Below are 44,359 nucleotides of genomic sequence, written 5' to 3'. Positions count from 1 at the left end.
TTTTATATATCAACCGAATTTGACAAAGAGCCAAGATAAATAGTATTTTAAGCCGTATATTCTTCTCTTGAGTATACGGTTTCTATTTGCCTCTTTTTAAACCTTGAACAATCTAAATAGTAATACCTCTATTAACTTAAATGTTATATAATAAAGATATAAGATGAATGAGAGGTGTAGCACATGCTTTCTACAATAATAAGAACAGTAGCTTGTATCGCAGCAACGATTTATGTGGGGTATAGTCTTTTTGTACATTACGATATGGTTATTAACACAATTTTATTTATTGGTTCCTTTATCGTTTTTGCATTCTTTGTGGGTGTTTCATTGATTAAAAACGGTAACCTTCCGTTCTTTCATAATGCTCAACAACGTGCTGAATCTATCGGTACGAATTACTTTTGGATTTACGCGAGTTTGACTTTTTATATCGGTACAGTTTTTATTGCGGTTTTCCATGCGCTATAAGTAAAAAAAACAGCACCAGTACATTAATTTTCTTGTACTGGTGCTATCTTTATTAGTTTACTTCTAATTATTGATAAATCTTACTGCCTTGTTCTACGAAATCTTTCGCTTTTTCTTTCATCGCATCTTGTCTTTCTTGCTCATCAAAATGATGTTGACGTAAATCATGAGAAATACGCATTGAACAGAATTTAGGTCCGCACATACTACAGAAGTGTGCAACTTTTGCTGACTCTTTTGGTAAGGTTTCATCACGATATTCACGCGCACGCTCTGGATCTAAAGATAAATTGAATTGGTCAATCCAACGGAATTCAAAACGTGCTTTACTAATTGCATCATCACGTTCTGATGCACCTTTCAAGCCTTTCGCTAAATCTGCCGCATGTGCTGCAATTTTATAAGTAATTACACCTTCACGTACATCGTCTTTATTTGGTAAACATAAGTGTTCTTTAGGTGTAACATAACAAAGCATTGCGGTACCATGACTTGCGATTTGTGCTGCTCCGATGGCAGATGTGATATGGTCATAAGCTGGTGCGATATCTGTTGTAAGAGGCCCTAATGTATAGAACGGTGCTTCTTTACAGTAAAAATCTGCTAAATCTTGGTTTTCTTTAATTTTATGCATTGGAATATGTCCTGGACCTTCAATCATAACTTGAACATCATGTTTCCAAGCGATATCCGTTAATTCACCTAATGTTTTTAATTCTGAAATTTGGCTTTCATCGTTCGCATCATAAATTGAACCTGGTCTTAATCCATCTCCTAAAGATACCGCAATATCATAACGATTTAAGATTTCACAAATATCATCAAAGTGTTCATATAAGAAGCTTTCTTCGTGATGCGCTAAACACCATTGCGCCATGATAGAACCTCCGCGAGAAACAATACCTGTTAAACGATCAACAGTTAATGGAACATAACGTAGTAATACACCTGCATGGATAGTAAAGTAGTCTACACCTTGTTCTGCTTGTTCAATTAATGTGTCACGATAGATTTCCCATGTTAAATCTTCCGCAATACCATTTACTTTTTCCAATGCTTGATAAATTGGAACTGTACCTACAGGAACAGGTGAATTTCTTAATAAATATTCACGTGTCGCATGAATGTTTTTACCTGTAGATAAATCCATAATTGTATCTGCACCCCAGTGTGTGGCCCATACTAATTTTTCAATTTCCGCTTCAATCGATGAAGACACTGCAGAATTACCGATATTCGCATTAATTTTTACTTGGAAGTTTTTACCAATAATCATCGGTTCAGATTCAGGATGGTTCACGTTATTAGGAATAATTGCGCGACCTCTCGCAATTTCATCTCTGACAAATTCTGGTTCGACACCTTCACGCGCAGCCACAAATTTCATTTCTTTTGTGATGATACCTTGTTTTGCATAATACATTTGTGTCACACGTTTACCTTCTTGTGCACGTTTAGGCTGATATTTAAATGGCGTTTCAACGAATTTATGATGACCTTCTTTTTTAAAGCCATTATCAATCGATTGCACCTTACGTCCTTCATATGCTTCTACATCTTCACGCGCTTCAATCCAGTTAGAACGTAATTTCGGAATACCTTTTTGGACGTCTACTTCATAACCTTCTTCGTGATATACACCCGCTGTATCATACACTGTAAAAGGTTCGTTCTTTTGTGTGCTGTAATCTGTCACCGTATCACTGAGTTCAATTTCACGAAACGGCACACGAATATCTTCATCTGCCCCTTGTTTAAAGACACGTCTGCTTGCTGGAAAACCTTTTTTCAATTCAATTTCTTCTTGTTTCATAAAATAATTCCTCCCTGCATCATTGCTAGGAGGCCTATAAAACATCAAGACAAGACAAATAAGAAAACGCATTCATAATTTTATGAATGCGTAAGGATTTTATACATATACAACTAAAAATAAACATATCTCTATGTCCATCTATCGTCATATTGAATTTCTGTTTCTTAATCATCTATGTACGCTTCCCTACGCTAGTACTAACTAGATCAGGTTCAAAGGGTTGATGGTATATCTTTCAGCCATTTCGGCACCCCTAGCAATGAGATATTTAATTTACATTTTTATACTAACATTCAACAATCTATTATACAAGTCAATGTGCCGTATCACATTTTAAAAGTCATAGTTATGTTATTAAGTTAAGTGTTTTCTCATTCTATTTAATGTAATCATTGAGGCCTTTGCTTCACCCACTTTTTCATAACCTAACTTTTGATATAAGGCATTTGCTTTGTAATTGATTTGATTTACAGTTAGCGAAATCTTATTAAATCCTGCTGCTTTAGCTTTATGTTCCGCTTCTTCCAACAATGCTTGTCCGACACCTCTACGTTGAAACTCGGATGAAACAGATAACATACTGACATGATACTCATCATCTTCACCTTCTTGCATACGAATTAATGACAAGATAGATTGATAATAATTCAAAATATGCGGAAACACAAAAATGTGTTTTAACAAAGCAATTTGAATGACTGTCGAAACTAAACTTCGTTCTAAGTCACGATATGGCATACATGTCATCAACCCTGCTACTTTATCATTAATCGTTGCTTGAAGTGTATGTTCATAGCTGAAGCGATTCTTTTTCTTGTGATACATTTTCTGCATATAGTGTTCAATTAATCGGTCATTCTGACTCCCTAACATCGCATGACACATATCACCAATCGCGACATAGCTTAAATGTCCAGCTTGATCAAAATCACGTGATGCTGAAGTTATTTTTATAGTATCATTCACGCGTAGCGCTCCTTTTTTCTAATTTGTTGGTGCAAGTTGTCTTACTGTATTCATTCGCAATTTATGATTTGGAATCGGCATGTGCAACATCCACTCATCAACCATATGCTTCCTATTAATTTCATCTAACTTGCTTTGGACTTCTTCCTTATTTCCACTAATAATATGCATACGTTTTTCTGTCACTTCAAATGTTTCATCAGTTTGTGATAAATAATCATCAACTTGTGCTTTAGTATTTAAAACCGTGCGTCTGCCATCTTTAGAAATCAATTCAAAATGACGTTGTGAAAATCGAAATGGTAATTGATTATCACCAACTGCTGTAACCATAGCGGGTATACTTACAATAAAGCGTCCTTCTGGGAAGCGTGATTTATAAGCCTCTAAAGCCTCCTCTAACGCTTCTTGTTCAGCGTTAATAAAGAATGCATAGATGACACCAACTTTAGCCTCTGCAGCTTGTATTACTGAGTTTAAGCTCGTGCCCAGTAAATATACAGGTACACTTGAGGTTTCGCTTTGACGTTTGGCCGTTTTTAATTCTGCGTATTTAGATGAATTATCAAAATTTTGAGTGTTCAAGCGATTCAATATCTCAAATTTCTCATCAAATGAAAAGTAGTGCTCTTTCAACTCTTCTTTTAAGATTTCAGTTACCTTAGGATATCCTCCTGGTGCTTTTCCTACCGCCAAATCTACACGATGGTTAGATAATTCATCCATTAAATGAAATTGTTCGATTATTTTAAGCGGATGATAATGCTGCAACATAACACCACCAGAACCTATGCGCAAATCTTTAGTTTGATTCAATAAATGCATCGTTAAGATTTCTGGAGATGTTCCAATCACATCTTTCAAATTATGATGTTCTGCGACTAAATAACGTGTATATCCTAATTGATCTGCAAGTTGCGCAAGTTCTATCGTTTGTTTTAAAGCTTCTTGTGACGTTTGATTTTTAGTAATGGGCGTTTGGTCTAATATACTGACCGGCAACATATAACCCTCTCCTGTTCTTGTCTCTCTTACTTGTCATGCTAGGGTTAAGCGTACATAAAGTCAAAGACTACGATTTTCTTAAATTAAGCATAAAGAAAAACACGGCCAAAACTGACCGTGTTTCAATATTTAAATCCCCTTATTGTGTGAAAAATTATCCCTTTGTTTATTACTCTTTATCTTTCTTTTTCTTACCTGTTTTTCTATCGATATCTTTATCGATGTAGGCTGTTTTCAATGAATCTCTACCACCAACTTGGTGATAAACTACACCTTTAATTTGTGGATTTTTCAAGTAAGCTCTACCTTGTTGATAAAGTGGTGCAACTGGTGCTTCTTTCAACATTAATTCTTCTGCTTCTTTCAATTTATTAATTCTCTCTTTTGGATTCTTTAATAAAGGTCCATTAGCTTCTTTTAACATATCATCATACTGTTTACTGCCCCAATCTGTATTGTTTTGAGCATTTCCAGTAGTCATAATGTCTAAGAAAGTCATCGGGTCTGGATAGTCTGGTCCCCATCCAGATAGAGACATAGAATAATTCATTGATAATTCAGCTGTGACACGCTGTTTGAATGGTAATTGTTTAATATTGACAGTTACACCTGGTAAGTTTTTCTCCATTTCAGACTTGATAAATTGTGCTGAAATTTTTGCTGATGCTGTATCTTGAGTATTTAAAGTGAATGTGAATTCATCTTTACCAAGAGCCTTCTTCGCTTTTTCAAGATGTGCTTTAGCTTCTTTCGGATTATATTTCAATGGAGATTTTACCAATGAAGCATAATCTTTACCATCTTCAAGAATAGCTGTTTTCTTAGCTGTAAAGCCATCAAATGGTGCAGATCCATTATTTAAGACTGTATCAACGTAATCTTTTTTGTTGATAGATTGTGCTACTGCATAACGCATATCTTTGTTTTTAAATTCTTTTTGTTCTTTTTCATTCAATTTCAAGAAGAACGTAGAAGCAAATAGTCTTTTGAACAGTGCAGGATTCTTTTCGTATTTATCTACCTGTTCAGAAGTTATTTCCGTAACATCTGCTGAACCTGTATCATATAAAGATGCACCTGCTTGTTGGTCTTTCAATATTTTATAGCTAACTTTATCCAATTTAACTGCTTTTTTGTCCCAGTAATCTTCATTTTTTTCTAAAAGAATTTTATCTTCTACTTTCCACTCTTTCACTTTGAATGGACCGTTATAGACAACTTTGTCAGCAGTTGTCCCATATCTCTTGCCATACTTTTTCGCAACTTTTTCATTTTGTGGCATGTATGTACCAAACGCTAGCATTTGATCAAAATATGGTAACGGTTTAGTTAGTTCAATTTGAAGTTTATATTTATTTAAAGCTTTAACGCCTAATTTATCGGGAGACATTTTACCTTCATTTATCTTCTGAGCATTCTTTAAATCATACATAATATAAGCATATTCAGATGCTGTTTCAGGTTTCAATGCTTTTCTCCAAGCAAAGACGAAGTCATGTGCAGTAACTGGATCGCCATTTGACCACTTCGCATCTTTTCTAAGTTCAATCGTTAAAGTTTTACCGCCATTACTTTTTTTCGGCTTTTCTTTAGCAACACCTGGCTGGATTTTATCTTCTCCATCCAATGTATATAAACCTTCAAATACTTGGTTATATGTGTTGAATGAAACTTCATCAGAAGCTAATACACTATCTAATGTACTCATATCTTGAGAAATTACTTCTCGATACACTTGCCCTTTATCATCATAAATACCGCCGCCTTGACTGCACCCACTGAGTATGAGGGCTGCTGCAGCAAGCATCATGGCTAATGAAATTAATTTTTTCTTCATCGCTTTATCCCCCTTACACTGTTTGTTGTAATCTTTGTTTTAATTCTTGCGCTTCCTCATCTGTCACAAAGACATAATGTCCTGGATTGATTTCTTGTAATGAACGTTCATCATTCTTTTCAGCATCTTCTTTATAGACAATACGTGTTCTTGTACGTTCACTTTCAGGATCTGGTTGAGGTACTGCTGATAGCAAAGATTGTGTGTAAGGATGTAAAGGATGATTATAGATTTCATCCGCAGTCCCTAATTCTACAATTTTACCGAAATGCATAACCGCAATTCTATCTGAAATATATTTCACCATAGATAGGTCATGGGCAATGAATAAGAAAGTAATACCTTTCTCACGTTGAAGTTTCAACAATAAGTTGACCACTTGTGCTTGAATTGAAACGTCTAGCGCTGAAATCGGTTCATCTGCGATGATGAATTCTGGTTCAACTGCCAAAGCACGTGCAATACCGATACGTTGTCTTTGTCCACCAGAGAACTCATGCGGATAACGGTTCGCGTGTTCTTTATTTAAACCTACTGTTTCTAATAAGTCATATACGCGTTTTTTACGATCTTTCGTATTCTTTGCTAATTTATGAATATCAATACCTTCTGCAACGATATCCATCACTTTTAATCTCGGGTTCAATGAAGCGTATGGATCTTGGAAAATCATTTGGATTTTCTTATTGAATTTCAACATATCTTTACGCTTTTTAATATCTTGTATGTTAACCCCTTCGTAATAAACTTCTCCAGCTGTCGCGTCATTCAACTTAATTAAGGCTTTACCAGTGGTTGACTTCCCGCAACCAGATTCTCCTACTAAGCCGAATGTTTCCCCTTTGAATATCTTGAATGAAATACCTTCAACAGCACGAACTTCATTACGCTTTCCGACATTAAAGTATTGTTTTAAGTTATTAACTTCAAGCAACACTTCTTGTGACGGTTCTTGTTGACGTTGTTCAGCTGTTTCCCTTTGTTCTTGTTCAATATTTTTTTGTTGCTCTAGCGCTGTATTTGATTCGTTAAATTTTTGTTCACGATTATCCTTCATTGAACGCCACCCCCTCTTGTCGTTGTGGTTTATCAAACTTATTCGCCATTTTTCTTTGACGTTGTTTCACAAGCTCTGGCGGTTCAACTTTCGGCGCTCTTTCATCTAACAACCATGATTTCACAAAGTGTGTCGGTGATACTTTGAACCATGGCGGCTCTTCTTCAAAATCGATATCTAATGCATATTGACTTCGTGGTGCGAATGCATCTCCTTTTGGTGGGTGCAATAAGTCTGGCGGTGTTCCTGGGATTGCTGTTAATTCAATATCATTACCTGTTTCTAAGTCAGGCATTGAAGATAACAGCCCCCAAGTATATGGATGTTGAGGGTCATAGAATATTTCATCAATTTCTCCTCTTTCAATCATTTGTCCACCGTACATAACTGCAACACGGTCTGCGATATTTGCGACGACACCTAAGTCATGCGTAATGAAAATAATTGATGTATCAATTTTTTGTTGCAGACGTTTCATCAAGTCTAAAATTTGTGCTTGCATTGTCACGTCTAATGCTGTTGTCGGTTCATCTGCGATTAATACTTTTGGTTCACATGCGAGTGCTGTCGCAATGACAATACGTTGTCTTTGCCCACCTGAGAATTGGTGAGGATAAGCTTTAAAGCGTTGTTTCGCGTTTGGTAAACCTACCATTTCTAAAATCTCTAGCGCACGTTTTTTCGCTTGTGATTTACTATAGTTACGATGTTTAATCAGAGGTTCCATCACTTGTTTACCTATTTGCATCGTTGGATTTAACGACGTCATCGGATCTTGGAAAATCATAGAGATGTCTTTACCTCTTAATTTGATTAATTCTTTTTCAGGTTTTTGTGCTAAGTCTTCACCTAAGAATAAAATTTCGCCTTTTTTAATTCGGCCAGCATCTCCTTGGAAGAGTTTTGTCAGTGCTTTCGTTGTCACTGATTTACCAGAACCTGATTCACCTACAATCGCAAGGGTTTCTCCCTTTCTCAAATAAAAGTCTACACCACGTACAGCTTGCACTTCTCCAGCATCAATATCAAAGGAGACATGCAAGTCGTTTACTTCTAATATTTTATCTGACATCCTTTTTGCCTCCCTTATTTACGCATTTTCGGATCGAATGCATCACGTAATCCATCACTGAATAAGTAGAAGAATAAAATCAATAAACTTAAAATCAATGCTGGAATAAATAATTCATGCGGATGAATCAATAACATCGCACGTCCGTCATTTACTAATGAACCAAGTGATGTTTTAGGTGCTGGTACACCGATACCGATGAAGCTTAAGAATGCTTCGAAGAAAATTGCACTTGGTACTGTGAACATTGAAGTTACAACAATTGCTCCTAATGTATTTGGTAAAATATGACGGAAAATCAATTTCCCTTTAGAAGCCCCTAATGTACGTGATGCTAATACGAATTCTTGTCCTTTTAATTTTAAGAACTCACCACGAACAACACGGCTCATGCCAATCCATCCTGTAATGGCCATTGCTAAAATAATTGTCCAAATTGAAGGTTCGAAAATCAATACGAATAAAATTACGACAATCAAGTTCGGAATAGAAGCGATGATTTCTATAATCCGCTGCATGACGTCATCTGTTCGTCCTCCAAAGAATCCGGATATTGCCCCGTAAACTACACCGATAAAGATATCTAATGCGGCGGCAACAACACCGATGAATAATGATACTTGTGCACCTTGCCAAGTACGTGACCATAAGTCACGACCTAATTGGTCTGTCCCAAACCAGAAGTTCTCTTTCACACCAGCTTCTTTATATGCGTCTTTACCATCTGCACCTACACCGTCAAACGGTAAGAAAGGTATTTTGTCTAAGACAGGTATTTTTGCTGGTAAGTTTCTGCGGTCTACATCTTGTTCAGCATAATCATGGCTGCTGATTAAAGGACCGACAAGTGCCATGATGATGATTAAAATTAATCCGATCATCCCGACTACTGCAAGTTTATTTCGTCTTAATTGGCTCCAAGCATCTTGCCAGAAGTTTTTACTTTCACGTTGAATTTCTGGTTCTTTATCAATATCTTGTTCTACTAAGATAAAGTCAGGCGCATTCTCGCCATCTGTCGTATGTGATAACGTTGCATTGGAGTAATCTCCATGCAAGTGTTGTTTTTTGTCTTCTGCCATTATTTCTTACCTCCTTGTATCCTAATACGCGGATCGATAATTCCATATAAAATATCCACTATGAAAATCGATACGATGAATAACGTACTGAATAAAAGAGTGGTTGCCATAATGACAGAGAAGTCATTCGTTTGAATCGATCTTACGAACTGATCCCCTAGTCCTGGAACCCCGAAGATATTCTCGATTGTAAGTGTCCCTGTTAAAATTCCAGCTAACATCGGCACGATGATTGTGATAACTGGAATCAATGCATTTCGTAATGCATGGCCGAATAGCACACGCATCATTGAATTCCCTTTGGCTCTCGCAAGTAAAATATAATCAGAACTCAGCACTTCGATCATTTCCGCTCGTATGTATCGTGCGACTGTCGCAAGTACGCCTGCTGAAAGTGCGAGTGATGGCAGAATAGCTGTTGAAATACCTTCCCAACCTGCTACTGGGAACCATCTTAATCTTACTGAGAACACATATTGTAATAATACTGCTAATACGAATGATGGTACTGAAACAGCGATAACTGAAATAACTGTCGCTGAGTAATCCACCCATGTATTTTGTTTTGTTGCTGCTGCAACACCCAAAATCAATCCTAAAACAATCCCGATGACCATCGCCGCAAGTCCCATTTCAATTGACGGAATCAAACGAGGTTGAATTAAATCCCACACTGGTTGGTTATGATATTGGAATGAAACCCCAAAATCTCCTGTGACTACGTTCTTTAAGTAGTGCAAATATTGTACAATGACTGGATCATTCAAACCGTAGGTCTCGTTCAAAATCTCCTTTTGATCTGCGCTTAACTTTGCATCATTAAACGGTGAACCTGGCATCAATTTCATTAAGAAGAAAGTGATAGTCATAATGATAAACAAAGAAATAAGCATGTACCCAAAACGCTTGAGTATATATCTAAGCATTGACAATCCCCCTTATAGATTCAAATTAAACATTCCCTTCTAATTATCAGAAATATTTTAATATTAGTATATCGGTACTTTACATTTAAAATCAACACAATTTTTTGAATAATTTAAATGTTATAACAAAAAGTTCCGTCACACATGTGTAACAAATATAGCAATATCAATAGATTACGTGCTTTTTGTTTCTTGTATTTCTATTAAAAAAACTTTATAGTTATTACTAAATAAATGCTGATGAATTACTTTTAAATTTTTAATGAATCGAGAGGTAATCGTGATATGAATAAACATTTCCGATGGATTTTCTGGGCAATATTCTCACCTGTTTTGAGTTTGATTATTTGGCTGTTTCGCGAACATACGTGGACCCAATTTATCGACATTTTATTCATTGTCAGTATGTTGCTTTTTATTGTCGGCTTCGTTTTCATCTTAGTTCAAGATGGTATCTTTGATGCGACAAGCTATGGTTTCAGGCGTTTGCGCTACCAAATGTCTAGTGCCAAACATCGTAAAGCACATGTTGATGATGAATTTATTAATCCTAAAAAAGTTAAAAGAGAGGTCTATATTGTAGAACGTTGGACGATCTATTTAACTTTAGTCAATGTGGTTTATGTCATTTTATGTTTGCTGGCGACTTTCACTTTTTAACCACAAAAAAACGGCAGAGTGATTTCACTTTGCCGTTTTTTCTACCTATTTAATTACTAGTTTTATTTACCACACTTAATTTCAATTGTCTATTCAGGATATACAAAGGAAACTTTTCACATATTATACATCATTGACAAAATCTAAATTTTTAGTACTAAACAAGAAAATTTAACATAAGTTATTTATCTATTTTTTGTATTTCTTATTAATTTAATACGTTCATTGTAGGGTTTTCAGTGAAATATAGTAATAATCGCATGTCTTTTTGTATATTAAACCTGAAAAATCCATTCGTTTTGTTACACTATCGCATCTGTATATTCAATATGAATGCTCCTGCATAAAATACAATTGTATTTTCAGGAAAGACAAAAGCCAGATATTTGCACTCTGATTTAGAGTCCAAACACCTGGCTTATTTTTAGGTCTATTTAAAATTAGTCTTCAAATTTTTTCAATACTAAAACTGCGTTATGACCACCGAAACCTAAACTGTTACTCATCGCATATGTGATGTCTAAGTCTTGTGCTTCATTTGGCACGAAGTCTAAATCACATTCAGGATCTGGTGTTACTGCATGGATTGTTGGCGCAACTTTACTATCACGAATAGAAAGTGCTGAGAAGATAGCTTCTAAACCACCTGTAGCACCTAATAAGTGGCCAGTCATTGATTTAGTTGAGCTGACTTTTAAGTTTTTCGCAGCATCGCCGAATGTATTTTTAATCGCAAGAACTTCAGTCAAGTCACCTACTGGTGTACTTGTACCATGTGCGTTTAAGTATTGTACATCTTTCGGTTCGATACCTGCATCATCCATCGCAGCTTTCATTGCGCGAGAACCGCCTTCACCTTCAGGCGCTGGTGCAGTGATATGATACGCATCACCTGTTGAGCCATAACCAACGATTTCAGCGTAAATTTTCGCACCACGTGCTTGTGCTGATTCTAACGACTCAAGTACTACGATACCTGCACCTTCACCCATTACGAAGCCATCACGGCCTTCTTGGAATGGACGACATGCTGTTTCTTTGTCATTGTTTGTAGATAACGCACGGCTTGCGCTGAATCCAGCAATTGCCATATGTGTAATCGGCGCTTCACTACCGCCAGTTACCATCGCATCTGCATCACCGCGTTGGATAATTTTAAATGCTTCACCAATTGAGTTAGTACCTGTTGCACAAGCTGTCACTGTTGAACCGTTTGGTCCTTTAGCACCTAAATCAATTGATACTTGGCCTGTTGCCATATCAGGAATCAACATTGGTACGAAGAACGGACTGACACGGCGTGGTCCACGATTTAACAATTGGCTATGTGCCACTTCGAAAGTTTCCATGCCTCCGATACCTGAACCAATCCATACACCGATTCTGTCAGCTGTTTTATCATTAATATCCAACTTCGCATCTTGTACGGCTTCACGTGCCGCTACTACCGCATACTGTGTGAAACGATCCATACGACGTGCTTCTTTTCTATCGATATAATCTTCAACATTGAAGTCTTTTAATTCTCCGCCTAAATGAACATTGTAATCAGATGTGTCAATACGAGTAATCTCATCAATTCCGTTAACACCTTTTAAAGCGTTTTCCCATGACGTTTCTGCATCATTTCCTAATGGAGATAATGCGCCAATTCCTGTAATTACAACGCGTTGCTCTTTGCTCATACCTTATCCTCCTATTTTCCCCATCTTAATGTAATTGCGCCCCAAGTCAGGCCGCCGCCGAAACCGACTAGCACTAAGACATCGCCGTCTTTAATTCTGCCGTTTTCGAGTTCTTGTCCAATACTTAACGGAATAGAAGCCGCTGAAGTATTGCCGAATCTATCTACTGATACACTCATTTTTTCTTTTGGAATACCTAAGCGTTCACGAGCAGATTCCATGATTCTGATGTTCGCTTGATGCGGTACGAACATATCGACATCATCAGCAGTTAATCCGGCTTTATCCACTACATTACGAGAAGCTTCTCCCATAATACGAACCGCAAATTTAAACACTTCACGACCATTCATAAAGATTTTGCCGTTATCGTGGTTCAAGTATAAATACTTGCCGCCACTGCCGTCAGAACCCATTTCATAGCTTAAGATACCATGTCCTTCAGATACTTCACCGATTACTGCTGCACCTGCACCATCACCGAATAAAATAGCAGTCGAACGATCTGTTAAATCAGTAATTTTCGAAAGTTTATCCACACCGACTACTAAAATATTATGATAGTCACCTGACTGTATGTACTGTTTGGCAGTAATCAAGGAATACATAAATCCTGAACATGCTGCTAATTGATCCATCGTCGCAACTTTTCCTAAACCTAAACGGTCTTGCAACATATTTGCTACAGTTGGAAACGGGAAGTCTCCTGTTGATGTTGCGACAATTACCATATCTATATCTTCAGGTTTAATTCCTGCATCTTCAATTGCTTTCACACTTGCTTCATAAGCAAGATCTGATGTTTCTTCGTCTTCGCCTGCCCATCTACGTTCTTTGATTCCAGTCATTTTAGAAATCCATTCATCAGATGTTTCTAAAAACGATTCAAAATAGGCATTGTCTACTACTTTTTCTGGAACGTAAGTTCCAAAACCTTTAATACCCACATTCATGGTTCTACACCTTCTTAAAAATAATTTTAATACCAGGTATTAATTTATCATATTCTACTTTTTGAATACAAGTGCTTTATTCGTATCCATCATGACATTGCTTACACTATTATAATATTTGAACGCGCGTATCACAATAAATGTGATGTTGTTTCATCTTCTACAACTTGGCTCTTGTGTCGAATTTCCTGATTTCACTATACAAAGCAATCACTCTATTTTATAATTGAACTAAAGATGAAATATGGAGGCACAACAGATGAAATACATTATGGTACTATTCTGGTCTGTTTTGCTGCTTCAAATGGTTAACTTCGTGTTAAACAGTTTAGCCGGCGGCGGAACATTAGATATGGTTCTTCCATTAGTTTTAGCAGTTGTCTTTACACTTGCTATCGTTGCTTTAGACGCACTAATGAAACCTATTAAGCCATCTGCTGCAGAAGAAGACAGTAAACAATAACAGCCCGCATTTCGCATCCAGCAAAAGTTCTTGCTGGATTTTTTTATGTATGAAAACAGCCGTATCAAATGCGATACGGCTGTTTCTTTATATTAATCATTATACTTGTGCTTTTTCTACATCAAATTGTAAACCATCATCATCTAAGTCAACTTTAATTGTTGTACCTTCTGGTAATGATTCTTTAATCATCATACGTGCTAATGGCGTTTCAATTTGACGTTGTACAAAACGTTTTAATGGACGCGCACCAAATTGCGGTTCATATGCTTCTTCACCCAACCATTTTTTCGCTGCGTCTGACACTTCAATTGAAATTCGTTGATCTAATAAGCGGATATTCAATTCTGCTAAGATTTTTTCTACAATCAAGCTCATGTCATCTACTGATAATGGACGGAATAATACAATATCATCCATACGGTTCAGGATTTCAGGTTTGAAGAATTGATTTAAATTATTCATGACTGCTTTTTCTGTGTCTTCTGTAATTACACCTGTTTCTTTCACTTGTTCAAGTAAGATTTGCGAACCAATGTTACTTGTCATAATGATGATTGTGTTTTTGAAGTCTACGTTACGGCCTTTAGAATCTGTTAAGTGACCTTCATCTAATAATTGTAATAACACGTTGAAGACATCAGAGTGTGCTTTTTCTACTTCATCTAATAAGATAACTGAGTAAGGATTACGACGCACTGCTTCTGTTAATTGACCGCCTTCATCATGACCGACATAGCCTGGAGGCGCTCCGATTAAACGAGAGACAGAGTGTTTTTCCATATACTCACTCATGTCGATACGAATCATGTGTTTTTCTGAATCGAATAAGCTAGAAGCTAAAGCTTTCGCAAGCTCTGTTTTACCGACACCTGTTGGTCCTAGGAATAAGAAACTTCCGATTGGACGGTTAGGGTCTTTAATACCTGCACGTGCTCTAATAACCGCATCTGCAACTAAATCAACGGCTTTATCTTGACCTACGACACGTTCATGTAAGATATCGTTTAAGTGTAGTAATTTGTCACGTTCACTTTCCACTAATTTTGTAACTGGAATACCTGTCCATTGACTGACGATATCTCCGATTTCTTCATCTGTCACAATTTCACGGATAATACGTTCTTCATCACCAACTTGATCATCTTGGAACGCATCTTCTAATTCACGTAATTCTTTTTCTAATTGAGGGATTTTACCGTGTTGCAATTCCGCTGCTTTTTCAAGATTATAGTTATTTTCAGCATCTTCTAATGCTTTACGGCTTTCATCAAGTTCTGCACGTTTTTCTTGTAGTTTCGCAATTTTTTCTTTTTCTTGTTCTACACGAGATTGTAACGCTGCTTGTTTTTCTTTTTCATTTGAAAGCTCTTCTTGAAGTTCTTTCAAACGTTGTTGGCTGACACTGTCTGATTCATGTTGTAACGCATTTTCTTCAATTTCTAACTGCATTACACGACGGTTGACTTGGTCGAGTTCTGTTGGGTTAGAACCCATTTCTGTACGAATTGTCGCACATGCTTGGTCTACTAAGTCAATTGCTTTATCTGGTAAGAAACGATCTGTGATATAACGATCTGATAATTCTGCCGCAGCAACTAATGCACGGTCTTGAATACGTACACCATGATACACTTCATAGCGTTCTTTCAATCCACGTAAAATAGAGATCGTATCTTCTACATCAGGTTCAGACACGTTTACTTTTTGGAAACGACGTTCTAATGCAGAGTCTTTTTCAATATATTCACGATACTCATTTAAAGTTGTTGCACCGATACAGTGTAATTCACCACGTGCTAACATCGGTTTCAACATGTTGCCTGCATCCATCGCACCATCTGTTTTACCTGCACCGACTAGCATATGCAATTCGTCGATAAAGAGAATAATACGACCGTCAGCATCTTTAATTTCTTTTAAGACTGCTTTTAAGCGTTCTTCGAATTCACCACGGTATTTTGCACCAGCCACTAATGCACTTAGGTCTAATTCGAAGATTGTTTTATCTAATAAGGATTCCGGCACGTCTTTTTTCACAATTCGTTGTGCTAATCCTTCAACAATCGCAGTTTTACCGACACCTGGTTCCCCGATTAAGACAGGGTTATTTTTCGTTTTACGACTTAAGATACGAATCGTATTACGAATTTCTTCATCTCTTCCGATAACTGGATCCATATTTCCTTGTCGGACTTCTTCTACTAAATCACGACCATATTTTTCAAGTGCTTCATAGTTTGCTTCTGGATTTTGTGATGTCACGTGATTTCCTCCTCTGATCTTCTTAATAATTTCTTTGATTACTTCTTTTTTATTACCGACGTATGATTTAGTTGTCTCATCAACTTCCATGGCTGCTAACAACACATGTTCCATTGATACAAACTCATCATCATAGTCTTTCATAATAGCTTCTGCTTTATTAAACAGCGTATTGGTTTCATTGCCGATATATTGACCATATTGAATATTATCGCCTTTAACTGTCGCATGGCGTTTTAATTTTGAATCATATGCGTTCGCTAACTCACTCGTATCAATATTGGCACGTTCTAATACACTATTAAATAAGCTATCTGTTTCTTTTAAGGCAGCTAATAACACCGCTTCTATTTCTACATTTTGTTGTTCATAGTCTTGTGCAAGTTGAATCGCTTGTTGTAACGCTTCTTGCACGGCATAGGTCATCTTATTTGCATCCATTCTCTTCACCTCTGTTACTCAGTATGCTTGCAAGTCCTTTTGACTTTGACTTTCTTTGACCTTATACATAGTATAGAGCATCGACCCTTTATTTTTCAACTTATAACGCTTCGTTTCAGTAAATTTTTCTCTTCTTTTTAAATCATTCCTCATATGCTTTACCACAAAACTTTTACCTATAACAAACTCACTCTAAATATAAGAAAAGAACTGAAATCAGCGTTCATTTTCCGATTTCAGTTCTTGTATTCGTTTCTATTTATTTGTCTTTTTTACTGAGACCCATTGTTTTAATGATTTCATCAGATAATGCTTTAACACCTGGATATTCTAAATGAATACCGTCATATGCGAAGTATTCAGGATGTCCTGCAGAACGTTTATACCAATCTACGAGTTTAACGTTTTTATGTTCTTTAGCCGCTTCTTTCATCAATTGGTTAACGTGTCCTTCATAAGAACGCGGCACACGTGTGTTGACTAAATAGATGTCCGCTTTACCGAATGATGCGATGACATCATCTAATTGTTCTTTATTGAAGTCACCATTCGTACCTAATTCAATAATGACTTGGTCGCCTTTTTTATTATAGTGACTGTAATTTTGTTCGATTAATGGTTTAGCTTGGTACATATTACGTCCGACTTTACCATCAATGACTGAATGCGGTACTTGTTCTTTAAAGCGTTCACCAATATCTACCATAACAGAGTCGCCGATTAATAAAGGTTTCACTTTATTGTATACTTCAACTTGTTCTTCTGGCTGCTTACCGCCGCCATTGCCTAAGAAATCAATTTTGCCATACGGCACTGGGCGTACCACATATTTATCAATTGAATTTGTATTGAATTGAGTCGCTTTATCCGCAGTTTTATCTTTACCGTAATGATCAAAGACACCTGCTAAAATTACCGCAAACGGAATCGCAATGACTAATAATGCCAGCCAATGAACCCAAATACGTTTTGATTTCGTTCTAAATGACAACATTTTAAAGCCTTGTTTTCTAAATGGTGTTTCAACATAACGATAAGACACTTCGGCCATAATGAATGTTAAAACAACATCTACGACATATACCCATACTGGAATTTGTCCTGCTACAAAGTAGCGATGCAATAATACGATAATTGGGAAATGCCATAAATATAAACTATATGAGCGTTGTCCGATATATACAAATAATGGATTGCCCATAAAGCGTGCTAATAAGCCGCTCGGATGTACCACACTTGCAATTAAGAAGAGTGTAATCCCTGAAATCAAGTAGAAACCACCGTTATAAATCCAGTAACTTTGGTCTTCTACAACGACAAATAAAGCCATTAAAATTGCTAATGAGATAACTCCCATCAAGTCAACTGACATACGTACCGCAAGCGGCGGATCTTTTCTCAAACGGTTCGGCGGCCATAAAAATGCAAGAATGACACCGAGTAATAACGTTTGCAAGCGTGTATCTGTACCGAAGTACACACGTGAGAAATTCATGCCAGGATGTGTAATCCACACCATTGCTAATAATGAAGCTAATGAGATAATCCAAAATATCAATACAATTTGTTTATGTTTCTTAACTTTAGCCAGTAATAAAATCAAAACTAAAGGAAAGAATAAATAGAATTGTTCTTCAATCGCAAGAGACCATAAATGTTTTAAAGGTTCAAATGAAAATTGGTCGAAATAATTGACATCTTTAGCGATATACCACCAGTTAGAGACGTAAAAAATAGCCGCAATCGCATCTTGTTTAACACGAAGTATTTCATCTCTTTGGAATAACAACGTGAATATCGTAGTTACACTGACCACAAATAACATTGCTGGAATCAAACGCTTAATACGTCTGTACCAAAAGCGCTTTAAACTGATCGTTCCTGTTTGATGATGTTCTATTAATAAAAGACTTGTGATTAAATATCCAGAAATAACAAAGAACGTATCTACACCAAGAAATCCGCCTGAAAGCCATTGTTTATTTAAATGGTAGATAAGAATACCGAGCACAGCAATTGCCCTTAACCCATCTAAACCAGGCATATAGTTCATTTTTTTAGGTTTTTCAGGTGATGCACTGTTCTGAGCTGAACTGCGTTTCAAATTAGTCATGCATTTACCTTTCTTTCTGATTTAAGATTTTGCGTGGTTCATTGTGCTCTATGTATGTGACAGAACACGTGAGTGTCATAATTACCAATTGTAATATTAATGTAATATTCTTGCAATATCAAGATATTTTATAGTTATTTGAATAAATCTTTTATTTAGCATGAATCGTACAACTCATTTATAACAATTTTGTGAACAAGTACAATTCGGGATAAAAAAAACGACTTATCGTCTTCAGCTATTTTTCATTAGCTTTAAACAAATAAGTCGTTTCATTTCTTATATCATTGGCATGATATCTCTTAGCTCACGCCTAAAGCGATTTTCGCATAGCGTGACATCATATCTTTATTCCATGGCGGATTCCAAACAACATTCACTTCAGTATCTTGAATTTCCGGAATTTCTGCAAGCGCCATTTTGATTTGTTCAATAATTTGCGGTCCTAAAGGACAACCCATTGATGTTAGTGTCATCTCTACTTTACATAAACCATCGTCTTCGAGATTGACTTTATATACTAAACCTAAGTTGACGATATCAATGCCGAGCTCAGGGTCAATTACGTTTTCTAATGCACCTAAGATATTATCTTTTAATGCTTCATCCATTATATTCACCTCTTTTATGCAATTATGGTTATTATCAATATATCAAATATCCGACAAAACTCCAATAAAATGCTATTATAGGAATACATTCACAAAAAAATGAATCAGCCTATTTATAGACAATGTTTCATATAAGGAGATTGAGCAGTGTTTATACTCAATTCATCCATTTCATGCGTCAAACCGCATTTAGATTTATTTATCAACTTAAGCACAAGGAGATTATACTATGGAACCTTATTTAATTTGTTTAGATTTAGACGGAACATTATTAAACGATGAAAAAGAAATTTCACCATATACATTTAAAGTTTTACAAACGTTAAAAGAACAAGGCCACCATATCATGATTGCGACAGGCAGACCTTTCAGAGCCAGCCGCCCTTATTATGACCAATTAGGCTTAAATACGCCGATTGTCAACTTCAATGGTGCCTATGTGCATAATCCGACAGATGCTGACTTCCCTGTCACACATGAGACATTGGATCCAGACTTGGCCTCAAGTATTATTGACGCATTACGTAATATGCAGGTAAAAAATATTATCGCAGAAGTAAAAGACCATGTCTTTATCGATACGTACGATGAACATCTATTCGAAGGTTTCTCTATGGGCAATCCTAAAATTGAGACTGGAGATATCGTCAGCCAATTAAATGAATCACCGACTTCTATTTTAATCGAAGCCGAAGAGCATATGATTCCAAGAGTAAAACAAATGTTGTCACGTTTCTTCGCAGAAAGTATTGAACATCGCCGCTGGGGTGCGCCATTCCCAGTTATAGAGATTGTTAAACGGGGTATAAGTAAAGCGAGAGGAATCGATAGTGTGAAAGATGCACTCGGTGTAGACCGTAATCACATTATCGCTTTCGGCGACGAAGATAACGATACCGAAATGATTAAATACGCGAAACATGGCGTAGCGATGGATAACGGCTTAGATGAACTGAAACACATCGCAAAAGAAACAACTTATTCTAACAACCAAGACGGTATCGGCCGTTATTTAAATGACTTTTTCAGTTTAAATATTCCTTATCAAGAAAACGCAAACGTGCATTCTTGTTAATATAAATCTTATCAATTCAAGGTTTGCAAGTGTTTTAAAGACAATCTATTATGACACTTTGTATCAACCTTGTTTTTTTATTACATCATATTGGAGGTAAAAACATGACACATATTATTATTGTCGGCGGTGTCGCTGGCGGCGCAACAGTCGCAAGCCAATTACGCCGATTAAATTCAGACTATAAGATAACGGTGTATGAGAAAGATCGCGATGTGACTTTTGCGAACTGTGGTCTTCCCTATTATTTAGGCGGTATTATTCCAGATCGTTCGCAATTGCTCAATTACACACCTGAAGGTTTAAAAGAACAAAAAGATATCGATGCACATGTCTATCACGAAGTCACACATGTTGATCCTTCTAAAAAAGAAGTGACAGTCAAAAACAGAGAGAATGGCGAAACATTCACAGACAATTACGATAAATTAATTTTAAGCCCAGGTTGTCGCGCAAACTCACTCCCACTGGACACTGATATGGCCTTTACACTACGTAACCTAGAAGATACAGATGCGATTGAAAACTACATTAAACAAAATAATGTTAAAAAGGTGCTGATTGTCGGTGCCGGCTACATTTCATTAGAAGTCTTAGAAAACTTATATCATCACGGTTTAGAAACAGTATTAATCCACCGCTCAGATAAAGTCAATAAATTCATGGATCAAGATATGAACCAAGTGATTTTCGATGCGATGGATGAACGCAAAATTGATTATCGACTCAATGAAGAAATTGACACTGTAGAGGGTAAAACGGTGCACTTCAAATCAGGTAAACAAGAAGACTTCGACATGATTATTGAAGGGCTCGGTATTGTACCGAACAATGAATCATTTAAAGATACTGACATCAAATTAGATGACGATGGTTATGTCCCAGTCAACGCATACTTCCAAACGAACTTTGAAGACATTTATGCGATTGGCGACATTGCCTCTTACTATTATCGTCATGTTGACTTACCAACACGTGTACCGCTAGCTTGGGGTGCACATCGTGCTGCCAGCATTGTAGCACAACATATCGCTTTAGACAGTGCTCCGCCGTTTAAAGGCTTCTTAGGCGCAAATGCGGTGAAATTCTTTGATTATACTTTAACGAGTGTCGGTATCTCACCAAACGAATTGAAACACTTTAATTATGGTATGACTGAAAATGAACAATACAACCATGCCAGCTACTTCCCTGGCGCAGAACGTGTCCATTTACGTGTCTATTTCGACAAAGATACACGTCGTATTTTACGCGCTGCCGCAGTCGGTAAAGCAGGTGCAGATAAACGTATTGATGTACTTTCAATGGCCATGCAAAACAATATGACCATTGATGAACTAACTGAATTTGAACCAGCCTATGCGCCGCCTTATAGTTCACCTAAAGATATTATTAATATGGTGGGTTATAAAGCGCAATCTAAATAATATATATTATTTAGAGAAAACCCATAAAACCATCAAGCATTCAAAAATAAATTCAAAATAATTATAATCATTATAATTAAGCTAAGGTTATATGTTATCATAGATACGGAATATTGAAGAAATGGGGAAATTACATGTTACATTTACACATTTTCAGCTGGGTCATCGGGATCATTTTATTTATCGCAGCTTATTTCAGTTTTAAATCACCCGGTGCACCTAAGAAAGCTTACAAACCGTTGCACATGGCATTACGTTTGTTCTTAGTACTGATCTTATTCAGTGGTGTGTGGCAAGTTGTTGTAGAATTCGCTACTGCAACAGGTAGTGCACATATGTTACTCACATTAAAAATGATTTGCGGTATCGCAGTTGTTGCTTTAATGGAAGTAACATTAATCCGTAAAGAACGTTCAGTTTCACACACAGGTTTATTCTGGGGTACAATTGTTCTAATCATTATCACAATGGCATTAGGCATTATCTTACCAGAAGGACCAATCTCAAGCCTATTCGGCATTGGTAATTAATAAACTATTTAAAGCTCGTCACTACATGTGATGAGCTTTTCTTATTGCGTTTAAACTTTAAGTGAAAATTAATTTTTCTATTTTGGATATTAAAAGACCCGAGTTGAAACAAATTCATTTCAACTCGGGCTTTATTATAATAATATGCTTAATTAAAAAGCATGATAATTATTAATTACTCTTCTTCTTTAGAGATAAAGTTAGTTAAAGTACCGATATTATCGATTGTAACTTTAACTTCATCACCAGGTTGTAAATATTGAGGTGGATTCATACCTGCCCCAACACCTGATGGTGTACCTGTCGCAATGATATCACCTGGGTGTAAAGCAACAAATTTAGAGATTTCTGCGATCAATTCATCAATTTTAAGAATCATTTGACTTGTATTGCCATCTTGACGAATTTCATTGTTTACTTTTGTGACGATATTTACGTCTTCAGGTGTCGGTAATTCATCTTTAGTAACGATATAAGGACCCATTGGGCAACCGCCAGTTAAGCTTTTAGATAAAAAGGCTTGGTCTTGTTGACGTTGTGCTGTACGGTCTGTGATATCGTTAATGATTGTATAGCCGTATACATAGTCTAATGCTAAACCTTTAGGGATTTTCTCGCCTGATTTACCGATAACAACCCCTAATTCACCTTCATAATCCAATGTATCTGTAATATCTTTATGGTTAGGAATTGTTGATTCATCACCTGTTAAAGATGATGCTGCTTTAGTGAACACGTATAAGCGTTCTACACTATGATTCAATTCATCCGCATGCTCTTTATAGTTACGTCCGAATGCAATCACATTGTTCGGCGGTGTCACAGGTGGTAAAAATTCTAAGTCTGCAAATTGTACTTTATAGTCTTCTGAATTTGGACTATCTGTTGCTGCGACAACTGCTTTACGCACTTGCTCTTGGAAATCTAATGTATGGTTTTGTTCTAAACCTTCTAATAAAGTCTTAGGATGGAAGTCGCCTTCACCAAAATCTGCGAAAACTTTTCTTAAATCCCAAGCTGCTTCTTCACGTTTTACTTTCACACCATACGATGTTTCATCATTATATTTGAATGATAAAAATTTCATTCAATATCAGCTCCTCATCTCAATCTTAATTTACATTATAACTGTATTTTCAGAAAAATAACAAATATTTAATAAACACTTCCAAATATAGGGAGTGATAATATGAAAATACAAACTAAACGTCTAATCCTCTTAATTATCTCTACCCTGTCCATTTGGAATTAATGCGAAGTGTCATCTAATCTTAATTCACCATATTGGAAGAAATACAGCGAACCTTTGACTTTCGTGTTTAAAATCGTCTCAAGTGCGGCTTGATAATAGTACATCTGTACTTTATAACGCGCTTTTAATTTTTCGCCGACTTCTTCATCTGTTTCACTTTTTCGTTGGTTAAAGGCGTCAGTTTTATAGTCCACAAAGTAATACTGATTATCTTGTCGGTAAATCAAGTCAATCATCCCTTGGATAATAGAAACATCTTCATTTTGATCCATTTCGTGATCAACTTTACTTTGGTTAACCACAAAAGGTACTTCGCGCATAATCTGGTCACTTTGCGCAATCTTCATATAAAGATCACTATTGATGAATTTAACAACTTCTTTCATACGAATGTCTTGTTTCGCATCATCTTCGATAATATTCTTCTCAATCAAATGATCAATATATTGATCTAATTCATCTTCAGTCATACGTTCAGTTTTAAACGGTAAATGCTGCATCACTGTATGCATCAATGTTCCGATTTCATTAGCTTTACGTTTTTGATGTTGACGTAAAAATTGCGGACGTTCATAAGTCGAAGCACCTAAACGGTATTGGCGGACACGTTCATAACTTGTGCCGCTTTCTTCTGTTTCTAACTGACGTTTCAATTCAGATACAGATTGTTTCGTCGGTTTGACCATATCTTTTTGATATGGATATTCAAACGCTAATTGTTGTTCAATTTGACGTTCTACTTCTGGTTGACCAGACTGATAATCAATAATATCTGCCACCGTACGATAATCCTCTTTGTCTTCTTCTGTTTCATCTGGTTTGATATCACCATAATCATCGATTTGAATTTCTACTTTAGGTTGAAGCGGTAATGCTAAATCATTAATATCTTGTTCAAACTTCAAATCATTAGTAATGCTGTGAGATTGATATTTCGCATAAATCGGATACATCAGTTCAAATGGCGTTTTCGCACTCAAACGGTAACTAACAGGCAATTTATCTCCTGCAATCGCTGTACCGACCATTTTATCTAGTGCTTGTTCACTCTTCACACGTCCAATTAAGAATAATTGCTCTTTGGCTCTTGTTAAGGCTACATACATTAAACGCATTTCTTCAGAAATAATTTCATTTTCATTAATGGCTTTAAGTGTCACAGAGGCAAGTGATGGGAATGTGATATCTAGTTCAGTATCAAAGTAAGTCAAACCTAATCCGTATTTTTGATTTAAAATCACTGGTTGACTTAAATCCTGTTTATTAAACTGTTTACTTAATCCAGAATAAATCACAAATGGGAACTCTAAACCTTTACTCGAGTGAATGGTCATCATACGTACCACATCATCATTCGGACCAACGACATTCTCTTCACCGAAGTCTTGACCTCTTTCAATTAATTCATCAATAAATCGAATAAACTGGAAGAGTCCTCTGAAGCTGGATTTCTCGAATTCTACAGCTTTATTGAATAAACCATAAAGGTTTGCACGTCTGCCTTTACCGCCGATTAAACCACTGAAATATTGAATCACAAAGCGATCATTGTAGAAGCGGTCAATCAATTGATAGACTGGATGTTTTAAACTGAACGCTTGATAAAACGCTAAATCATCTAAGAAGTCTTGAAGTTTTTGAACTAAGCGCACATCCGCTTCTTCACTCTGCATATAATGCTGAATCGATTGATAGAAATAATCATCATTCGGACTGACAATACGAATACTTGCGAGTTCATCTTCTGTAAATTGATAGATAACAGAACGCATCAGACCGACTAAATAGATGTCTTGAAGCGGGTTATCTACCGTTCTTAAGAAAGATAAGACCAATCTGACTTCAGTTTGTTCAAAGTACCCTTCTTTACTATTTACATGAAACGGAATATCTCGGTCTTTAAACACCTGCTGCAATGCACGAGAACGACTATATCCACGCTCTAAAATCACAATATCTTTATACGTCGATTTACGATAAGTCTTGTTCTTAATGTCATAGACTTCATGTTGATTTAAAATGGTTTCAACTTGATCTGCAATATATTCCGCTTCTTGTTCATCACCTGTGAGTTCAGATTCTGCTTCCTCAACTAAAACATTTAAATGTAATGGATGCGGTCTATCATCAAACGGTGCACCGAAATACAATTGTGCCGCTTCATCGTAAACAATCTCACCGACTGCTTCATCCATCATATGCTTAAACAAATAGTTGGTTGTAGATAATACTTCAGGTCTAGAACGGAAGTTTTGCGATAAATCAATGCGCATGCCAGAACTGCCATCTATATTGAAACGATTGTATTTTTCAATAAACAAACTAGGATCCGCTTGTCTGAACTTATAAATCGATTGTTTCACGTCACCAACCATGAAGAGATTACCATTTGTTTCGTCGCCGCGTTTCAAACAACTTAAAATCTGTTCTTGTACGCGGTTGGTATCTTGATACTCGTCCACTAAGATTTCGTCGAAGCGGTCTCGGTAATGACGTGCAATTTCAGTCGGATTCCCTGCTTCATCCATTAAAATTTGCAACGCAAAGTGTTCATAGTCAGAGAAATCTAAGATATTACGACTACGCTTTTTGAGGCTGAACTGTTCAATCACATCTTGTGTAATCTGTGCTAATACCGCTACCCTAGGTGCTAGCGTCTGCATATCCGCTTTTAAATCTTCTGCTGAACGTGAGAAATAATCTTTTTTCACTTTCTCAACTGCTGCTTTATAGTCATCATAATATGATTTCGCGAGTTTTAGGCCCTCTTCAAAGCCTTCATTCGCTTCTTTAAGCTTCTTGGTAATACTTGGAAAACGCTTTGGCAATTGATGTTCACTGATTAATTCAGTGTTTAACACATCTCCTTCCATAGCACGTGCTAAAAACGCACGCTCACCTTCAACCACTTCTAAATGTTTTTCGACGCCTGCGAATTCATGGTATAAGTCGTAACTCTTATTTAAATTTTCAAGTGCCGTATACATATAGACTTTCGCAATATTAATCAATAAGTCTAAGTACTCATCTTGAGTGTCAGTATTGTTATAAGGTTCTACTAATGATGACAGCCAAGCCATCGGTTGTGGATTCGCAACTGAAAAATAATACAGATTCTTAATGATTTTTCTGAACTTGTCATCACTTCTATCAGAAGATAAATGTTCTGTTAAATCAATAAAGGCTGGATCTAACGCATCATAATATTGTTCTAATACTTCATCTATAGTTTGTTCTAAGAGTAAGATGTTTTCAGCCTCACTACTGGTTCTGAAATTCGGATCAATTTCTAACACATCATAATGTTGCTGAATAAGTTTTAAACAAAAACTATGCAACGTCGAAATTTGAGCTTGATGAATTTTAACGCGTTGATTTTTCAAGTGTGTATTACTTGGATTTTCTAAAGATGCTTGTTGGATTCGTTGTTCGACGCGGTGCTTCATCTCACGTGCACTTAAATTGGTAAACGTCACAACTAATAAACGGTCAACATCAACCTCATCACGTAAGATACGTTGAATAATTCTTTCAACCAATACAGCCGTTTTACCAGAACCCGCTGCAGCTGCTACTAAAGTATCTTGGTCTTTCGCGTAAATACTTTTCCATTGGCCGTCTGTCCAAATCACATCATTCGGTTTTTCTGGTATCATGCGTCATCCTCCTCTTCTTCTGATGCTACTTTCAATAATTCTATCGGGTTAATCGTTTCATCTACTGTACGATAACGTTTACTGTCAATCATGCCGTCCACATGACACACGGAACGATAATTACAAAAACGACACGGTAATTTTTGGTCATATTTCATCGGAGCGACCTCAGTATGGCCATCCATTATATCAGACGCAATTTGTGTGAAGTTCTGCTTATTATGTTCAATAAATTTATAAATTGTATCTGTATCAGCGACTGGATTGCTTTTACCTAATGCGCCGCTTTTCAACATATTCAACGGTACAATATCAGAAGTAAATTGAGGTTCTAAGCGTGAATCTTCTGCCTCAATCACATCTGGATCATTATTGACCAAACCGCTTAATCTAAAGGATTTCAATAATTCTTTTTGACGTTTCTCTTCATCAATATCTGCCCAATTTGAGAACGTAACACGCGGTTCATGGACATGGAAATAAAGTAAGCCGCCAGGTTCAGTTTGTGCTGCTAAGTTTAGTCTTTCTTTATTTTGAAGCACGACATCCATATACGTCATCATCTGCATTTGGAGTCCATAATACACTTTAGTTAAATCTAATTCTGAACTGCCTTCTGATGACTTGTAGTCGATAATATTCACAAAACTGCGGTCTTGGTTCGTATACGTGTCAATACGGTCGATTTGGCCACGGATATTAATCGGTATGCCTTGTGTTGTATATAACGCTTCTGCTTGAAGCTGATCTGGATTTTTCGGTTTTCTTCTAAATGATTTTTCAAACGCTTGAGGTCTGAATTTAGAGAAACTGCCTTGGTATTTCAACGCAGTCAATGTAGATTGAACAATCGCACCGATACGTTGAGACATATAACGATAATGCGCAGTAGAATTCAATAGATTGTATTGCACTGTCGGCAATATTTGTTCTAAAGCTTCTGTTGTTAATTGACGTATCTGTTGATTTGTCAGGTTTTTGAAATCCCCTTGAACTTTATCCGCAATATATTTTAAAACTGCATGGAAGATATCTCCTAAATCAAAGTTCTCTAGTTTATATTTTGTACGTTCGTTCAAGCGTAAGCCATGAGAGGCATAGTGTTTGAACGGGCAATTTTGGTAACCTTCAAAACGCGATACACTGGCATTAATAGTTGACCCATACAAATCTTTTGTTTGTGTTTCATTCAGTTGTACGGTTTTATTATCATACGTCAATGCAGATGTCAGATAGTTTAAACCTTGTTTCAATTTATCGTGATGCATCATTGCTTGATACGCATCTAACCAAGACTCTGCGGTTAATTCATGATGCAACCAACTTTGAAGAGCTTCAAATAGATTGATTTTTGTTTGATGTGGGTGTTCCATTAACGTTAATGGGTTTTGTTGTGCAATAAAGGCGATATTTTGCACCTCTAAATTCGTATATAAATCTTTGATACTTTGGATAAATGGACTTGCTTCTTTTTCATCATTGTTTAAGCCCATTAAGCTATATGAGAACGTCACATAAGTAGTTGCACGTGTCATCGCAATATAGCACACAAAGGCTTCATCCATTTGTAAGATATCTGCTGTCGGACTCAGTTCTAATTGCGTTTCTTCTTGGAAGTATTTTTTCTCTTCATCACTGATTAAGCTTGAATTAGAAATCGCTTGGGGCATAATGCCGTCATTCATACCCACAATATAGACATGCGTTTTATTATCTACTTTTGCTAAGTCCATCGTACCGATAGACACTTGATCTAAAGTTTGTGGAATCATGACGAATTCTAATTGTTCTAAGCCGACATCGAATAATTCTAAGAAGCGTTTTTGTGACATTTCAGTATCTCCAAAGACTGTCGCAAGATCATCTAATGTTTGAATCAAACCATTCCAAACTTGATCAAGTTCTTCAGCTTGTTGATGTTTACCTGCTAAATCTAATTCATCACGTTCAGTCATTAATTGACTCGGTAAATTAAAGGCTTCGCATACTTTATAGAAAGCAGCCGCAAATTCTACTGCGGTATGTGCTTCACTTAAAGCTTGTTCAAATTTTAAAATATGATGCATCACAAAATCTTTTAAATCAATGACACGACGATACACTTCTTCTGTTTCTTCTGTCATCGGTTGGCGCTTTAAGCCCATTTGATTAAATTGTTCGATTTTGAAGTAGCTGTCATCTATCCAACGCTTTCCATAAATACCTCTTTCTAAGACAAAGTTTTCTAAGATATCTGTAAGGTAACGGCTATCTTCGTATTTACGTGTCAGCACTTGTGTTTTAAATAAGCGCATCAATGGTTCAAAACTCCATTTTGTTTCGATAACTTCAATGAGTGAACGTAGCATCTCCATCACTGGATGATGTGTCATAGATTTTTTTGTATCAATATTAAATGGAATATCGTATTCAGGCATGACATTTTCCATTAAATGCGCGTAGGCTTCATCACGGTAGAGAATAGCGACGTCTTGGAAGCGGATATTTTCTTCACGCGCTTTACGAATAATATCTCGCGCAATCGCATTCACTTCTTCACGTACATTAGAAGCTTCTAAAATATTAACGTGTCCGTTGTTTGGTTGCGGATTAACTTGAAGTGCGTCAAATTGTGTTTCTAATTGATTTAAATCTGAATTGTCGAAGCGATATTGTGTCGTAAACAGACGTTGGTTCAAGTTAATGTTTAATCGATTCGCAATCTCTTCTAAATGCGTTAATACAGATGATGTCTTTCTAAATAAACTAAATGGGTCTTTATTGCCATCAGTTGTCAGTAAAACATTTACAGATTTGGCATGTTTAACTAATGTTTCAATCATTAAATACTCAAGTGTTGAGAAGTTATGGAAACCATCTATGTATATCTCAGCACGTTTTAACCACTCAGAGTTTTCCATACATTCTACAAACTTATAAAGTGTATCTTCTGAAGAAACAAAGTTGCCTTTTAATCGTTCTTCTAAATGATGATAAACTAACGCAATATCATGCAGCTTATCTTGTGTTCTCGGTTGAAGCTGATTTTCAGCGATAAATAAATCTAATTGGTCAGGTGTGACCGCATACTTTTTAAAGTCTTGGATTTGTTCTGTCAATTTAGAACTGAAACCATAATACTTAACTTGCGATTGGTATAAATTTAATGATTTACGTTGGTCTTGCAAGATATCAAAGACCATCATTTCCATAGCACCTTTTGAAACGTAATCTTCTGTCAGACCACCGATTTCTTGAAAGATTCTATGACTGAGTCGTTCAAAGTGAAGGACTTCTGCACGTAAACTCCCGTTTAACTCTGGATCTTTCACAAAGTCTTGTTCAATTTGGAATGTACTTTGTGTCGGCGCAATGATAATAATCGGATCACCTAAAGGGTCTTGTTTCATTTTTTGTTTGATTTCGTCTAACATCGCATGGGATTTTCCAGTTCCCGCGCGACCGATATATGCGTTAAATTCAGTCACCTTTCTCACCTCTTTGTCATTTATTGTAGCACATATGTTCTCATAGTTTCGTGCTTCTTCCCTTATGAATGTAAAAAGAGTTGATACTTATTTTTGAATGAAAGTATCAACTCTTTTTCGTCTAATCTATCTTAACATTTAATTTTCTGCTGGATTGAAGTTCACTTTGAATTTCGTTAAAGGCCAGTAACGTAAGCTGACTTTACCGACAACTTGATCTTCTTTAATTAAACCGAATGAACGGCTATCTTTACTCACTTCACGGTTATCCCCAAGGACTAATAATTTTCCTTTTGGAATTTTATTTGTGCCGTCTGAGTTAGGCAAGTTTTTAACTTGAAGTGTACCTGTGATTTCATCGTAACTTTTATGTTTTTCATTATAATCTAAGTACGGTTCTTTTACTTTTTTACCATTTACATACAATACATCATGTTTGTATTCTACACTGTCACCAGGTGTTCCGATGACACGTTTTACATAGTCGCTGTTTTTATCTGCATGGAAGACAATTACGTTACCTTTATCAAGACCGCCCATTTTAAAGCCGATCACATTGACGATAACTTTTTCACCGTCTTTTAACGTCGGGAACATAGAATCTCCGCGTACAGTATAAGATTTAGCAACAAAATTATAAATCAATAAGATTAAAACCAATGCTATAGCTATGGCTATAATCCATTCTTTCAATTCTTTTTTCACTGTAAAAACACCTCAATTATTCATTAAATGAAATTTTAAAATCACGCCATGGATAATATCTTAAAAACACAGTCCCCACAATATCTTGCTGATGTATCGTTCCGAATTTTCTCGAATCGTTTAAATCAGAGCGATCATCATTCAATATTAAATAGTGTTTAGGTGCTAAGATATCTCCTTCTGAATGTTTAATATTGCGTAATGCTAGGGTTTGAATAGGATGTTGTACCTGATAACTTTCATGTACTTGTTGGTCATCTCGATACAATTGACCCGCTTTTATTTCGACAGACTCACCAGGTGTCCCAATGACTCGTCCAAAGTAGATACGTCCTTGATGATGATACATGATGATATCACTATTATGTATTTGGTTGAAAGTGGTTTGTACTTTACTGACCAAAATACGATCATCCTGATGCAATGCAGGTGACATCTGATTAGAATGTACCACTGCACCGATTAAGATAAAAGCTTGAATCAACATTACAATAATAATCGCAATTATCAAGGAAAGCAAATATTTTACAATTTTTCTCACTATTTATCTCCTTCGTTATTTTATGAAACGACGCTCCAACTTTCTGCTGATTATCCAAAGTCCAGCTAAAATCACAATCACTAACACGACACGAATCGGGCTTTCTAAAATGCTATGCATTTCTCTGCCTAAAATACCTGTTAAAGCCATCGCAATCAAATTTGAGACAGCTAATATAATGAAGAAAGTCTGACGTTTCATTTGAGACAAGCCAGCCACCACATTCATTAAAGAACTTGGGGTAAATGGAAAGCACAATAAAATGAAAATAGGTGTCACACCTTGATGATTCACAAACCCCAAAAACTTTTGAACTTCTTTTCGTTCTTTGACTTTATCCATGAATTTAGTGTTCGCAAAATAACGTATGATTAAAAAAACAACGAAACTCCCTAAAAATGTGCCCAGCCATGAGATTATAATTCCTAAAAATAATCCGAATGTATCTACATTAACAAACACAAATATGAACATTGGTAAAATAGGAATAAATGATTCTAAAAACGGTAATAAAAACCCTAGTATATCCCCATAGTCCCCCATTGCTCGCATCCACTGTTCAATTTGATGTGCTGACATAACTCCACCTGTCTCTCATTCATCTTCGATTACTACTATTATATAGGGAACAGGTGTATTTTGAAACTAAAAAAAGAACTCCCATATTACTAATCAGCAATATGAGAGTCTTATATTTATTTCAGAATTATAAACGTTCTTCTAATTCTTGTTTTTTATCTTCGTAACCTGGTTTACCAAGTAATGCGAACATATTTTGTTTATATGCTTCTACACCTGGTTGGTTGAATGGGTTAACACCTAATTGGTAACCGCTCATCGCACAAGCTAATTCGAAGAAGTATACTAAATAACCGAATGTTTCTGGATCAATGCTTGGCACTTTAACCACTAAGTTTGGTACTTCGCCGTCTGTGTGCGCAAGTAATGTACCTTCAAACGCTTTTGTATTTACTTCATCAATTGTTTTACCAGCAAGGTAGTTCAAGCCATCTAAATCATCTGCATCTTCTTCGATTGTAATATCGAATTTAGGATTTTCAACTTTAACCACTGTTTCGAATAAGAAACGACGGCCTTCTTGTACGTATTGTCCTAATGAATGCAAGTCAGTTGTGTAGTTAGCACTTGAAGGATAGATACCTTTGAAGTCTTTACCTTCAGATTCGCCGTATAATTGTTTCCACCATTCATTGAAGTATTGTAATGATGGTTCATAGTTGATCAACATTTCAGTTGTATAACCTTTAGCGTATAAAATATTACGTAATGTCGCATATTGGTATGCGATGTTTTCAGATAAGTCATCTGATTTCAATTCTTCACGCGCTTTAGCAGCACCATCCATCATCGCTTGGATATCAATGCCTGCAGCTGCAATTGGTAATAAACCTACTGCTGTTAATACTGAATAACGGCCGCCTACATCATCAGGCACTACGAATGTTTCGTAACCTTCGTTTGTTGCTAATTGTTTTAAAGCACCTTTTTCTTTATCTGTAGTCGCAAAGATACGTGATTTTGCTTCTTCTTTACCGTATTTATCTTCTAATAACTGTTTAAAGAGTCTGAAAGCAACAGCCGGTTCAGTTGTTGTACCTGATTTAGAAATAACGTTGACTGAATAATCTTTACCGTCAAGGTATTCAATTAAATCATGTAAGTAAGTTGATGATAAGTGGTTACCCGCAAATACGATTTCAGGATATTCATCACTTGTTCTGAATGCTGAACTTAACATTTCAATCGCAGCACGCGCACCTAAATAAGAACCACCGATACCGATCACAACTAATACATCAGAATGTTCTTTGATGCGTTTAGCTGCTTCTAAGATACGAGAGAATTCTTCTTTGTCATAATCTACTGGTAAATCTAACCAGCCTAAAAAGTCGTTGCCTGCGCCTGTACCTTCGTGAATAACACGATGAATTGTTTTTACGATTTCTTGTTGTTGTGTTAATTCGTGTTCGTCAACGAATTTTAAAGCTTTACTATAGTCTAGCTCAATATGTGTCATTTGAACTGCCTCCTGCTTTTTGATTTCACTCATATTTTACTAAATTTCTGATAATACAATCAATAAAACTGTCTATGAAATTGAAGGACTCGTCTTAATTGTGAAAAAATCGTCATTTTTTACTATTTTTCTAGGAAATAAAGTGTTGTACATTCTATAGTTTTTATGAATTTTGCATACATTTAGAACAGGCCTTGCTGTCATAGGGTATAAATGAGTGAGATTTCATCTTTTTGTATATTTATGTAAAATAATGGTTTATTTCTCATCTTCAATCTGCTATGATAATAACATGTTAAAAAATTCAAACTATTCTAACGAGGTGTAAAGATTATGAAGGATAAAATCGTATTAGCCTATTCAGGCGGATTAGATACTAGTGTGGCAGTAAAGTGGCTGATCGATAAAGGTTACGATGTAGTTGCTTGTTGTTTAGACGTCGGCGAAGGAAAAGATTTAGATCAAGTTTATCAAAAAGCATTAGATATGGGCGCAGTAGAATGCTATATCATTGATGCGACTAAAGAATTCAGCGATGACTATGTTGCTTATGCAATTAAAGGTAATTTAATGTATGAAAACACATACCCAGTTGTTTCAGCATTATCTCGCCCATTAATCTCTAAAAAATTAGTTGAAATTGCTGAAAAAACAGATGCAGTAGGTATTGCACATGGCTGTACTGGTAAAGGTAACGACCAAGTACGTTTTGAAGTAGCCATCAAAGCGTTGAACCCTAAATTGAAAGTATTTGCACCGGTACGTTCATGGGGTTGGAGTCGTGAGGAAGAAATTGATTACGCAATCAAAAATAACATTCCAGTACCAATCAACCATGACTCTCCTTACTCTATCGACCAAAACTTATGGGGCCGTGCCAACGAATGTGGTATTTTAGAAGATCCTTACGCAGCACCGCCTGCAGATGCATTTGATTTAACTCGAGAAATCGAAGATACACCAGATACACCTGATGAAATCGTTTTGAAGTTTGAAAAAGGAATTCCAGTAGAAGTCGATGGAAAAGCATATCCATTAGATGATTTAATTCTTTATTTAAACGACTTAGCAGGCAAACATGGTATCGGCCGTATTGACCATGTTGAAAACAGATTAGTCGGTATTAAATCACGTGAAGTCTACGAAACACCAGGCGCTGAAGTCATTCTGAAAGCACATAAAGCTTTAGAAACTATCACATTGACAAAAGATGTGGCACACTTCAAACCTGTGATTGAAAAACAATTCGCAGAACAAACCTACAATGGTTTATGGTTCTCACCTTTAACTGATTCATTAAAAGCATTTATTAATTCAACTCAAGAACATGTCAGCGGTGAAGTACGTGTGAAATTATTTAAAGGTAATGCGGTTGTAAATGGCAGAAAATCTCCATATTCTCTATACAACAAAGAACTTGCGACATATACAAAAGAAGATGCCTTCAACCAAGAAGCAGCAGTAGGATTCATTGAAATTTACGGCTTGCCGACTGAAGTCAATTCTATGTTGCATGGAGGTTATTCACATGAGTAAAAAAGCCTGGGGCGGTCGCTTCCAAGCAGAACCTGAAGCGTGGGTAGATGCTTTTAATGCTTCTATTCACTTTGACCACCTATTAATAGATGAAGATATTCAAGGAAGTATTGCACATGCGACGATGCTTGCACAACAAGGCATCCTTACTTCTGAAGAAAGCGACACCATTATTAAGGGACTCCAGGACATCCAACAAGATTACCACGATGGTAAAGTTGAATTTACAGAAGCTTTAGAAGATATTCACTTAAACATCGAACATGAATTAATCGAACGTATCGGCCCTGTCGGCGGTAAGTTGCACACTGGCCGCAGCCGTAATGATCAAGTCGCAACAGACATGCATCTCTATACAAAGAAAGCAGTCAAAGAAATCATTGAATTGATTCATTCTTTACAAGAGACGATTGTTTCACTTGCAGATAAACACGTCGATACGATTATGCCAGGTTATACGCACTTACAACGTGCACAGCCAATTTCTTTTGCACATCATGTCATGACTTATTTCTGGATGCTTGAACGTGATAAAGCCCGCTTTAACGATGCTTTAAAACGTATCGATATCAATCCATTAGGTGCTGCTGCTTTAAGCGGTACAACACATCCGATTGATCGTCAGAAAACACAAGAACTTTTAGATTTCGCATCACTTTATGAAAATAGTTTAGACGCTGTAAGTGACCGTGATTATATTGTCGAAACACTCAATGCGATTTCGCTTGTCATGATTCATTTATCACGTTTCTCTGAAGAAATTATTTTCTGGTCAACAGATGAAGCAAAATTCATCACTTTATCTGATGCATTTTCAACAGGTTCATCTATCATGCCGCAGAAAAAGAATCCAGATATGGCAGAATTGATTCGTGGTAAAACTGGCCGTACTACTGGCCATTTAGTCAGCATGCTGATGACATTAAAAGGTTTACCATTAGCTTACAATAAAGATATGCAAGAAGATAAAGAAGGTTTATTCGATGCGGTGCATACAGTCACAGGCTCATTACGTATCTTTGAAGGGATGCTCGCTACATTGACTGTGAATACAGACCGTTTAAACGAAACCGTACACAAAGACTTCTCAAACGCAACAGAACTTGCAGATTATTTAGTGGAAAAAGATATTCCATTCCGAGAAGCACATGCGATTGTAGGACAAATTGTTTATTGGTGTATTCAACACGATTGTTATTTACTCGATGTGCCACTTGAAAAATATCAAGAATTCTCACCTACTATTGATGAAACGATCTATAGTTATTTAAAACCTGAAAATTGTTTGAAACGTAGAAAAAGTTACGGTTCAACAGGACAAGAATCCGTACGTCATCAAATTGAAGTCGCAAAAGCTTTATTATAATACGAAAAACCATTACCCGAGCGCTATCAGGTAATGGTTTTTTTATTCGTTATGATTTATAAAACTAAAAGTAAAAAAAGACCCTACCAGTTTTCACTGATAAGGTCTTAATTTCGGTATGAGCTATAAATTTAAGCCCAACCACGATAGCGTGCTGCTTCTGCAGTACGTTTAATACCGATAATGTATGCTGCTAAACGCATGTCAATTTTACGGTTTTGTGCTAATTCATAAATATCATTGAATGCTGTGATTAATTTATCACGCATTTTTTCGTTTACTTCATCTTCTGTCCAGTAGTAACCTTGGTTATTTTGAACCCACTCGAAGTAAGACACAGTTACACCGCCGGCACTCGCAAGTACGTCTGGTACTAATAAGATACCGCGTTCGTGTAAGATACGTGTTGCTTCTAAAGTTGTAGGTCCGTTTGCTGCTTCTACTAGGATATCCGCTTTGATGTTTGGTGCGTTATCTTTTGTAATTTGGTTTTCAATTGCAGCTGGAATTAAGATGTCGCAATCTAATTCAAAGAGTTCTTTGTTAGAAATTGTTTCTTCAAATAAGTTTGTTACTGTACCAAAGCTGTCTCTACGGTCTAATAGGTAATCGATATCTAAACCTTCTGGATCAGATAATGCACCGTATGCATCTGAGATACCGACAATCTTAGCGCCTTTATCAAATAAGAACTTCGCTAAGAAGCTGCCTGCGTTACCGAAACCTTGAATGACAATTCTTGCTCCATTTAAATCAAGGTTTTTAATTTTAGCCGCTTGTTCAATCGCAATAACTACCCCTAATGCTGTTGAACGGTCGCGTCCTTCAGAACCGCCAAGCACAATCGGTTTACCAGTGATAAATCCAGGTGAGTTGAATTTATCTAATGCACTATACTCATCCATCATCCAAGCCATGATTTGTGAGTTTGTCATTACGTCTGGTGCTGGAATATCTTTAGAAGGTCCAACAATTTGTGAAATTGCACGTACATAACCACGAGATAATCGTTCTACTTCATGAATACTCATTTCACGTGGGTCACAGATGATACCGCCTTTACCGCCGCCGTATGGTAAGTCGACAATACCGCACTTCATTGTCATCCACATTGATAATGCTTTTACTTCATCTACGTTAACGTTCGGATGGAAACGAACGCCACCTTTAGTAGGTCCGACTGCATCATTATGTTGTGCACGATAGCCAGTGAAAGTTTTAACAGTACCGTCATCCATTCTTACTGGAATACGAACTTCTAAAAATCTTAAAGGTTCTTTCACTAAATCATACATACCGTCATCAAAACCTAATTTATGCAAAGCTTCTTTGATAATTTGTTGTGTCGATGCCACTAAATTATTGTTCTCAGTCATAATCCTTCTCGCCTCTTTTTCCTAACAATGATTTCGCTTTCATTTGTATTGTAACATAAGCGCTACCTTTTTAAAGGGTTTTCATTCCTTTTGTTACAACTTTTTGAACTCAGCTGAAAACCTTCTTAATTCTCTCTAATGCGTCATCAATTTCTTCCTTAGAAATAATCAATGGCGGCGCAAATCGAATCACCGTTTCGTGTGTTTCTTTGCACAATAATCCTTGTTCTTTTAATGCTTCAGCATATGGTCTCGCATTCTCTTTCAGTTCTAAACCGATGAATAAACCACGACCACGTACCTCTTTAATAGCTGGGTGATCAATCTTTCTTAATTCTTCTTGGAAGTAATCACCGAGTTCTCTTGAACGTTCTGCGAGCTTTTCATCTACCAACACATCTAATGCCGCAATAGAAACTGCTGCAGCTAATGGATTACCACCGAATGTAGAACCATGTGAACCTGGTGTGAAGACATCTAACACTTCATGATCAGCTGCTACAGCTGAAATTGGCAGTACCCCACCGCCAAGTGCTTTACCTAAAATATACACATCTGGTTTTACATCGTCCCAGTCTGTCGCAAACATTTTACCTGAACGACCTAAGCCAGATTGGATTTCATCTGCGATAAATAAGACATTGTGCTCATCCGCAAGTTCACGAATCGCTTTCATATAACCTTCAGGTGGTACATTAATACCCGCTTCACCCTGAATCGGCTCTACTAAAATCGCAGCTGTATTTTCGTTAATAGCTGCTTTTAATGCATCGACATCTCCGAAATCTACTTTTTTGAATCCCTCTAGTAAAGGACCATAACCGCGTTGATACTCCGCTTCAGAAGACAATGATACCGGCGCCATCGTACGTCCATGGAAGTTGCCGTTAAACGCGATAATCTCAGCTTTATCTGGATCAATACCTTTAACTTCATAAGACCAACGACGTGCAGCTTTAACCGCTGTTTCAACTGCTTCTGCACCTGTATTCATTGGTAAGATTTTTTCTTTGCCTGTTAATTCACTGACTTTCTCGTACCAGTCCCCTAAATTATCACTGTTGAACGCACGAGAAACGAGTGTCACTTTATCCGCTTGATCTTTTAGTGCTTGAATAATTTTAGGATGACGGTGGCCTTGGTTAACTGCTGAATAAGCCGCTAACATGTCCATGTATTTATTGCCTTCAGGATCTGTTACCCAAATACCGTCTGCCTCAGAAATGACAATTGGAAGTGGCGTATAGTTGCGCGCCCCATAGTGTTCTGTTTTTTTGATAATATCTTCTGTTCTTGTCATAAATGATTCCTCCTCTATATCCCTTTGTTTTTATTTTTCTTATAGAATGTCACTCCATTGTATAGTTTCCACACTTTAAAATATTTTTGAAAAAAATCACATTATAGATACCGCATAATGCGACTAGAGCTATAATGTGATTTGTGTTGCTTACTTCAATCTTCTTTCAAGTTGTTTATATTGTTATATTTTATAGGTGTTCAGATACTGTACGACCTTGTAGGTGAAGCACTAGATAGTCTGGGCCACCTGCTTTAGAGTCTGTACCTGACATTTTGAAGCCGCCGAATGGTTGGTAACCGACAACTGCACCTGTACAACCACGGTTGAAGTAAAGGTTGCCGACCATGAAGTCGCGACGTGCTTGTTCGAGTTTGAAGCGGTTATTAGAAATAACTGCACCTGTTAAACCGTATTCAGTTGCGTTCGCATATTCAATCGCTTGATCGAAGTCTTTCGCTTTACTGAAACCAACAACAGGTCCGAAGATTTCTTCTTGCATCACACGGCTGTCATAAGCTAAGTCCGCAAATACTGTCGGATATACAAAGTTTCCGACTTCATCGTCTACTTTACCGCCAGTTACTAAACGACCTTCATCTTCGCCGACTTTCAAGTAACTTTTAATTTTCTTCAATGCTTTCTCATCAATAACAGGGCCCATAAAGTTATTGTAGTCTGAAGCATCACCGACTGTTAAAGCTTCAGTTGCTTTTTGAACACGTTCTAATAAGTCATCGTAAATATCTTCTACTGCGATAACACGTGAACAAGCTGAACATTTTTGTCCAGAGAAACCGAATGCTGAGTAAACAATCGCATCAGTCGCAACATCTAAATCCGCTTCACTATCAACCACAATTGTGTCTTTACCGCCCATTTCTGCAATAACACGTTTCAAGTGGTTTTGACCTTCTTGGATTTTAGATGCTTTCTGCATAATGCTTGTACCGACATTTTTAGAACCTGTGAATGAAATTAAACCGACATCTTTATTTTCTACTAAGAAGTCACCGATATCACTAGAATCGCCAGGAATCCAGTTTACTACCCCTTTTGGAAGTCCTGCTTCTTCTAATACTTCCATAAATTTGTATGAAATAACCGGTGTGTTTGATGATGGTTTTAATAATACCGTATTACCTGTTACTACAGGTGCTACTGTTGTACCTGCCATAATCGCATACGCAAAGTTCCAAGGAGAGATAACGACAGAAACCCCGATTGGTAAATAATCAAATTGGTTGTATTCTCCTGGACGAGAGTTGACAGGTTTACCGTCTTTCAGTTCTAACATTTGACGTCCATAGTATTCCATGAAGTCAATCGCTTCTGCAGTATCAGCATCTGCTTCTTTCCATGGCTTACCGCCTTCTTTTGTAAGCAATGCTGAAAATTCGTGTTTACGACGACGTGTAATCGCAGCAGCTCTGAATAAAATATCTGCCCTAACTTCAGGAGCTACAGTACGCCATGTTTTAAATGCTTCTTTCGCCGCTTCTAATGCTTTTTCCGCTAATTCTTTATTCGCCTTAGAGACATAACCGATTGTCTCTTCTCTATTCGACGGGTTGAATGATCTTACTTTATCGTCTGTATAGATACGTTCACCATTAATAATGAGCGGATACTCTTTACCTAAGTCTTCTTCGACTTTTTTGAGCGCTTTTTCATAAGCCTCTCTGTTCTCTGCTTTTTGGAAATCTGTAAATGGTTCATGTTTGTACGGAATCATTTTTAATCCCCCTTTGTTTAATATTAAAAATGGTATAAGAAAGCCCTTACATTTCTAATAATTACATAAAACTCCTATGATGTAAAAGGAAAAATGCTTAAAATTACGAAAATTTAAAATAGTGTGATTGCGCAAGACTGTCACGACAGGAAAAAGAAGATTCTACACAAAAATTAAAAAAGACCACACGATTAATACGTGCAGTCTTATATATAAATCTTAAACTTTCATATAATATGATTTCATTTCACTTACCAATGAATTAATGTTCACCTTTTTCTGGTAATGGATAGAAACCATTATCAAATTGTTTCCATAAGTTTGGCGGTAAATTATGATTATCTTCACGAGACGGATCAAAGTAAGAAATAATATCTTCTGTACGTCCTTCTTTAATCTTCTCAATGAATTCAGCATCTAACAAGATTTCTCGACCTAGCGCAATGAATTGTACACCTGTATTTAAAGCGTCTAGGGCCTCATCAGCGTTAAAGATTGAACCGATACCTACTAATGGGATTTTATCGTCAATCCAGTCACGAATGAGCTCAATACGCGTTTTACCTTCATATTTGCCCTCTCTAGTTTTAGAGTGGATGTCCATCAGTGAAGCATGAAGATAATCTAGTGGTTTGCTAGATAAGTAACCTAATAATTCTTTAGTTTGTTCCATTTTAATGCCGTCTTCTTCTGGATCTTCTGGTGAGAAGCGGTAGCCGACAATAAAGTCTTTATCTGCGAATTTACGAACTGTGTTCAGCACTTCATCTACCACAGCAAGCGGATATTTATAAGGCTTGCTCCACTCATCTTGACGACGATTGTAGTGGCGTGAAACGAATTGGTGAATTAAATAATGGTTCGCACCATGAATTTCTACACCATCAAAACCTGCTTCAATAACACGGCGTGTCGCTTCACCGAATGCTTTGATTGTTTCTTCTATTTCATCAGGTGTGATTTCACACGCATGATGTTCTTCTTGTTGGCCGAAACTCTTCAATGAAATTGGACTTGGCGCTACGACATCTCCTTCTGGTGTTAAGTTAGGTAGAGATTGCGCACCAGCATGATGAATTTGTACAAGTGCTTTTGCGCCATTTTTCTTCATGACTTCAGCTAATTGTTTTAATCCTTCAATATCTGAGTCATGCGCCACTGAAGGCTGACCTGGGAAACCTTTACCAATGTCTGTCACATTACTCGCAGCACTGACACTGATTCCTACATCTTTAGAACGTAACTCCATATGTTTCAGCTCATCTTCTGAGATGGTACCATCTTCATTGGATGATACATGTGTCAATGGTGCAAGCACAAAACGATTTCTAATCTCTACTCCATTTGGCAGAGTATATGATTCAAACAATGGTTCATATTTCTTATCCATTTATACGTGCCTCCTAATTTATCTTTGTGCATTCATTTTAAAGCACCGATAAATAAATTAAAAAAGAATCGCTCAAATCATTTTGAAGACAAAATAAATAAAAGGCCAATATACCACATGCTTATCATGTCGTATATTGACCTTCATTTGAGATTAGAGTTTATTTTCTCTAATCATTCTCTTAGACTGCGCAATCCAAACCGGTAAACGTTCTTCTAATGTTTGAAACCCGTATTTTTCGTTTTCTTTGATCTCATCCAAAACAGATTTTTTCTCTTTCTTACGTTCATAATTTTTAAAGTAGTCATTATCTTTTAATGACAAATTGAGTTTACCTTCTTCATCTATAGACAGTATCTTGGCTTTGACAATTTGTCCTTCAGATAAGAACCGATTTAAATTATGGACATAATCATTCATGATTTCTGATATATGAATGAGTCCTTCCGTGTTGTCAGGGGTTTCTACAAATGCGCCATAAGGTTGAATACCAGTCACTTTAACTTTTACGTGTTGTCCTGATTTATAGTGATTATTCAACTTAATAACCCCTTAATTTCGTATTATTTCTAACAATAACATCATAGCATAAATTAAAGAGGCTCACTAACCGTAACGGTATGATATTTTCGAATTTTTTGATTTATAGCGCAAATTTCACTGAAATAAATAAGATAAATCTCTACCTTAAAATTCCAATAAAAACACAAAAGCACCCCTGCTTTCGATATCAAATCGATCGCAGAGGTGCACACTTACTTAATCATTCTTTTGAAAGAACGGATTATTTTTCAGTGTTATCTTTGTCTTCATTTTTACGTTTTCTGAAGAACATCATTAAACCACCAATCGCAAACATTAATGAAGCATATTGTGGGTCGATAGATGAAACATCTTGACCTGTTTCTGGTAATGCTTTCGCTTTATTTTTGCCTGCATTTTCAGCTTTAGCTTTAGTTGCTCCAGCTTTTTCAGCTTTTGTACCTTTTGTAGCTTTAGATGTTTGTTTATCTTGTGCTTTCACATCAGATTTTGTATCAGATTTAGCTGTATTTGGTGTAGATTCAGTTGTTTTTCCTGTTTCTTTCGCAGGAGCTTTAACTTTTTCTAGACCATTCAATGCAGTTTCAACAGCTTTAGTTGCTTCTTTAATATCTTGAACAGAAACATTATCTGCTTTTTCAATAATGACTTTTCCATCTACAACTGCTTGATCTAATTTGTCAACAGATTCTGGAGTGTATTTAGATTTATCAATTGTTTCAGTTTTATCTAATGCTTTTTCAAGTTCAGCTAAAGCGTCTGCTTTGGCTTTCGCAATTGCATCTGCTTTATCTTGAGCCGCTTTAGTTTCAAGTGCTTTTTCTAAATCAGATTGTGCTTTGTCCACAGATTCTTGAGTCGCATTTTGATCTGCTTCAACAGTCACTGCTGTATCTAATGCGTCTTTTACTGCTTTGTCTTCTTTATCAGTTACATTCAAGTCTAATCCTTCAGCAGTTTCGATTACTTTTTCAAGTTCTGATTTATCTGCTTTGGTTA

Annotated in this window: 34 protein-coding genes and 1 riboswitch; of the genes, 8 read left to right on the top strand and 26 right to left on the bottom strand. The window is 36.5% G+C overall.

The window, feature by feature from the left end; translation table 11 throughout:
* Window positions 1-183: 183 nt before the first annotated feature.
* A complete protein-coding gene (locus HMPREF3270_RS08660; protein WP_002481949.1) occupies window positions 184-471 on the top strand; it encodes a hypothetical protein in 288 nt (95 codons plus the stop codon).
* Between the two features lie 67 nt (window positions 472-538).
* Here the strand turns inward: HMPREF3270_RS08660 and thiC are convergent, their stop codons facing one another.
* The 8 genes from thiC to opp3b all read right to left on the bottom strand — a co-directional run bounded on the left by thiC (window position 539) and on the right by opp3b (window position 10,232).
* Window positions 539-2,284, bottom strand: a complete 1,746-nt coding sequence (thiC, locus tag HMPREF3270_RS08655; protein WP_070848725.1) for a phosphomethylpyrimidine synthase ThiC — start codon at window positions 2,282-2,284, stop codon at window positions 539-541.
* 169 nt (window positions 2,285-2,453) lie between these two features.
* Window positions 2,454-2,552, bottom strand: a riboswitch (TPP riboswitch).
* Between the two features lie 89 nt (window positions 2,553-2,641).
* Window positions 2,642-3,253 carry a GNAT family N-acetyltransferase gene (locus HMPREF3270_RS08650; protein WP_083326828.1) on the bottom strand — a complete coding sequence of 204 codons (612 nt, stop codon included), beginning with the start codon at window positions 3,251-3,253 and terminating at the stop codon, window positions 2,642-2,644.
* An 18-nt stretch (window positions 3,254-3,271) separates the two neighbouring features.
* Complete coding sequence (locus HMPREF3270_RS08645) at window positions 3,272-4,258, bottom strand: MsnO8 family LLM class oxidoreductase (RefSeq protein WP_070848726.1); 987 nt, start codon at window positions 4,256-4,258, stop codon at window positions 3,272-3,274.
* A 169-nt stretch (window positions 4,259-4,427) separates the two neighbouring features.
* Window positions 4,428-6,095 carry a peptide ABC transporter substrate-binding protein gene (locus tag HMPREF3270_RS08640; RefSeq protein ID WP_060803839.1) on the bottom strand — a complete coding sequence of 556 codons (1,668 nt, stop codon included), beginning with the start codon at window positions 6,093-6,095 and terminating at the stop codon, window positions 4,428-4,430.
* Window positions 6,096-6,108: 13 nt separating this feature from the next.
* Window positions 6,109-7,152, bottom strand: a complete 1,044-nt coding sequence (locus HMPREF3270_RS08635; RefSeq protein ID WP_002481943.1) for an ABC transporter ATP-binding protein — start codon at window positions 7,150-7,152, stop codon at window positions 6,109-6,111.
* Window positions 7,142-8,224, bottom strand: a complete 1,083-nt coding sequence (locus tag HMPREF3270_RS08630) for an ABC transporter ATP-binding protein (RefSeq protein WP_002481942.1) — start codon at window positions 8,222-8,224, stop codon at window positions 7,142-7,144. The genes HMPREF3270_RS08635 and HMPREF3270_RS08630 overlap by 11 nt, the downstream gene beginning before the upstream one ends.
* 14 nt (window positions 8,225-8,238) lie before the next feature.
* Window positions 8,239-9,306, bottom strand: a complete 1,068-nt coding sequence (gene opp3C / locus HMPREF3270_RS08625) for an oligopeptide ABC transporter permease (RefSeq protein ID WP_002481941.1) — start codon at window positions 9,304-9,306, stop codon at window positions 8,239-8,241.
* A complete protein-coding gene (gene opp3b, locus HMPREF3270_RS08620) occupies window positions 9,306-10,232 on the bottom strand; it encodes an oligopeptide ABC transporter permease (RefSeq protein WP_023015802.1) in 927 nt (308 codons plus the stop codon). Before opp3b ends, opp3C begins: the two co-directional genes overlap by 1 nt.
* Window positions 10,233-10,517: 285 nt before the next feature.
* On the opposite strand from opp3b, the gene HMPREF3270_RS08615 reads away from it, so the two are divergent.
* The gene (locus HMPREF3270_RS08615) at window positions 10,518-10,892 is read left to right on the top strand and encodes a DUF3899 domain-containing protein (RefSeq protein ID WP_070848727.1); all 375 of its coding nucleotides are present in this window, start codon (window positions 10,518-10,520) and stop codon (window positions 10,890-10,892) included.
* A 440-nt stretch (window positions 10,893-11,332) separates the two neighbouring features.
* Here HMPREF3270_RS08615 and fabF read toward each other — a convergent pair whose 3' ends face one another.
* Complete coding sequence (gene fabF / locus HMPREF3270_RS08610) at window positions 11,333-12,577, bottom strand: beta-ketoacyl-ACP synthase II (protein WP_002481937.1); 1,245 nt, start codon at window positions 12,575-12,577, stop codon at window positions 11,333-11,335.
* Between the two features lie 11 nt (window positions 12,578-12,588).
* Window positions 12,589-13,530: a beta-ketoacyl-ACP synthase III gene (locus HMPREF3270_RS08605; RefSeq protein WP_023015800.1), complete on the bottom strand. Its 942-nt coding sequence runs from the start codon at window positions 13,528-13,530 to the stop codon at window positions 12,589-12,591.
* A gap of 259 nt (window positions 13,531-13,789) precedes the next feature.
* On the opposite strand from HMPREF3270_RS08605, the gene HMPREF3270_RS08600 reads away from it, so the two are divergent.
* Window positions 13,790-13,993 (top strand): YjzD family protein, encoded by a 204-nt coding sequence (locus HMPREF3270_RS08600; protein WP_002481935.1) that lies wholly within the window; start codon window positions 13,790-13,792, stop codon window positions 13,991-13,993.
* A 99-nt stretch (window positions 13,994-14,092) separates the two neighbouring features.
* On the opposite strand, the gene clpB is transcribed toward HMPREF3270_RS08600, so the two are convergent.
* From clpB to HMPREF3270_RS08585, 3 genes are all read right to left on the bottom strand, one after another.
* The gene (clpB, locus tag HMPREF3270_RS08595) at window positions 14,093-16,699 is read right to left on the bottom strand and encodes an ATP-dependent chaperone ClpB (protein ID WP_070867240.1); all 2,607 of its coding nucleotides are present in this window, start codon (window positions 16,697-16,699) and stop codon (window positions 14,093-14,095) included.
* Window positions 16,700-16,958: 259 nt separating this feature from the next.
* Window positions 16,959-18,812 carry an acyltransferase family protein gene (locus HMPREF3270_RS08590; protein ID WP_083309968.1) on the bottom strand — a complete coding sequence of 618 codons (1,854 nt, stop codon included), beginning with the start codon at window positions 18,810-18,812 and terminating at the stop codon, window positions 16,959-16,961.
* A 302-nt stretch (window positions 18,813-19,114) separates the two neighbouring features.
* A complete protein-coding gene (locus HMPREF3270_RS08585) occupies window positions 19,115-19,423 on the bottom strand; it encodes a metal-sulfur cluster assembly factor (RefSeq protein ID WP_002481879.1) in 309 nt (102 codons plus the stop codon).
* A 229-nt stretch (window positions 19,424-19,652) separates the two neighbouring features.
* Between HMPREF3270_RS08585 and HMPREF3270_RS08580 the strand changes: the two genes are divergently transcribed.
* From HMPREF3270_RS08580 to HMPREF3270_RS08570, 3 genes are all read left to right on the top strand, one after another.
* Window positions 19,653-20,498, top strand: coding sequence for a Cof-type HAD-IIB family hydrolase (locus tag HMPREF3270_RS08580; protein WP_002481878.1), 846 nt, complete (start codon window positions 19,653-19,655; stop codon window positions 20,496-20,498).
* A 104-nt stretch (window positions 20,499-20,602) separates the two neighbouring features.
* Window positions 20,603-21,925 carry a CoA-disulfide reductase gene (locus tag HMPREF3270_RS08575; protein ID WP_070848729.1) on the top strand — a complete coding sequence of 441 codons (1,323 nt, stop codon included), beginning with the start codon at window positions 20,603-20,605 and terminating at the stop codon, window positions 21,923-21,925.
* 134 nt (window positions 21,926-22,059) lie between these two features.
* Window positions 22,060-22,455, top strand: a complete 396-nt coding sequence (locus HMPREF3270_RS08570; protein ID WP_002481876.1) for a YisL family protein — start codon at window positions 22,060-22,062, stop codon at window positions 22,453-22,455.
* Between the two features lie 175 nt (window positions 22,456-22,630).
* On the opposite strand, the gene HMPREF3270_RS08565 is transcribed toward HMPREF3270_RS08570, so the two are convergent.
* The 7 genes from HMPREF3270_RS08565 to HMPREF3270_RS08535 all read right to left on the bottom strand — a co-directional run bounded on the left by HMPREF3270_RS08565 (window position 22,631) and on the right by HMPREF3270_RS08535 (window position 34,114).
* On the bottom strand, window positions 22,631-23,542 hold the full coding sequence (locus tag HMPREF3270_RS08565) for a fumarylacetoacetate hydrolase family protein (RefSeq protein WP_002481875.1): 912 nt from the start codon (window positions 23,540-23,542) through the stop codon (window positions 22,631-22,633).
* Between the two features lie 161 nt (window positions 23,543-23,703).
* Window positions 23,704-27,363: a helicase-exonuclease AddAB subunit AddA gene (addA, locus tag HMPREF3270_RS08560; protein WP_070848730.1), complete on the bottom strand. Its 3,660-nt coding sequence runs from the start codon at window positions 27,361-27,363 to the stop codon at window positions 23,704-23,706.
* Window positions 27,360-30,830, bottom strand: coding sequence for a helicase-exonuclease AddAB subunit AddB (gene addB / locus HMPREF3270_RS08555; protein WP_083326829.1), 3,471 nt, complete (start codon window positions 30,828-30,830; stop codon window positions 27,360-27,362). The genes addA and addB overlap by 4 nt, the downstream gene beginning before the upstream one ends.
* Window positions 30,831-30,968: 138 nt before the next feature.
* On the bottom strand, window positions 30,969-31,535 hold the full coding sequence (lepB, locus tag HMPREF3270_RS08550) for a signal peptidase I (RefSeq protein WP_002481872.1): 567 nt from the start codon (window positions 31,533-31,535) through the stop codon (window positions 30,969-30,971).
* 16 nt (window positions 31,536-31,551) lie between these two features.
* Entirely contained in the window at window positions 31,552-32,076 is a 525-nt protein-coding gene (gene lepB, locus HMPREF3270_RS08545) for a signal peptidase I (RefSeq protein WP_070848731.1), read from the bottom strand.
* 15 nt (window positions 32,077-32,091) lie between these two features.
* Window positions 32,092-32,655 carry a TVP38/TMEM64 family protein gene (locus HMPREF3270_RS08540; protein WP_070848732.1) on the bottom strand — a complete coding sequence of 188 codons (564 nt, stop codon included), beginning with the start codon at window positions 32,653-32,655 and terminating at the stop codon, window positions 32,092-32,094.
* A gap of 127 nt (window positions 32,656-32,782) precedes the next feature.
* Complete coding sequence (locus tag HMPREF3270_RS08535) at window positions 32,783-34,114, bottom strand: glucose-6-phosphate isomerase (protein ID WP_002481869.1); 1,332 nt, start codon at window positions 34,112-34,114, stop codon at window positions 32,783-32,785.
* A 333-nt stretch (window positions 34,115-34,447) separates the two neighbouring features.
* Between HMPREF3270_RS08535 and HMPREF3270_RS08530 the strand changes: the two genes are divergently transcribed.
* Complete coding sequence (locus HMPREF3270_RS08530; protein WP_070848733.1) at window positions 34,448-35,650, top strand: argininosuccinate synthase; 1,203 nt, start codon at window positions 34,448-34,450, stop codon at window positions 35,648-35,650.
* Window positions 35,643-37,016: an argininosuccinate lyase gene (gene argH, locus HMPREF3270_RS08525; protein WP_023015792.1), complete on the top strand. Its 1,374-nt coding sequence runs from the start codon at window positions 35,643-35,645 to the stop codon at window positions 37,014-37,016. Before HMPREF3270_RS08530 ends, argH begins: the two co-directional genes overlap by 8 nt.
* Window positions 37,017-37,147: 131 nt before the next feature.
* Here the strand turns inward: argH and HMPREF3270_RS08520 are convergent, their stop codons facing one another.
* The 6 genes from HMPREF3270_RS08520 to HMPREF3270_RS08495 form a co-directional block, all read right to left on the bottom strand.
* Window positions 37,148-38,392 carry a Glu/Leu/Phe/Val family dehydrogenase gene (locus tag HMPREF3270_RS08520; RefSeq protein ID WP_002481866.1) on the bottom strand — a complete coding sequence of 415 codons (1,245 nt, stop codon included), beginning with the start codon at window positions 38,390-38,392 and terminating at the stop codon, window positions 37,148-37,150.
* A gap of 109 nt (window positions 38,393-38,501) precedes the next feature.
* Entirely contained in the window at window positions 38,502-39,692 is a 1,191-nt protein-coding gene (locus HMPREF3270_RS08515; RefSeq protein WP_023015791.1) for an ornithine--oxo-acid transaminase, read from the bottom strand.
* 190 nt (window positions 39,693-39,882) lie between these two features.
* Window positions 39,883-41,427: an L-glutamate gamma-semialdehyde dehydrogenase gene (gene pruA, locus HMPREF3270_RS08510; protein WP_002481864.1), complete on the bottom strand. Its 1,545-nt coding sequence runs from the start codon at window positions 41,425-41,427 to the stop codon at window positions 39,883-39,885.
* Window positions 41,428-41,689: 262 nt separating this feature from the next.
* Window positions 41,690-42,817 (bottom strand): NADH-dependent flavin oxidoreductase, encoded by a 1,128-nt coding sequence (locus tag HMPREF3270_RS08505; RefSeq protein WP_070848734.1) that lies wholly within the window; start codon window positions 42,815-42,817, stop codon window positions 41,690-41,692.
* Window positions 42,818-42,970: 153 nt separating this feature from the next.
* Window positions 42,971-43,357 carry a S1 domain-containing post-transcriptional regulator Ygs gene (ygs, locus tag HMPREF3270_RS08500; RefSeq protein ID WP_002481862.1) on the bottom strand — a complete coding sequence of 129 codons (387 nt, stop codon included), beginning with the start codon at window positions 43,355-43,357 and terminating at the stop codon, window positions 42,971-42,973.
* A 244-nt stretch (window positions 43,358-43,601) separates the two neighbouring features.
* The coding region (locus HMPREF3270_RS08495; RefSeq protein ID WP_141763135.1) for an LPXTG cell wall anchor domain-containing protein at window positions 43,602-44,359 on the bottom strand (758 nt) is incomplete at its 5' end.

The organism is Staphylococcus sp. HMSC65H10 (assembly GCF_001839185.1).
In the GTDB taxonomy this organism is placed as follows: domain Bacteria; phylum Bacillota; class Bacilli; order Staphylococcales; family Staphylococcaceae; genus Staphylococcus; species Staphylococcus simulans.
Note: the sequence above shows the minus strand (reverse complement) of the source record. Positions and strands in the feature narration are given on the sequence as shown.

Coding starts and splice junctions, on each gene's coding strand:
- HMPREF3270_RS08520 (WP_002481866.1), bottom strand. CDS start 38,392: ATGACTGAGAACAATAATTTAGTGGCATCGACACAACAAATTATCAAA.
- HMPREF3270_RS08535 (WP_002481869.1), bottom strand. CDS start 34,114: ATGACACATATTGAGCTAGACTATAGTAAAGCTTTAAAATTCGTTGAC.
- HMPREF3270_RS08635 (WP_002481943.1), bottom strand. CDS start 7,152: ATGAAGGATAATCGTGAACAAAAATTTAACGAATCAAATACAGCGCTA.
- HMPREF3270_RS08585 (WP_002481879.1), bottom strand. CDS start 19,423: ATGGATGAAGCATTAAAAGATAATATCTTAGGTGCATTAGAAAACGTA.
- opp3b (WP_023015802.1), bottom strand. CDS start 10,232: ATGCTTAGATATATACTCAAGCGTTTTGGGTACATGCTTATTTCTTTG.
- HMPREF3270_RS08590 (WP_083309968.1), bottom strand. CDS start 18,812: ATGACTAATTTGAAACGCAGTTCAGCTCAGAACAGTGCATCACCTGAA.
- HMPREF3270_RS08580 (WP_002481878.1), top strand. CDS start 19,653: ATGGAACCTTATTTAATTTGTTTAGATTTAGACGGAACATTATTAAAC.
- fabF (WP_002481937.1), bottom strand. CDS start 12,577: ATGAGCAAAGAGCAACGCGTTGTAATTACAGGAATTGGCGCATTATCT.
- pruA (WP_002481864.1), bottom strand. CDS start 41,427: ATGATTCCGTACAAACATGAACCATTTACAGATTTCCAAAAAGCAGAG.
- thiC (WP_070848725.1), bottom strand. CDS start 2,284: ATGAAACAAGAAGAAATTGAATTGAAAAAAGGTTTTCCAGCAAGCAGA.
- opp3C (WP_002481941.1), bottom strand. CDS start 9,306: ATGGCAGAAGACAAAAAACAACACTTGCATGGAGATTACTCCAATGCA.
- HMPREF3270_RS08640 (WP_060803839.1), bottom strand. CDS start 6,095: ATGAAGAAAAAATTAATTTCATTAGCCATGATGCTTGCTGCAGCAGCC.
- HMPREF3270_RS08515 (WP_023015791.1), bottom strand. CDS start 39,692: ATGACAAGAACAGAAGATATTATCAAAAAAACAGAACACTATGGGGCG.
- HMPREF3270_RS08600 (WP_002481935.1), top strand. CDS start 13,790: ATGAAATACATTATGGTACTATTCTGGTCTGTTTTGCTGCTTCAAATG.
- HMPREF3270_RS08605 (WP_023015800.1), bottom strand. CDS start 13,530: ATGAATGTGGGTATTAAAGGTTTTGGAACTTACGTTCCAGAAAAAGTA.
- HMPREF3270_RS08570 (WP_002481876.1), top strand. CDS start 22,060: ATGTTACATTTACACATTTTCAGCTGGGTCATCGGGATCATTTTATTT.
- HMPREF3270_RS08540 (WP_070848732.1), bottom strand. CDS start 32,655: ATGTCAGCACATCAAATTGAACAGTGGATGCGAGCAATGGGGGACTAT.
- HMPREF3270_RS08630 (WP_002481942.1), bottom strand. CDS start 8,224: ATGTCAGATAAAATATTAGAAGTAAACGACTTGCATGTCTCCTTTGAT.
- argH (WP_023015792.1), top strand. CDS start 35,643: ATGAGTAAAAAAGCCTGGGGCGGTCGCTTCCAAGCAGAACCTGAAGCG.
- HMPREF3270_RS08575 (WP_070848729.1), top strand. CDS start 20,603: ATGACACATATTATTATTGTCGGCGGTGTCGCTGGCGGCGCAACAGTC.
- HMPREF3270_RS08530 (WP_070848733.1), top strand. CDS start 34,448: ATGAAGGATAAAATCGTATTAGCCTATTCAGGCGGATTAGATACTAGT.
- HMPREF3270_RS08645 (WP_070848726.1), bottom strand. CDS start 4,258: ATGTTGCCGGTCAGTATATTAGACCAAACGCCCATTACTAAAAATCAA.
- HMPREF3270_RS08565 (WP_002481875.1), bottom strand. CDS start 23,542: ATGAAATTTTTATCATTCAAATATAATGATGAAACATCGTATGGTGTG.
- clpB (WP_070867240.1), bottom strand. CDS start 16,699: ATGGATGCAAATAAGATGACCTATGCCGTGCAAGAAGCGTTACAACAA.
- HMPREF3270_RS08660 (WP_002481949.1), top strand. CDS start 184: ATGCTTTCTACAATAATAAGAACAGTAGCTTGTATCGCAGCAACGATT.
- HMPREF3270_RS08615 (WP_070848727.1), top strand. CDS start 10,518: ATGAATAAACATTTCCGATGGATTTTCTGGGCAATATTCTCACCTGTT.
- HMPREF3270_RS08505 (WP_070848734.1), bottom strand. CDS start 42,817: ATGGATAAGAAATATGAACCATTGTTTGAATCATATACTCTGCCAAAT.
- addA (WP_070848730.1), bottom strand. CDS start 27,363: ATGATACCAGAAAAACCGAATGATGTGATTTGGACAGACGGCCAATGG.